At 46.8% G+C, this 57671-nt stretch carries 50 protein-coding genes and 1 pseudogene (1 of these 51 only partly in view); 32 read left to right on the plus strand and 19 right to left on the minus strand.

Annotated features, from left to right (window positions below):
- The first annotated feature begins 638 nt into the window (after window positions 1-638).
- From KO512_RS01220 to KO512_RS01280, 13 genes are all read left to right on the plus strand, one after another.
- Window positions 639-1841 (plus strand): 3-oxoadipyl-CoA thiolase, encoded by a 1203-nt coding sequence (locus tag KO512_RS01220; RefSeq protein ID WP_215950511.1) that lies wholly within the window; start codon window positions 639-641, stop codon window positions 1839-1841.
- A gap of 27 nt (window positions 1842-1868) precedes the next feature.
- Entirely contained in the window at window positions 1869-3971 is a 2103-nt protein-coding gene (locus KO512_RS01225; protein ID WP_215950512.1) for a 3-hydroxyacyl-CoA dehydrogenase NAD-binding domain-containing protein, read from the plus strand.
- A 93-nt stretch (window positions 3972-4064) separates the two neighbouring features.
- Complete coding sequence (locus KO512_RS01230) at window positions 4065-5060, plus strand: NAD(P)H-dependent flavin oxidoreductase (protein WP_215950513.1); 996 nt, start codon at window positions 4065-4067, stop codon at window positions 5058-5060.
- Window positions 5061-5111: 51 nt separating this feature from the next.
- Window positions 5112-5867 carry an enoyl-CoA hydratase-related protein gene (locus KO512_RS01235; RefSeq protein WP_215950514.1) on the plus strand — a complete coding sequence of 252 codons (756 nt, stop codon included), beginning with the start codon at window positions 5112-5114 and terminating at the stop codon, window positions 5865-5867.
- Between the two features lie 506 nt (window positions 5868-6373).
- Complete coding sequence (locus KO512_RS01240) at window positions 6374-7570, plus strand: acyl-CoA dehydrogenase family protein (RefSeq protein WP_215950515.1); 1197 nt, start codon at window positions 6374-6376, stop codon at window positions 7568-7570.
- A 10-nt stretch (window positions 7571-7580) separates the two neighbouring features.
- Entirely contained in the window at window positions 7581-8720 is a 1140-nt protein-coding gene (locus tag KO512_RS01245) for an acyl-CoA dehydrogenase family protein (RefSeq protein ID WP_215950516.1), read from the plus strand.
- A 30-nt stretch (window positions 8721-8750) separates the two neighbouring features.
- Window positions 8751-9500, plus strand: a complete 750-nt coding sequence (locus tag KO512_RS01250; RefSeq protein ID WP_215950517.1) for an electron transfer flavoprotein subunit beta/FixA family protein — start codon at window positions 8751-8753, stop codon at window positions 9498-9500.
- 1 nt (window position 9501) lies between these two features.
- Window positions 9502-10428, plus strand: a complete 927-nt coding sequence (locus KO512_RS01255; protein ID WP_215950518.1) for an electron transfer flavoprotein subunit alpha/FixB family protein — start codon at window positions 9502-9504, stop codon at window positions 10426-10428.
- Window positions 10429-10641: 213 nt separating this feature from the next.
- Window positions 10642-12279, plus strand: a complete 1638-nt coding sequence (locus KO512_RS01260) for an electron transfer flavoprotein-ubiquinone oxidoreductase (protein ID WP_252734735.1) — start codon at window positions 10642-10644, stop codon at window positions 12277-12279.
- Window positions 12280-12425: 146 nt separating this feature from the next.
- Entirely contained in the window at window positions 12426-14231 is a 1806-nt protein-coding gene (locus KO512_RS01265) for an acyl-CoA synthetase (RefSeq protein ID WP_436792254.1), read from the plus strand.
- 481 nt (window positions 14232-14712) lie between these two features.
- Window positions 14713-15765 (plus strand): C4-dicarboxylate TRAP transporter substrate-binding protein, encoded by a 1053-nt coding sequence (locus KO512_RS01270; RefSeq protein ID WP_215950521.1) that lies wholly within the window; start codon window positions 14713-14715, stop codon window positions 15763-15765.
- Window positions 15766-15890: 125 nt separating this feature from the next.
- The gene (locus KO512_RS01275) at window positions 15891-16421 is read left to right on the plus strand and encodes a TRAP transporter small permease (RefSeq protein WP_215950522.1); all 531 of its coding nucleotides are present in this window, start codon (window positions 15891-15893) and stop codon (window positions 16419-16421) included.
- Between the two features lie 3 nt (window positions 16422-16424).
- On the plus strand, window positions 16425-17765 hold the full coding sequence (locus tag KO512_RS01280) for a TRAP transporter large permease (RefSeq protein ID WP_215950523.1): 1341 nt from the start codon (window positions 16425-16427) through the stop codon (window positions 17763-17765).
- Between the two features lie 361 nt (window positions 17766-18126).
- Here KO512_RS01280 and KO512_RS01285 read toward each other — a convergent pair whose 3' ends face one another.
- From KO512_RS01285 to yegD, 4 genes are all read right to left on the minus strand, one after another.
- Window positions 18127-18396 (minus strand): Txe/YoeB family addiction module toxin, encoded by a 270-nt coding sequence (locus KO512_RS01285; protein WP_215950524.1) that lies wholly within the window; start codon window positions 18394-18396, stop codon window positions 18127-18129.
- Window positions 18377-18649 (minus strand): type II toxin-antitoxin system Phd/YefM family antitoxin, encoded by a 273-nt coding sequence (locus tag KO512_RS01290; RefSeq protein ID WP_215950525.1) that lies wholly within the window; start codon window positions 18647-18649, stop codon window positions 18377-18379. Before KO512_RS01290 ends, KO512_RS01285 begins: the two co-directional genes overlap by 20 nt.
- A gap of 498 nt (window positions 18650-19147) precedes the next feature.
- Entirely contained in the window at window positions 19148-20242 is a 1095-nt protein-coding gene (locus KO512_RS01295) for a DcaP family trimeric outer membrane transporter (RefSeq protein WP_215950526.1), read from the minus strand.
- A gap of 1170 nt (window positions 20243-21412) precedes the next feature.
- The gene (gene yegD, locus KO512_RS01300; protein WP_215950527.1) at window positions 21413-22765 is read right to left on the minus strand and encodes a molecular chaperone; all 1353 of its coding nucleotides are present in this window, start codon (window positions 22763-22765) and stop codon (window positions 21413-21415) included.
- Between the two features lie 414 nt (window positions 22766-23179).
- On the opposite strand from yegD, the gene KO512_RS01305 reads away from it, so the two are divergent.
- The gene (locus KO512_RS01305) at window positions 23180-23530 is read left to right on the plus strand and encodes a hypothetical protein (RefSeq protein WP_436792255.1); all 351 of its coding nucleotides are present in this window, start codon (window positions 23180-23182) and stop codon (window positions 23528-23530) included.
- A 107-nt stretch (window positions 23531-23637) separates the two neighbouring features.
- Here the strand turns inward: KO512_RS01305 and KO512_RS01310 are convergent, their stop codons facing one another.
- The 4 genes from KO512_RS01310 to KO512_RS01325 form a co-directional block, all read right to left on the minus strand.
- Window positions 23638-24954: a type II toxin-antitoxin system HipA family toxin gene (locus KO512_RS01310; protein WP_215950528.1), complete on the minus strand. Its 1317-nt coding sequence runs from the start codon at window positions 24952-24954 to the stop codon at window positions 23638-23640.
- On the minus strand, window positions 24948-25271 hold the full coding sequence (locus tag KO512_RS01315) for a helix-turn-helix transcriptional regulator (RefSeq protein WP_303492742.1): 324 nt from the start codon (window positions 25269-25271) through the stop codon (window positions 24948-24950). Before KO512_RS01315 ends, KO512_RS01310 begins: the two co-directional genes overlap by 7 nt.
- A 391-nt stretch (window positions 25272-25662) precedes the next feature.
- The gene (locus KO512_RS20575; RefSeq protein ID WP_436792256.1) at window positions 25663-25824 is read right to left on the minus strand and encodes a hypothetical protein; all 162 of its coding nucleotides are present in this window, start codon (window positions 25822-25824) and stop codon (window positions 25663-25665) included.
- A gap of 195 nt (window positions 25825-26019) precedes the next feature.
- On the minus strand, window positions 26020-26655 hold the full coding sequence (locus KO512_RS01325; RefSeq protein ID WP_215950529.1) for a response regulator transcription factor: 636 nt from the start codon (window positions 26653-26655) through the stop codon (window positions 26020-26022).
- A gap of 276 nt (window positions 26656-26931) precedes the next feature.
- Here KO512_RS01325 and KO512_RS01330 point away from each other — a divergent pair, with 276 nt between their 5' ends.
- The 8 genes from KO512_RS01330 (at window position 26932) to KO512_RS01365 (ending at window position 35627) form a co-directional block, all read left to right on the plus strand.
- Window positions 26932-28095, plus strand: a complete 1164-nt coding sequence (locus KO512_RS01330; RefSeq protein WP_215950530.1) for an ABC transporter ATP-binding protein — start codon at window positions 26932-26934, stop codon at window positions 28093-28095.
- A complete protein-coding gene (locus KO512_RS01335; protein WP_215950531.1) occupies window positions 28076-29023 on the plus strand; it encodes a carbohydrate ABC transporter permease in 948 nt (315 codons plus the stop codon). Before KO512_RS01330 ends, KO512_RS01335 begins: the two co-directional genes overlap by 20 nt.
- Window positions 29020-29853, plus strand: coding sequence for a carbohydrate ABC transporter permease (locus KO512_RS01340; RefSeq protein WP_252734724.1), 834 nt, complete (start codon window positions 29020-29022; stop codon window positions 29851-29853). The genes KO512_RS01335 and KO512_RS01340 overlap by 4 nt, the downstream gene beginning before the upstream one ends.
- A gap of 58 nt (window positions 29854-29911) precedes the next feature.
- Complete coding sequence (locus KO512_RS01345; protein WP_215950532.1) at window positions 29912-31174, plus strand: ABC transporter substrate-binding protein; 1263 nt, start codon at window positions 29912-29914, stop codon at window positions 31172-31174.
- A gap of 91 nt (window positions 31175-31265) precedes the next feature.
- Window positions 31266-32075: a phosphodiesterase gene (locus tag KO512_RS01350; protein WP_215950533.1), complete on the plus strand. Its 810-nt coding sequence runs from the start codon at window positions 31266-31268 to the stop codon at window positions 32073-32075.
- On the plus strand, window positions 32072-33220 hold the full coding sequence (locus KO512_RS01355) for a phosphonoacetaldehyde reductase (RefSeq protein ID WP_215950534.1): 1149 nt from the start codon (window positions 32072-32074) through the stop codon (window positions 33218-33220). The genes KO512_RS01350 and KO512_RS01355 overlap by 4 nt, the downstream gene beginning before the upstream one ends.
- On the plus strand, window positions 33217-33975 hold the full coding sequence (locus KO512_RS01360) for an HAD-IIA family hydrolase (RefSeq protein ID WP_215950535.1): 759 nt from the start codon (window positions 33217-33219) through the stop codon (window positions 33973-33975). The genes KO512_RS01355 and KO512_RS01360 overlap by 4 nt, the downstream gene beginning before the upstream one ends.
- 71 nt (window positions 33976-34046) lie before the next feature.
- On the plus strand, window positions 34047-35627 hold the full coding sequence (locus KO512_RS01365) for a hybrid sensor histidine kinase/response regulator (RefSeq protein ID WP_215950536.1): 1581 nt from the start codon (window positions 34047-34049) through the stop codon (window positions 35625-35627).
- Between the two features lie 134 nt (window positions 35628-35761).
- Here KO512_RS01365 and KO512_RS01370 read toward each other — a convergent pair whose 3' ends face one another.
- Window positions 35762-36700, minus strand: a complete 939-nt coding sequence (locus KO512_RS01370; protein WP_215950537.1) for a LysR substrate-binding domain-containing protein — start codon at window positions 36698-36700, stop codon at window positions 35762-35764.
- Between the two features lie 105 nt (window positions 36701-36805).
- Here KO512_RS01370 and KO512_RS01375 point away from each other — a divergent pair, with 105 nt between their 5' ends.
- Window positions 36806-37501 (plus strand): DMT family transporter, encoded by a 696-nt coding sequence (locus tag KO512_RS01375; protein WP_215950538.1) that lies wholly within the window; start codon window positions 36806-36808, stop codon window positions 37499-37501.
- Between the two features lie 284 nt (window positions 37502-37785).
- Here KO512_RS01375 and KO512_RS20085 read toward each other — a convergent pair.
- A pseudogene (locus tag KO512_RS20085) lies at window positions 37786-37932 on the minus strand (IS3 family transposase); the annotation flags it as partial.
- 39 nt (window positions 37933-37971) lie between these two features.
- On the minus strand, window positions 37972-38499 hold the full coding sequence (locus tag KO512_RS01380) for a hypothetical protein (protein WP_215950539.1): 528 nt from the start codon (window positions 38497-38499) through the stop codon (window positions 37972-37974).
- 657 nt (window positions 38500-39156) lie between these two features.
- Here KO512_RS01380 and KO512_RS01385 point away from each other — a divergent pair.
- Window positions 39157-39990 (plus strand): hypothetical protein, encoded by an 834-nt coding sequence (locus tag KO512_RS01385; RefSeq protein WP_215950540.1) that lies wholly within the window; start codon window positions 39157-39159, stop codon window positions 39988-39990.
- 508 nt (window positions 39991-40498) lie between these two features.
- Here the strand turns inward: KO512_RS01385 and KO512_RS01390 are convergent.
- A complete protein-coding gene (locus KO512_RS01390; protein WP_215950541.1) occupies window positions 40499-41182 on the minus strand; it encodes a GntR family transcriptional regulator in 684 nt (227 codons plus the stop codon).
- Window positions 41183-41532: 350 nt separating this feature from the next.
- Between KO512_RS01390 and KO512_RS01395 the strand changes: the two genes are divergently transcribed.
- The 7 genes from KO512_RS01395 (at window position 41533) to KO512_RS01425 (ending at window position 48961) form a co-directional block, all read left to right on the plus strand.
- Entirely contained in the window at window positions 41533-42531 is a 999-nt protein-coding gene (locus KO512_RS01395; RefSeq protein WP_215950542.1) for a TRAP transporter substrate-binding protein, read from the plus strand.
- 205 nt (window positions 42532-42736) lie between these two features.
- Entirely contained in the window at window positions 42737-43093 is a 357-nt protein-coding gene (locus KO512_RS20580; protein WP_436792257.1) for a TRAP transporter small permease, read from the plus strand.
- On the plus strand, window positions 43090-44370 hold the full coding sequence (locus KO512_RS01405; protein WP_215950544.1) for a TRAP transporter large permease: 1281 nt from the start codon (window positions 43090-43092) through the stop codon (window positions 44368-44370). Before KO512_RS20580 ends, KO512_RS01405 begins: the two co-directional genes overlap by 4 nt.
- Window positions 44371-44380: 10 nt before the next feature.
- Complete coding sequence (locus KO512_RS01410) at window positions 44381-45745, plus strand: amidohydrolase family protein (RefSeq protein ID WP_215950545.1); 1365 nt, start codon at window positions 44381-44383, stop codon at window positions 45743-45745.
- An 11-nt stretch (window positions 45746-45756) separates the two neighbouring features.
- Entirely contained in the window at window positions 45757-46512 is a 756-nt protein-coding gene (locus KO512_RS01415) for an aspartate/glutamate racemase family protein (protein ID WP_215950546.1), read from the plus strand.
- A 230-nt stretch (window positions 46513-46742) separates the two neighbouring features.
- On the plus strand, window positions 46743-48191 hold the full coding sequence (gene hydA, locus KO512_RS01420) for a dihydropyrimidinase (RefSeq protein WP_215950547.1): 1449 nt from the start codon (window positions 46743-46745) through the stop codon (window positions 48189-48191).
- On the plus strand, window positions 48179-48961 hold the full coding sequence (locus KO512_RS01425) for a hypothetical protein (protein ID WP_215950548.1): 783 nt from the start codon (window positions 48179-48181) through the stop codon (window positions 48959-48961). The genes hydA and KO512_RS01425 overlap by 13 nt, the downstream gene beginning before the upstream one ends.
- A 312-nt stretch (window positions 48962-49273) precedes the next feature.
- Here KO512_RS01425 and KO512_RS01430 read toward each other — a convergent pair whose 3' ends face one another.
- Both KO512_RS01430 and KO512_RS01435 read right to left on the minus strand, forming a co-directional pair.
- Complete coding sequence (locus tag KO512_RS01430; RefSeq protein ID WP_215950549.1) at window positions 49274-50059, minus strand: SDR family oxidoreductase; 786 nt, start codon at window positions 50057-50059, stop codon at window positions 49274-49276.
- A gap of 3 nt (window positions 50060-50062) precedes the next feature.
- A complete protein-coding gene (locus KO512_RS01435; protein ID WP_215950550.1) occupies window positions 50063-50971 on the minus strand; it encodes an EamA family transporter in 909 nt (302 codons plus the stop codon).
- Between the two features lie 297 nt (window positions 50972-51268).
- Here KO512_RS01435 and KO512_RS01440 point away from each other — a divergent pair, with 297 nt between their 5' ends.
- Complete coding sequence (locus tag KO512_RS01440; protein ID WP_215950551.1) at window positions 51269-51988, plus strand: UTRA domain-containing protein; 720 nt, start codon at window positions 51269-51271, stop codon at window positions 51986-51988.
- Between the two features lie 263 nt (window positions 51989-52251).
- Here the strand turns inward: KO512_RS01440 and pbfA are convergent, their stop codons facing one another.
- From pbfA to KO512_RS01465, 5 genes are all read right to left on the minus strand, one after another.
- Window positions 52252-53634 (minus strand): (R)-1-hydroxy-2-aminoethylphosphonate ammonia-lyase, encoded by a 1383-nt coding sequence (gene pbfA, locus KO512_RS01445; RefSeq protein ID WP_215950552.1) that lies wholly within the window; start codon window positions 53632-53634, stop codon window positions 52252-52254.
- 42 nt (window positions 53635-53676) lie between these two features.
- On the minus strand, window positions 53677-54447 hold the full coding sequence (gene hisN, locus KO512_RS01450) for a histidinol-phosphatase (RefSeq protein ID WP_215950553.1): 771 nt from the start codon (window positions 54445-54447) through the stop codon (window positions 53677-53679).
- A gap of 76 nt (window positions 54448-54523) precedes the next feature.
- Complete coding sequence (locus KO512_RS01455; RefSeq protein WP_215950554.1) at window positions 54524-55744, minus strand: NAD(P)/FAD-dependent oxidoreductase; 1221 nt, start codon at window positions 55742-55744, stop codon at window positions 54524-54526.
- 86 nt (window positions 55745-55830) lie between these two features.
- A complete protein-coding gene (locus tag KO512_RS01460; RefSeq protein ID WP_215950555.1) occupies window positions 55831-57540 on the minus strand; it encodes a putative 2-aminoethylphosphonate ABC transporter permease subunit in 1710 nt (569 codons plus the stop codon).
- A 9-nt stretch (window positions 57541-57549) separates the two neighbouring features.
- A protein-coding gene (locus KO512_RS01465) for a putative 2-aminoethylphosphonate ABC transporter ATP-binding protein (protein WP_354667724.1) crosses the window boundary here: on the minus strand, window positions 57550-57671 show its 3' portion. The gene runs 1048 nt beyond the window's last position; the window shows 122 of its 1170 coding nt (coding positions 1049-1170); the start codon falls outside the window, past its right edge — the gene reads right to left on this strand; the stop codon is at window positions 57550-57552.

Raw genomic sequence — 57671 nt, forward strand, 5'->3', positions numbered from 1 at the left:
CTTTGTTAAGGATGATATCTTAAAGGCTATCTTTTTGATATTTGAGGTTTTTTTGTTTAATAGTAAACGTCTTTATTTCTATCTGTCGATTTTCAAATCTAAGGTTTTGTTTTTTTCTCTATCGTTGTTCTTATAGGCGTGCTCTTTCACTGGCTCATTGCATAATGGTTGTTCCCTTTGGTGCGTATTGTCGCTAGATGGAGTTGTAGTGCTCTTTTCTCCCTATGAAGGTTGCCTAATGACACCCGCTTCGCGGATTAATCCGTGGTCGTGGTTAACTTTAGATAGCCTCACAACATTTTTTTCAGGGCGTTATTTCTGATCCTAGCATCTAGAACTAGACCTCTTTGAGGTTTGTAGGGCCTCGTCTTTCATAAGAGCTCTTTGCCTGTTTGTTGCTGGAGAGGCAACGGCTTGTATCGTTAATGAATCACTTTTCTGTTTTTGGCTGTCACTGTTTTCGCTGATTTCACGGGCAATTCTAGCTACCTTTTTTTTCATAATCTTCTTACCAGCTCCTTCACGTTTAAAGTCACGCAATCATAAATTTAAAACTCGGGTTGCAAGTGATATTAAAAAATATTAAAGTGAAAGCATATTTCGCAGAGTAAAACTTAAAGTTATTTTTGGAGTTTAATATGTCTGGTGCTTTTATTTATGATGGTGGTCGTAGCGCATTTGGTCGTTATGGTGGTGTACTTTCACCTTTGCGTCCGGATGATTTGCTGGCTCAGGTGATTAAGACGTTGGTTGATCGCAACGATTTCGATTTTGGTCTTTATGAAGATGTGATCGCAGGTAGCACCAATCAAGCGGGTGAAGATAGCCGTAATATTGCACGTTTTGCTGGTTTGTTGGCTGGCTTGCCGATTGAAACCGGCGGTTTAACGGTCAACCGTTTATGCGGTTCGAGTCTGGCTGCAACCTTAGACGCTGCCCGTGGGGTACGTTGTGGCGAAGGTGAGTTGTTTGTCGCCTGTGGTGTTGAGTCGATGAGTCGTGCGCCATTGGTGTTAGCTAAGTCCACGAGTGCCTTTGATCGTGGCCAAGTATTGGCTGACACCACGATGGGGGCTCGCTTTACGAACCCTCGTATTATCAGTCAGTTTGGTGGCCACTCAATGCCTGAGACTGCAGATAACATTGCTGCCGATTTAGGTATCTCTCGTGAAGAGAGCGATCAGTTTGCGGCTGTTTCACAGGTCAAGTATGAAGCTGCTCGCACAGCTGGGTATTTCACCGATGAGATTATTCCTGTTGATGTTCCCCAAGGCCGTAAAAAGCCAGTGTTAGTGGTTGATGCAGATGAGCATCCTCGCCCGAGCACTGATATGGATGTACTGCAAAAACTACGCCCACTGTTTGACGGTGGTGTGGTGACGGCTGGTAATGCCTCGGGCATCAATGATGGTGCTTCAGCGCTGATTATTGGTAATGAAAGCGTTGGCGAAAAGGCGGGTATTAAGCCCCGTGGCCGTATTTTAGCCGGTGCCATCGCTGGTGTTGACCCTCGCGTTATGGGACTGGGTCCTGTCCCTGCTTCACAAAAAGCACTAGCTCGAGCAGGTTTGACGTTGGCGGATATGGATGTTTTGGAATTTAATGAGGCATTTGCTACTCAAGCGCTGGGTTGCATGAAATTACTCGATGTAGATGTCAACGATTCTCGTGTTAACCAAAATGGTGGCGCTATCGCCATCGGTCATCCATTGGGTGCTAGTGGGGCGCGAATTGTCTTAACAGCTTTACGTCAACTTGAACGTACCGGTGGCCGTTACGCCCTTGCGACTATGTGTATAGGCATTGGTCAGGGTATTGCTGTCGTTATTGAGCGTGTTTAATTCGAGTCACGAGTGAGGATTATTTGTATGTCAGTTGTTGAATATGAACTTCATGGTGATATCGGTGTTATCACCATCAATTACCCACCGGTTAATGCCCTGTCGCAGCCGATGCGCGAAGGGGTTAAAGGGGCTGTTGAAGCCGCACAGAATGATGCGTCTAAAGCATTGGTAATTATTTGCGCGGGTCGCACCTTTATTGCTGGGGCGGATATTACCGAGTTTGGTAAGCCCCCAGTCGCGCCGTCGCTGCCTGAATTATTGAGCACCATTGAGAACTCGACAAAACTGATCATCGCGGCTATTCATGGAACGGCACTCGGTGGTGGTTTTGAAACAGCCCTAACCTGTCACTATCGTTGTGCGTTGTCCTCTGCGAAGGTTGGTTTACCTGAAGTCAAATTAGGGTTGCTGCCGGGGGCGAGTGGTACGCAACGTGTTCCACGCCTAATTGGCCCCGAAGCGGCGCTGGATCTTATGTTGTCTGGAAACCCTATCTCTGCTGCTAAGGCTGAAGGTTTAGGGTTAATTGATAAAGTGCTTGAAGGTGATTTATTAGCTGGCGCACTCGACTATGCGAACAGGCTACTAGCCGATAATGCTGAATTAAAACGTGTACGTGACATCGTTATTGATCCGTCTACAGTCAGTGAAGGGTTTTTTGATCAATACCGTGCGAATTTAGCTAAGCGTGCCCGTGGCCAAATGGCGCCTCAGCATATCGTTTCCTGCGTTGAGGCGGCGGTGAGTCTGTCCTTTGATGATGGTCTCAAGCGTGAAAGAGAGTTGTTTCTTGAACTAAGAGATTCTTCACAGTCGGCCTCTATGCGGCACCTATTTTTTGCTGAGAGACAGTCCGCTAAAGTGAAAGGCTTGGCTAAAGATATGCCAATTCGAGAGATTAAATCGGTTGGTATTATTGGTGGTGGCACAATGGGTGGCGGGATCGCCATGAACTTTGTCAATGTTGGCATACCGGTAACCTTGATAGAGATTAATGATGAAGCGCTACAGCGTGGCATGGATATCATTAGCAAGAACTACGCAGCGACCGTTAAGAAAGGTCGGTTGTCTGAAGCCGAGTCTACTAAACGACAGAGTTTGGTGACCGGTTCCACCTCCTATGATGATTTAACCGATGTGGACATGGTTATTGAAGCTGTGTTCGAAAACATTGAAATCAAGAAAGAGGTTTTCGCTAAGCTTGATTCGGTCTGTAAGCCTGGGGCTATTTTAGCGTCCAATACGTCTTACCAGAACGTGGATGAAATCGCCGCAGCAACTTCGCGCCCCGAAGATGTTATTGGTTTGCACTTCTTTAGTCCTGCGAACGTGATGAAGCTGCTGGAGATTGTGCGAGGTGAGAAAACCAATGATGATGTCCTAGCGACATCGATGGCTGTAGCCCAAAAAATCAAAAAAGTACCGGTGTTATCCCGTGTTTGTTATGGCTTTATCGGCAACCGAATGTATCGCCAGTATTTGCGTGAAGCGCAGCTGTGTCTGATTGAAGGTTCGACACCTGAAAAAATAGACCAGGTGATGACGAATTGGGGCATGGCGATGGGGCCTTTGTCAGTCGGCGATTTGGCCGGTATCGATATCGGTTATAAGGCGCGTCAGGCGTTAACCGATGAAGAGAAGGGCGATCCTAAGAGTTACTGTATTGCCGATAGGCTGGCTGAGATGGGACGTGTCGGCCAGAAAGTTGGGGCGGGCTACTATCTGTATGACTCAGTGACCCGTGCGCGCAGTTCGGACCCTGAAGTTTTACAAGTGATTGAGGAGGAGGCGCAAAAGCAAGGCATCACTCGTCGCGATGTAACTGATGAGGAAGTCGTTAACCGCTTAATCTTCGCCATGATCAATGAAGGGTTCAAGATCCTAGAGGAAGGCGTCGCGCAGCGGCCTAGCGATATTGATGTTGTGTTTGCCTTTGGCTATGGCTTCCCCGTGTATCGTGGTGGGCCTATGTTCTTTGCCGACACGGTTGGCTTAGAGACTGTTTATAAAACTCTTTGCGAATATCGTGAGTTGCACGGTGAGCAGAACTGGGCTCCCTCAGCATTGCTTGAGACGTTGGTGAAAGAGGGTAAAACACTCTCGCAGTGGGCTTCAGAACAACATTGATAACACCAAAATAATAATTGTTTGTATCAGCAGGGTCTGTCTCGGCTTAGCGGCCGGACAGCTTAAACCCTGCTTTTGAATGGGAGAAAGATAATGTCTAGTGTTGAATCCGGCCGAGATTTTAAAGCACTTTTTGGCACTCGGCTGCCGATTGTTGCTGGTGGCTTAATGTGGCTGGCCAATGCAGAGTATGTTGCGGCGGCGGCTAACGCAGGAATACTTGGATTTATCGTGGCGGCCATGTTTCCTGAAGAAGATGACCTGCGTGCTGAGATTAGAAAGTGTCGTGAACTGTGTGGTGATGCCCCCTTTGGTGTCAACGTTTCGATGCTGCCTAAGCTGGTGCCGGGTGAAAAAACCGTAGAGGTTTTTCAAATCATCATTGATGAAGGCATTAAAGTTGTAGAGACATCGGGACGCAATCCTGAAGCTTATCTGCCGATGCTAAAAGCGGCAGGGGTTAAGGTGCTGCATAAAGTGCCGGCGGTTAAGTATGCGCTCAAAGCGCAGGCTATCGGTGTCGATGCCGTTTCGATCGTTGGTGCTGAGTGTGGTGGGCATCCTGGGATGGAAATGATAGGTAGTTTCGTTAATTCGGCGATGGCGTTAGAGAAGCTGGAGATTCCCTACCTGATTGGCGGCGGCGTCGGTCATGGCTCGCAAATCGCAGCGGCGATGATGATGGGGGCTTCAGGGGTTGTGATGGGCACGAAGCTGCTGGTTGCCGAGGAAATCTGGGCACATGATGACTTTAAGCGTCATTTGATCAACGCATCGGAGTCAGATACGACCCTGATTATGTCGAGTATTCGTAACACGGTTCGCGCGCTTAAGAATGATACAACTGCGCTAGTGCAAGCAAAAGAAGCTGAATTAGAGCACGTCACTATTCAGGACTTACTGCCGCTTATTTCTGGAAAAATAGGCCGCGAAGCTTATGTGACCGGAGACTGCAGCCGAGGTGTGTTGTCTGCTGGGCATGCGCTTGCGTTTGTAAAACAGATTGAGCCGATGGCCGATATTATTGCTACTCTCGAGAGCCAAGCTAACGAAGCATTACAGCGAATGAGTTCTGTAACTAAGTTGTAAGTGAGAGGTGGGTGAGAGCCTGCCTAAGCTTTTTCAGTTGAGTGAAAAATAATGTCTAATTCAGAATTTATTGATGTTACATGTGATCAGGGTGTCATGAAGATCGGTATTAACCGCCCGGACAAGAAAAATGCACTTAATCGTGCGATGTATGATGCGATTCGTTCGGCATTTTTAATAGCCGATCAGGATCCGCAAATTAAGTCCGTTTTATTGTACGGTACGGCGGATGCCTTCACGGCGGGTAACGATCTCGCTGATTTTAATGATAGAGATCCAAGTAAACCCTCTCCGGCAGCGGTCATGTTAGAAGTCATACATGATTTCAGCAAGCCGGTTGTGGCCGCTGTTGCAGGTTTGGCAGTGGGTATTGGCGCTACTATTTTACTTCATTGTGATTTGGTTTATGCCGCACCTGAGACGCGCTTTCGCTTACCGTTTGTTGCGCTGGGCGTCTGTCCTGAAGCCGGCTCCAGTTTAATGGTCCCCGCATTGGCAGGGCATCGTTTGGCATCAGAGTTATTGATGTTGGGTGACTTTTTCACGTCTCAAACGGCACTTGATGCCGGCTTCGTGACACGCATTGTGGCGGATCAAGATATCAAAGCATTCGGCTTTGAGAAGGCTGTGCAATTGGCGCAGCAGCCTGTTGAGGCGCTATCGATTACCAAGCGGTTACTTAAGCAGGGTCAGCATCAGGTGCTGAAAGAGCGAATGACAGAAGAGTTTATGTTGTTTAATCAGATGCTGCAGTCCGATGAATCTATCGCCGTGCGTCAAAAGCTGAGTGCTAAACTGAAGAAATGATCGGTTGTGACATCCTTGGTCTAGGCCGTTGAGTGTTAACACGAAGCGGCAGGCCAAGCATGATTCTATGGCTGCTGAGCCTCGCTGCTGATTGTCTGTTTTATGGTTGTTGGTTCGATCTTCAAGGTAGCGGGCCGGATTGCTCGTGTTGAGCATATGGAGGGCGAGATCGATTAGCCCTCACTCGTCATCTTCGAACGCTGTATGTTACATATTCGTTACTGCCTGCTTTACCTCTCTCTATTGTCTATATCACTGCCGTTCTATCCGTCAGTGTATTCATAGCTTGTCTCTCCTGTGCTGCTTACCTCCCCATTATTGACCTGATTGGGCCATTTTTACGGTTGTTTTCATGACCATCTGGGCTGTTTAAGAGATTAAAGGTCCTTATTTACAGCGAACTATAGTTTCGCTAGGCGAAAATAAAAGTCATAATTCGTTGTCTGTTATGATTTATATTGGTACTATATTTTGCAATGAAGCTATTTCTAGGCTGGAGTGAAGAGATGAATGTAGATTTTACAAACGAAGAACTCGCCTTTCGTGAAGAGGTGCGGGAATTTTTTAAACATAAGTTTCCTGCTGCGGTAAAGGATAAGCAGGAAAAGGGTACCTACCTCACCAAAAACGATCATATCGTGTGGCAGAAAGCTTTATATGATCAAGGCTGGGCGGGTATCAACTGGCCAGTAGAGCACGGTGGTACGGGTTGGTCTGCGACGCAGAAATATATTTTTGCAACAGAAGCTGCCGAAGCAAAATCACCTCGCATTATTCCCTTTGGTTTGGCGATGGTGGCACCGGTTATCTACACCTATGGTTCTGAAGAGCAAAAGGCGCGATTTTTACCCGATATTCTGGCGACCAATGTTTGGTGGTGTCAGGGGTATTCCGAACCGAATGCTGGCTCCGACCTAGCCTCAGTGAAGACTAAAGCCGTTCGTGATGGTGATAGCTACGTTGTTAGTGGCACTAAAACATGGACAACATTAGGTCAGCACGCGGACTGGATCTTCTGCTTGGTTCGTACCGACGATAGTGGCCGCAAGCAACAGGGTATTAGTTTTCTTTTGATCGATATGAAAACGCCAGGTGTGAGTGTGACGCCGATCATCACTATCGATGGCACCCATGAAGTCAATGAAGTGCATTTTGATGATGTACGTGTGCCTGCCAATAACTTAATTGGTGAAGAAGGTAAGGGTTGGACCTATGCCAAGGTTCTGCTGACCCATGAGCGAACAGGTATTGCCCGTGTTGCCGAGTCTAAGGCACGACTTAATTCGATAAAGAAAATGATTGATGAAGCAGCGGCAAGAGGTGAAGTCCTCAAATCTAATGCTGTCTTTATGGCGCGGTTACTTGAGATCGAAGTTGAGCTTAAGGCGCTAGAGTATACCGAGTTGCGGGTATTATCGTCTGTTTCAACGGGTAAAGCACCGGGGCCTGAGTCGTCAATTTTGAAGATCAAAGGCTCAGAAATGATCCAGATGTTGGATGAGCTGGTACTTGAAATCGCCGGTATTTACGCCTTGCCATTTGTCCCTGAGCAGTACACCGAAGGCTTCGATGGCGAGTCAATCGGACCACTGTTTGCCGCTAAAGCCGCACCGACTTATTACAACGATCGTAAAGTCAGTATCTACGGCGGAACTAATGAAATTCAGAAGAACATCATCGCCAAGCAAGTGCTAGGGCTATAGGAGAATAGTGATGGATTTTTCACTGAACGATATTCAGCAAATGATGCAGGATAGCGCAGCAAAATTTATTCAAAATGACTATGACTTTGAAACCCGTCGGGGGTTATCTAACAGTCCAGCGGGATACAGTGAGGATAACTGGAAGTTATTTGCTGAACTCGGATGGTTAGCGCTACCAATCAAAGAAGCCTATGGCGGTTTGGATGGTGACTTGGTCGACACGATGGTGTTACAGCAAGAATTTGGTAAGGGCCTATTGGTCGAGCCTTATTACGCGACCGTTTTGCTAGGCGCGAACCTGATTCAGAAGCAAGCGAGCGATGCTCAGAAACTGGAACTGCTTGAGCCGGTTGTTGCCGGCGAACTGAAACTGGCCTTGGCCCATAGTGAGGCACAAGCCTCCTTTGATGTGTCTCAAACGAAAACTCGTGCTGAGAAGCAGGGTGATCAGTATGTACTGAATGGCCATAAAGCGGTGGTCCTCGGTGCTGAATCTGCAGATTACTTATTAGTGCCAGCCCGCACCTCGGGTGTCGTGGGTGATGCTGAAGGTATCTCTCTATTTTTGATCGACCCTAAGTCAGCCGGCGTGCAGTTGCGTGGATATGCCACGAATGATGGGCTTCGTGCCGCTGACATTGGTCTGACTGAAGTAACCGTGCCCGCGTCATCTATTCTGGGTCAGGCCGATTCGGCTGCGCCAGCCATTGAGTTGGTACTGAACGAGGCGATTGTCGCGTTAGGCGCTGAAGCGGTCGGGATCATGGAGAAACTGCTAGCTGCGACGTCCGAATATATCAAGACTCGGCAGCAGTTCGACCAGCCGATCAGTCGTTTTCAGGTATTGCAGCACCGTTTAGCCGATATGTTTATGGAAACCGAGCAAGCTAAGTCGATGGTGTATTTTGCTGCGATGGAAGTGGCTAAAGGTGGTTCAGAAGCAAGTCGTGTGGCGTCGATGTTGAAAGTTAAGATTGGCAGTGCCGGACGTTTAGTTGGCCAGCAAGCGGTGCAGCTACACGGTGGTATGGGCATTACTGATGAGCTAGATGTAGGGCACTTTTTCAAGCGTCTAACCTGTATTAATAATCAGTTGGGTACGCGTGATTACCATTTGCAATCATTAATTAATAAAGCCGCTGCCGGCTGAGTTGCCAACCGATAATAGTAAGGTAGAGCTATGAAAGTATTAGTGGCCGTTAAGCGAGTGATTGATTACAACATCAAGGTCCGCGTTAAAAGTGATCAATCTGGTGTTGATCTTGCCAATGTAAAAATGGCGATGAACCCCTTCTGTGAAATAGCAGTAGAGGAAGCCGTTCGCCTGAAAGAGAAGGGGGTTGCTGATGAGGTAATCGTCGTTTCTATTGGGCCGAAGGTGGCTCAGGAGCAAATTCGCACGGCGATGGCTTTAGGGGCTGATCGCGGTATTTTAGTGGAAACCGATGAGCCGTTAGAGTCCCTAGCCATTGCTAAGTTGTTAACCAAGGTGGTCGAGGTTGAGCAGCCAGGTTTGGTGATTTTAGGCAAGCAGTCGATCGATGCCGATAATAACCAGACGGGGCAAATGCTCGGAGCGCTGGCGGGGATGTCTCAGGGAACCTTTGCCTCAGAGATCAATGTGAGTGAAAACTCCGTTGAAGTGACGCGCGAAATCGATGGTGGTCTACAAACACTGTCGCTGAATTTGCCCGCGATTATCACCACGGATCTGCGGTTAAATGAACCTCGTTATGCGTCTTTGCCCAATATCATGAAAGCTAAGCGCAAGCCTCTGGATGTTAAAACGCCAGCTGACTTCGGCGTTAATGTCATATCGGGACTTAAAACCTTACTCGTTGAATCCCCACAAGAGCGAAGTGCCGGCGTGCTCGTCGGTAGTGTGAGTGAGTTGGTTGAAAAGCTAAAAAATGAAGCAAAGGTTATCTGATATGAGCATTCTGGTTATTGCTGAACACGATAATGGGTCCTTAAAGGATGAAACCCTTAACACGGTGACCGCCGCTGTCCAGATTGGTGGCAACGTTGATTTATTAATTGCGGGTGAGAACTGCAACGCAGTTGCAGAACAAGCCGCCAAGATTAGCGGTGTGAACCGCGTACTGGTGGCAGATCATGCAGTCTACGCTCATCAGTTAGCGGAAAATATCAGTCTGTTAGTGTCTGAGTTGGCGGTAGATTACAGTCATGTGCTGGCACCAGCGACCACCAATGGTAAGAACTTTATGCCTAGGGTTGCAGCGACCTTAGATGTATCGCAGATCTCTGAGATTACAGCGGTTGTCAGTGCCGATACGTTTAAGCGGCCTATCTATGCGGGTAATGCTATCGCGACCGTGCAATCTACGGATAAAGTTAAGGTGATTACGGTGCGGGCAACGGGGTTTGATGCTGCTGTGTGTGATGGTAGTGCAACGATTGAATCGCTGGATAAGGCTACGGATGCAGGCTTGTCTTCTTTTGTTAAAGAGGAACTGGCGCAATCGGATCGACCTGGACTGACCAGTGCCAAGGTCATTATTTCGGGTGGTCGAGGCATGGGTAATAGTAGCAACTTCAGCCTATTAGAGCAGGTCGCGGATAAGCTGGGTGCTGCGGTAGGCGCCTCTCGTGCCGCAGTGGATGCCGGTTATGCGCCCAACGATATGCAAGTAGGGCAGACGGGTAAAATTGTTGCCCCGGATCTTTATATTGCTGTCGGTATTTCAGGTGCGATCCAGCATTTAGCGGGTATGAAAGACTCTAAAGTCATTGTTGCTATTAATAAAGATGAAGAAGCGCCTATCTTTCAAGTGGCCGACTTTGGCTTGGTCGATGACCTGTTTGATGCAGTACCTGAGTTAGCGAACAGCCTCTGAGTTATATCATCTCATAGTGTTTTCCCTGGTAGACCAGCACCTTTTCAACGGTGCTGGCTTCGCCTTAAGTTTTACTTAGGGCCTTTTTATAAAAGACGTTGAGTCATGAATGGTGTGTTGCCCTTATAGCGTGAGGGTAGCGATGTCATTGCACGCTTTAACGGCAGTAACGATCTAAATAATTATTTGGAGGCTATCGTGCAACGCGAAGCGATGGAATTTGATGTTGTCATTGTTGGAGCAGGCCCCGCCGGGCTCTCTGCTGCTTGTCGATTGATGCAGCAGGCTCAAGTCAATGATCAGGAATTAATGGTCTGTGTCGTAGAGAAAGGTTCAGAGGTTGGCGCGCATATATTATCGGGTGCGGTGTTTGAGCCTCGTGCACTTAACGAACTCTTTCCTGATTGGGAAGAGCAGGGGCTGGCATTAGGCGAGAAAGTGAGTGCCGATGAAATTTACCTGTTTAAAGATGAGCAGAAAGCCACCAAGATACCTAATTGCATGGTGCCAAGCACGATGCACAATGAAGGTAACTACGTTATTAGTTTGGGCAATCTGACGCGTTGGCTGGCCGAAAAAGCCGAATCATTAGGGGTTGAGATTTTCCCCGGTTTCGCCGCCGCTGAAATTCTTTATCGTGAAGATGGCGCAGTTAAAGGGATTGCTACCGGTGATATGGGGGTCGATGAAAATGGACAACCAAAAGATAGCTATATGCCAGGTATGGAACTACATGCCAAATACACTCTGTTTGCTGAAGGTTGCCGTGGTCATTTAGGCAAAGAGTTAATCAGCCGATTTAATCTTGATAGTGATAGCGACCCTCAGCACTATGGCCTAGGTATTAAGGAACTGTGGGATATTGACCCGGCAAAACATAAGCCCGGTCTGGTTATTCATGGGGCCGGTTGGCCTTTAGGTAAAAATGCGGCGGGTGGATCATTCTTATACCACGCCGAGAATAATCAAGTCGTGCTGGGGTTAATTACTGACCTTAGTTATGAAAACCCCTATCTGAGTCCGTTCGATGAAATGCAGCGGATGAAGCACCAGTCGGTATTCAAGCAATATTTAGACGGTGGAAAGCGGGTGTCCTATGGCGCCCGTGCCATTGCTAAGGGGGGCTTTAATTCTTTACCGAAAATGAGCTTCGCTGGTGGCCTGCTAATTGGCTGCGATGCGGGCACGTTGAATTTTGCCAAAATTAAAGGCAGCCATACAGCCATGAAGAGCGGTATGATCGCTGCTGATACATTGATAGGTGTCCTTGCGAGTGGCGATGCCGGCGGCCAGGATTTGACCCAATTTGCTGAAGACTTTAAGTGTAGCTGGCTAAATGAAGAGCTACAGTGCTCACGTAATTTTGGCCCTGCGATGCATAAGTTTGGTATGGTCTTTGGTGGTGTGTTTAACTATTTGGATCAGAACTGTTTCAAAGGTAAGTTACCCTTTACCTTGCATGACCTTAAACCTGATTTTGCGCAACTGAAGCCAGCGTCAGAATGCCACAAAATCGTCTATCCCAAGCCTGATGGTGTGTTTAGCTTCGACAAATTGTCTTCTGTCTTTTTGTCGAATACTCATCATGCAGAAGATCAACCCTGCCATCTCAAACTTCAGGATGCCACGATCCCGTTGGCACATAACCTCGTGTTATTTGATGAGCCTGCACAGCGTTTCTGTCCGGCAGGTGTGTATGAAATAGTCGAGGACGAGCAGCACAACAAAGCGTTTCAGATAAACTCGCAAAACTGTGTTCATTGTAAGACCTGTGATATCAAAGACCCATCTCAGAATATTACCTGGGTGACACCCGAAGGCGCCGGCGGCCCAAATTATCCCAACATGTAGGCACCTTTTAATTGTACCTACTGGAGAGAAGTAAAATGCAGAAACAGACTACAACAATAAACGAACCTTTTACCCCTTCGTTTCCGATCAAATGTTTGGCCGATATTGAGCAACTGGAACAGACTCCGCTGGAGCAGGCGTTGCCCGTGCGCAGCACCTATGAAATTATGCGAAATTCGGCGCACGCGTTTGGAGAGCGAAATGCACTCACTTTCCTGCGCACCACCAACCTATCTGAGGAACCTATTCGTTGGACATACAACGAATTATTAGCGGGTATTAACCAGACGGCCAACCTTCTGCATGAGCTTGGGGTAAAACCTGACGATGCGGTAGCTGTGATGTTACCGGGCTGTTTAGAGTATCACTTAGCATTGTGGGGCGGTGAAGCGGCTGGGATTGTGCAGCCTTTGAATCCGCTGTTGAACGATGAAAAGTTGATCTCGCTGATGAATGCGGGGCGTGCCAAGGTGTTGATTGCCTATGGTAATGATGACGATAGTGGGATTTGGTCGAAAGCGATGCGTATATGCAACCAAGTGCCCACATTGACTCATGTGCTACGTGTTGCCCCGCATGATGAAGCCGCGTTGCCGTCTGATCTACCCAACAATGTGATTGATTTTAGCACCGCCCGGGCTGGACAGCCCACGGATCATCTTGTCAGCGGGCGACTTATCGAAGCGGATGATATTGCCGCGTATTTTCATACCGGTGGTACAACTGGCGCGCCTAAGCTTGCACGCCATTCACATGGCGCGCAGGTTTTTACCGCTTGGGCCAGTGTTAAATTTCAGGGTAGTACATCGCAAGATATCGTTATCAATGGTTTTCCATTGTTTCATGTGGCAGGTGTCTTACCTGGAGCGCTAACGGCGCTTGCATGTGGCATGGAGACAATTATTCCGACCACGGCACTGTATCGTAATCGAGATGTGATCACTGATTTTTGGCGCTTAGTGGAAGCCCATCGGGTTACGGTTTTATCTGCCGTACCAACGGTGCTAGCGGCACTAGCCAATGTGCCACTCGATGGGGCTGACATCTCATCACTTAAATACTGTCGTACCGGTGCGGCACCACTTTCTCCTGAGTTAACTGAACGCTTCGAGCGGTTATTTGGTTTGCATGCCCACGAGAGCTTGGGGATGACGGAGATGGCAGGTATTTCAGCGATTACTCCTCCCGGCGTTGTGGCGCCGACCGGTTGCGTTGGATTTAGACTACCCTATGCTCAGTTACGTATTGTGGCTCTGGATAGCGAAGGCGGTGCAAGTGACAACGATATGCCGTTGGGTGAGCAAGGTATGGTGTTGTTTAAATCACCTAATCTATTCTCAGGTTTTCTTGATACACAGTCGACGAGTCACGCGTTTACCGATGATGGTTGGTTGGCGACCGGAGATCTGGGCTGGCTCGATGATCAAGGCCGACTACATCTGAGTGGCCGTTCTAAGGATTTAATTATTCGCAGTGGTCATAACATTGATCCTAAAGAGATTGAAGATGCGGTTTCTGCTCATCCTGCCGTGCAGTTTGCTGCTGCTGTCGGTGCGCCGGATGCCTATGCGGGTGAACTGCCGGTGGTTTTCGTAACGCTGATTGATGGTGCCAGTGCGACTGAAGAAGAATTGCTGGCGTTCACCGCGGCTGGGGTTGATGAGCCGCCGGCGAGACCGAAAAAACTACTAGTGATCGATGCAATGCCGATGACCAATGTCGGCAAAATTTACAAACCTCGTTTACGCGCGCTAGCGGCGGAAGCGGTGGTTCGTGACATGGTTGAGGTGATGTGTTTAGAGCATGGGCTGACGATGAGACCGAAGATTGAAATCGAGCAGGATCAGCGAGTGCTGGTGTTGCTGCATCATGTAGATCTTGAAGGGATACGGCAGCGGCTGCAAGAGGTACTGGCACCGCTACCCTTTATCACGCAATTAGTCAGTCACTGAGGCTAGGTCAACGCTATAACCAGCAGGGTGCTTATGATAAGTATCCTGCTGTGCTGACTGAGACATACGCTCGCATATGGCGGACGTGACGGCAGAATAAGTACGCCGTTAGATCGATACTGAATTGATGGCTAGGTTGGCATAATATTAAAACTTAATTCCGCCAAGCAGAACCATGTACTTTTGTGATTTTCTCTTAATACGTACTCTATCTGTGCCTATAAAGGGAGAGATGATTATGAGCGCGGCGGAAACGAAAGTGGTTATTACCCCTGTTTATGCTGTAATTACCGCTATTATCACGATTTTAACCCAAAAATAACATTGTGTAGACGTTAGGTGTAAAGCAAATAAAAGCGATTGTATAAATGAATACGATGGTCTTGATTTTTGCTTTTAATAGTGTAAATTGGTACTACGTTTCGCACAGCGAAAATAATCAAAATAAGCAAAGCTTAGACCGAACCGTAAGGAATTGAGAATGAATCTAATAAAAAAGATGGCACTTGTCAGCACTATAACGGCAGTGAGTTTAACTGCTGTGCCAGTATTCGCCTCCACAGTACTCACCTTTGGCGAACCAGGTCCAAACCGTGGCCAGCGGGCGGTGGATACCCAGTGGTTTGCAGACCAAGTTGAGTTACGCTCGGGTGGTGATTTAAAGATCAATATTCAATGGGGTGGGGCACTTTTCAAGACGAAAGCCGCGCGTCAGTCAATCGCGACCGGTGTCGCCGATATGGGCACGATTATTCAGGGTTATTTTCCTCGTGAGTTAGTATCTTACACCATTGGTGATATGCCCTTTGTCAATCAGGACGCTTGGGTCGGAACTCGGGCACTGAGTGAGCATATGAGTGATCCTGCTATCAAGGCTCAGTTAGCCGATCAGAACCTTACTTTCGTGGCACCGCACAGCGCCGGTAAGGTTGTCGTTGTATGTAAAGGCGATCCTATACGCACGCTGGATGATATTAAAGATAAGAACGTTCGTGGTATCTCTGCTTACGGTAAAGGTTTTGGTGATATAGGGGCCAACTTAGTCAACATGAGTATCTATAAAGCTTACCAAGGGCTGGATACGGGATTGATTGATTGTACGCAAAGTTATTTAGCGCCATCGGCTGCACTGAAACATTATGAAGTTAGCGACAACGTGACCAAAGTTAATTGGGGTCTGTTTGCTGGTTTGGGTATGTTTATTAATTCAGACTCCTATGAGCGTTTAAGCACATCTCAGAAAGAGGTGCTGGATGAAGTGGCTGCCGACTATGTTGATCATATTTCTAAAAGCGCTATAGAAGGTGAGATTACCGGTGAAAAAGCATTGAAAGATGCCGGTTTGGAGTTCTATACCCTGTCTGCTGAAGATTCCGAAAAGCTTTCAAAAGTCGGTGAACCTTACATTGTTCAGTGGGCCAAGCGTGCGACTCAAAGCGGTTTAGATGGTGATGCGATGGTAAGCCGTTATCGCGGTTTGCTGGAAAAATATACTCAGGAACTCAATGAAAAGGGCTATCCTTGGGCTCGCTAAGGTATTAATTTCTTGCGTTTTTTTGGAAGAACTAGGGATGGTTCTTGCTTAACCAATGATGGTATTCAGGCTGAATACTGTTGGTCGTCAGGTTCATAGCTATTTGGATAGTAGAGGTAACTGTGATGCTTAAAAAATTAGAACTAGGCGCATTGGCCATTGCTGGGGCGTGTATTGTTGCCCTCGGTTTGTTGATAACCACCACGGTTATCTTGCGGACGTTTTCTGGCGCAGGCGTTTCCGACGATGTGACCATTGTTAGTGAGTTAATGGTAGGCGCTATCTTTTTGCCCCTTGCTTATGTGACCGCTAACTATAGTCACATCACGATTGATTTTCTTTTTAACTGGATGAATGAGCGTGTAAAGCTTTGGACTCTGGCCATTGGTTCTACTCTCAGTCTTGTTATTTTGCTGCCGATGGCGGTAGCTGGGTGGAACGAATTTGCGCATGCCGTAGAGGCGGGCAGTTATTTTTGGGGTGATTTGGATTTACCAAAATGGCCAGGACGCTTTATCTTTTTCCTCGGCGCACTGTTGTTTGTTGTGCGTTTGAGCATCGTGTGTATCGCAGACCTTTTAGCGGCGATCCGAGCCGATGCCGATTATCTAGTGAAACGCACCGGTGCTGTTCACGACACCATTGAAGAGAGCTGATTCATGGATCCATTAACGTTAGGTCTTATCGGATTCGGTTGTGCGCTAGTCATGTTGGCGATTCGGATTCCTATCGCCTTCACACTTGCAGGCGTTTCAACTGCTTTTGTTTTTATTATTTTTGCTACGCGCTCCGGCGGCTTTGATGTCGAACGCGCCATAGCGCCAACCCTATCAATGGTATTTGCTAATACCTTTGATCTGGTGCACTCCTATGATCTAAGTATGATTCCACTGTTTGTCTTATTAGGGCATGTGGCTTATCACACCGGCATGACAACCGACATTTATCATGCGGCCCGTATTTGGCTGATGAAGGTTCCTGGTGGTGTCGCCATGGCGTCGGTATTTGGTTGTGGTGGTTTTTCTGCGATCACCGGTTCGAGTATCGCTTGTGCATCCGCAATGGGTAAAATTTGTTGTCCTGAGATGCTGCGGGCGGGTTACGACCAACGCTTGGCGACCTCGACAGTTGCCGTCGGTGGAACCCTAGGCTCATTGATTCCGCCAAGTGTGCTTTTCATTATTTACGGTATCTTTACCGAAATGTCGATTAACCGTCTCTTCTTGGCCGGTGTTATTCCAGGATTACTTTCTCTGGCTGGCTTTTTGGTGGTTATCTATATTTGGGTTAAACGTAACCCTGAAGCGGCGCCTGTTCCAGATGTGCAACTCGTCAAGGGTGATCGTCGTAAAGCGGCTATAAAATGTTGGCCCGCCCTGACTTTGTTTGGGATTATCATTGGCGGAATCTACGGCGGTATCTTTACCGCAACAGAAGCCGCCGCGATCAGTGCGTTTGTTGCCGTGCTGGTGGGTGTTTTACAAAAGAAACTGAATTGGAAACAGTTCGTTCAATCGGTAAAAGAAACCTGTACCCAGACTACCTCGATCTTTTTTATCGCCGCGGGCGCTAAAATCTTTGTCGGCTTTGTTGCCTTAACTGGCATGGCTCCTGCGCTGGTGGATATTGTCGAGTCTGCGGATGTGTCACTGTGGTTGTTGCTAGTCATGATCGCCGGTGTCTATCTGCTGTTAGGTATGTTCCTCGATCCACTGGGTATTTTAGTACTGACGCTACCGTTCCTAATCCCAATGGTAGAAGGTTATGGACTGGATCTCGTTTGGTTTGGTGTTGTCGTGATTAAACTGCTCGAAATCAGTTTAATAACACCGCCTGTGGGGCTTAACGTGTTTGTGATCGCCAGTGTCACCACCCCAGCAGTGAAGGTGTATGACATCTTTATGGGCGTATTGCGCTTCTTGGTCATGGATATCATGGTTCTTATTGCGCTGATTGCGTTCCCTATATTGTCCCTGCTGCTGCCCACCACGATGTTTTAGCACGTCGGTTTTGTCATCTCCGCCCGTCTTTTGACATTGGGCATTCAGCGTCTCTTAATATGATTAAGAGGCGCTTTTTTTTGGGAGCCTGGCAGTGATAAAACCACGCTTCCCTGTAGCGAGCAGCGCCCCATTGTGATTAACCTTGGTTAGGATAACCAACCTATTTCGGCGTGAGGGCACGCCTCCTACAACAAACATCACTTTCGTGGAAAGATATAACACTGTAGTGGCATAGTGAATTTGGCCACCTAATTAGAGATGCTACTACAGGTAGAGCTAACAAGTACTGCAGTCGGCTAAATTACTTACTGCACTCCTAATTTAGCAGTGAGCGTGGCGTTAAATTGCTCAAGCGAATTCAGAGGTCTTCGTAGTGGCCTCCGATGGCAAAAATATATATTGAATGATCGTCAAATTTATAAATTAATCTATCTTTTTGCGACATTCTCTTCGACCAAAATCCTGTTAAATTATGCCGTAACTGTTCAGGTTTACCTATTCCTTGGTTTGGGTCCCCTCGGAGCATTTCTTTTAGTAATTTGCATAGGGTTTTGTGTAGCTTCTTATCTTTTTCTCTAAGCGCTTCGTAGGTTTCCCACGTATTCCCTTCAAATACCAGTGATCTCATTTAATTCCTCACCGGTTGGTGTGTAGCCGTTGCCCTTTTCGTGTGTTGCCACACCTTGGGCGATCTGCTTCATTAGGCTGTTATTTTGTAGTACGTAGAGGGTTTCCTGTTCTCTTTCCCAGTCTTCGGCGCTCATGACGACAAATGCCTCCCCGGCTCTACGTGTAACCTTTATAGGGGCGTGATCATTAACTACCTGTTCTACATAGGTTTTTAATTTATCTCTAAACTGGTTTACGCTTACTGTATCCATAATGTTCACCAAGTGTACGGTAGTTCGGTACAAGTCTAGTCAATAAGCCTTAGCAAAGCAATTTACCGCATCTACACGGCGTTGTTTGTTTTATGCTATTGAGCTACGCTGGCAAAAATAATGCTACGGCGGTAATAGTATTATATGGAGTAAGCATGACCGAAGCCGTCTTTAGAGAGTTACTTCAGGCAGCATAGTTATGTCGCACTTCGGAGTTGGATTCGCGGATGAGTTTGATAAGTGCAGGTGAAGCAGAGAATAACGCTACAAATACTAGGATTACAACCAGACTATTATGCTTAGCCTTGGTAATAAGGTAGAGAAGGGTATTGAGTTAGTGCTTTAGTGAATCGGAGTCATGCAGCCTCTCTAACGAAAGAAAGAGCCACTATCCGGAAGGGGGCGGATAATGGCTCTATCTACTAAGTCCTTAGCAGCCGTTAATCAATAGCGGCATGGTGTCTGATATGGACTCGTTATTCAGACGCCATCGGGGGCTTAGAACAGGTAACGGGCAGAGAATTGAATACGATTCAAACCGTTATCGGAAGAACCATCCGCATATTCCAGATTGGTACGCTGTACTTCAGCGCCAAAACGTACTCGCTTATTAAGATCCCAAAGTACATTGGCATGCAGAGATTGAGTGCCGTCTAAGGTCGTTGCAGTGATAATATTAGCGTCCGCTTGAGTGGCAGAATACATCAACGTCGAACGTACATCTTTGTTCCAAAGGTGGCGGTAAGCTAGCGAAGCGCCAAAGGAATTAACGGTGTCAAAAGTACTGCCTGAACCTTCTGTTGCTGGGTGTATAAGGCCCATATAGCGACCCAAAGCACCCCCATTTAACTGCATCCGAATATCATCGGTTTTACCAATCTTAACTTTACTGGTTAAGCTGACAGCTGCTGCTGTTTCGGTGTCTCCAGTTGAACTTTTTAACTGACGAAGCATCATCGCCGCAGAGCCATGAAAGCCTTTGCTGTTATAGTCATATCGTGCGATAAGGTCAGGCATAGAGCCCGTGTCGGTGGTGCCTGTTTGTGGGTTTTCTGCCGCCAGCATTACTTTGCTGTTACCGAATGGCATCGTATAACGTACTTGAGCTTGTCGAACAAAAATGGTGCTTTTATGTTGGCCAAAGTCGATAATCTCACCTAAGTGAGCTAGATCCATGAACGTTGTCCAAGTTTGGCCCATGAGAAGACCATCCATTTCACCATAGGCATGACGCAGACGCAGGCCGTGTGAGTTAGAAACGATTTCATTACCCCCACTACCGTAAAAGTCCCCTTCAATATGTGTTTTTAGCGTTGAGCCATTGATCAATGTAGATGTTTTCAACCAGAAACGCGACTCACGTGCACTCATATCTAGGTTGTCATCATCATCACTATTGCCGTTTCTTAGATCAGATATCTTAACGATAGTACCGTTACCGGTATATTCAAAGTTATTGTAACTCGCGTCAAATTTGACATACCCACCAATGTTGAAATCGGTATCACCTGCTTTGAATTCAGCAGCATAGAGTGACGAAGTAAGCGACGCAGCACTCATAGCTACAACTAGTAGGGATTTTCTTATTTTCATACATATTCCTATCATCGATTAGAAAACCGATTTCAATTTGTTTTATTTTTAGAATATAGTTTCGCTAGGCGAACTAGAGTGTATTTATACAGAAACTAGGTATCGCATGCAATGCTATTGTTTTCATTTTTTGATGATTTTTGAGATATTGATTGATTATTGGCGGGTAAAGACTCTCGATAATTGGTTGCAATCGTGACGGGCACGGTGCTGTTCTTCGATGACGTAACGTCGGTCAGTCTAGAAGTCATAGCTCCGTTTTCGTTGAGTACCTTCGGCGATGAGTATGGAGCTATTTAAGGTGCACATAGGGAGGGCATATGCTGCAGGAGTGATTCTGGTACTGATAAGTTAACGCGCAATGGGTAACAACTCTCTTATGAATTAACTTGCTAGTACAAACGCCACCGATTCCCAGCTGAAATCATCTAATGCGCGGTATGGTTGTACTACCGGTTCAACCTTAGTCATCGAGACATTGAAGATTTTCTTGCCGAGCGTGATCTTGATGTCAGCTATGAGTCCATTCGTTTATGGTGCATTATATTCGGCCCCATATACTTCAGGCGATTGAAACGTAAGTACCTAATACATTCTACATTGACGAAGTTTTCGTGAAGATGGGTGGAAAACAGCACTGTCTGCGGCGAACAGGAAGTTAGGGTGATTGAAGAGGTGGCGTATTCTTACAGGGCCGTCAGCACGGTAAGGCGGCTAAGCGGTTCTTTAGACGACTACTGTAGAGCCACGCTGGTGAGCCGAGGACAATAGTAACGGATAAGTTGCGAAGTTATAGTGTTGCTCATCGAGAATTGATACTTGAGACGATTCACTACAGTTTTAGCTTACCAACAACAAAGCAGAGATCTCATATCAGTGACTCGGATGAGCGAGTAGGCAATGCGGCGGTTCAAGTCACGCTGGCAGGCTCAGTATTTTGTCAGTGTCCACACTGCTGTTCACAACTTGTTCAATCTCGGGCGGCATCTTGTTGCGGTTAAGCACTTCCGAAACCTCGGGAGAAGTGCGTTTGTATGTAGAAAGGATGCAGTGGCCTAACAGCAGAGCAGGGAGCTTGGCTTTCGTTGAGACGTTAATTTGTCAGTACTAGGGTTGGGGGCGTCAATCCCATCTCCCTAGTTAAAACACAATTAAATTTGAAAATAGCGTTCATTTGAAACATAAATCTGCCCATCGAGCCAACCCTTCAGTAACAGAGCTTAGATAGTTTCCACTCGCAATAGGTGTATTGGGAAGCACCGATTTAACAGTCTCTCGCACAATAGGAGAGCGAGACGAACCGCCTGTTATATACACCACATCCGGAGTGACTTCTCCTTGCAGCAATATCTCTTTAATTAAACTTTTAATCTGACGCATTGGTTCAGCAATTGATTTTTCCATCTGCTCAGAGAATATTGGGATATCAACCTTCTCAGAGAGTAAATCGATGCTTGCTAGATATTCAGATTGGTCTGAAAGTGCAATTTTTGCCTTTTCAGCCTCCCCGACAACCATGTGACCTAATGTTTTTTGATGCAACTGAATAAGCCTTTGTATCTTTTCTGGATACATAGCTTCTGCACGGAGCCTCTTCAATATTTCTAAATTCTCATACGAATAAAATTTGCGTTGTGCGTTGACATCATTCGTTGCAACAGCCTCCCAAAAAAATATCGTAGGCATTGCTTTACCTGACTTATAATTTGTTTCCTTACCAAACTCAGGCATGAATCGCTGAAACGCTATAGACATATCTAAATTGTTACCACCCACCGATTTTCCTGCATGTGCTAAAAGCGTCTCGGGACGGTCTTTTTTTGTTAGCCACTTCGGCCCCATACGTATCATGGAACAGTCAGAGGTACCCCCGCCAATATCAACAACGAGTACATTCTTCTCTGACGTTAGGGTTGACTCAAAATCCAAACCTGCTGCAACAGGTTCAAATTGAAACTCAATATGCTTAAATCCAGCCCTAGAAGCAGCGCTATACAATATTCCTTCTGCCTGAATATTAGATTTTTCGCCACCTAGCGTATTAAAAACCACAGGTCGACCTATGACCGTTTCGGTGATTTCTCGACCTAAATACGCTTCTGCTCTGCTTTTGATGTTAGCCATCATGGCACAAACGATATCTTCAAATAATGCTAGTTGGGGTTCTCGTAATTGTAGCGTGCCTAAAAAGGACTTCGGTGACTTTACGTAGTAGACGTAATCCGGGTCTTCTAGGTATAGATTTAAAGCCTGTTTGCCAAACAGTACATCATCTAATCTAACGTCCAAACCTTCGGCACGGTTGTCTGACATTGCACGGCTGAGAACGGCTTCACCGGCACTACTCGACGGTGCAATATTTAAGCAACGAAAAAGATACTCAGATACCGTTGCACGCGTTGGAGCGCACAATGCCGATAAAATAAACGTTTCGTTCTCTGATAGAGGAATCGTTTGAACATGACCATTCACAACATGCGCAACTGAACAATTAGATGTTCCAAAATCAAAGCCAATAGCCATTATTCACTCTCAATACTGTATCTTTATTCACAGATTCATTTTAATTTATTTGTGTACGTTCATTCACTCATACAACCGCTGTGAATGAGATAGTTTAAAAATCTATACTTTTCTTATCATTTCATATGCTTAATGTTGAAACAGGATGCACCCGAGGCGATCAGCGGGTAACGATGTACATAGATGATAAAGTCTTTACTAATAGGTGGGTGACATGGTCAGCAGGCTCGAAGATTAAAAATGAATTGTCTTATGGGAAGGGCTTATTAGCATCTTCCTTAGAAACCGTACCTTACTTGGAATTCCGCAATAAGCCAATCTGCTGCGATGTTTTTTAGTTCGTCGCGTTTTGTACCCCTCGATAACCCAGTGAACAAACGCATGGTCGCGATTTCATAAAGTCCACAGATCACTGTGGTCAATGGTGTTTCAGTTTGTGAATCCTACTTTGCCCCAAGCCCAGTGGCTGGTCTTGGCTGGAGCAGTGCGAAGTCTCCAAACGGTGAAGGTTTGACCGCGAGTCAGTTAAACCAGATGGATTGGAGCCAAGTCAATCTGGATAAATGGATAGGTATCTTGTCGATAACAGGCAACCTACCCGGAATACCGTCACTGGATCTGGAAAGACTCACAGGCTCAGGAATTACGCTAACCGTTGATGGAAATCGTCAGAGTGCCGCAGACAGAGCCATTGAACGGCTAAACGTAATGGATGCCCAGGAACTGCGTCAGGATGCGACGGAAGAAATTTCGGGGAATAATTGATTTGATAATTCACCGTATCCGTGTGTGCTAAATTGTTGTTTGGTTCTGGATGGCCTGAAATAAGAGGCCATCCTTTTTGCTCACAGGAATAGTCACTTTACGACTAACTAAATATCGAGCCGCAAGTTTTCTTGTATTTCATCTATCAGTGTTTTTGGTACATCCCGTTCCTCAGCAAGCTGACGCCAAGTTGATACGTGCTCAATCGTTGCATCAATAATATCGTCGATCTTTTTCTTGTTAAAAACAGGGCTAAGTTTCTCTAAACTATAGAAATCACTTCGTGTAAAGTTATCTCTTTTACCATTCAAGCTCATCCAATGGCTGTTCACCCATTTGCTGCCTGGTTTATAGCTATAAGCTAAATCATAAGCTGGTGCGAGAGACCATTTGTCTTTTTTCAGAATAAAGGCAAAGTTCTTTGAGTGGTCGTCATGATTTCGAGCAATGATATTGAACGTCATGCGCTTGAATAGCTGCTCAGCTTCAACAGCAGAAAGCTTCAACTGTCTGGCAATGCCAAATAACTCTGCGTAAGAAAATGACCCCGGCTTTTTATAATCAACGTGGGCAAGCCCGTTTAGCGTTTGTACGTGTACCTTGCTGTTTTTAATTCGATCAAACCGTTGTGTAATAAAGTGGCGTCGATTGCCTTCATGGAGTAAGCGGCATGGCATCATATCGACACCGCATTTGTTAGCCATTAAATGATAAACAAACTCCATTGCTCCATAGCCTAATGGGTCACCGAAGGTTTCCTGATTTTTGTTATGTTCACTAACGCCGTCAAATTTCATCAAATAATGAGTAAAACCACTTGGCGCTTTAGCTTGGCCGGAGCGAACTTGAGTAAAATCTTCATTAAATGCTAATACGGCTTTCGGTCGTGCTCCTCCCGCACTCATGCCAACAGATAATAAAGACATCATTGCCTCTCTATCGTCTTGGTCATTTTGTTTGAGTTCTACTTCAAAATTACCTCGTGAATCTAAGATTTCTTGTGCAATTGAAACGAGCGACTGGATTTCTACTTGTTGTGAAGCATTTAAACTTCGTAACTTTGTAGCTGGCGCATACTCAAGAGCTCCCATGCCTCGCTTTCCCGTATATTGGAGGCGTTGCAGTGGTGTAATGTCACTCGGTGAACGACCTTGACCTGCAACCCATGCGTTGAGAACTGCGTTACCAAAATCATCAGGTAAGGAGTCAGCTATTAAACCTGGTAGTCCTTTAAAGGTATTGAAATCCAGTTCGGGAAAGCTATAAATGCGATTCGATAATGGCATTTTGATCGGGGATAGCTCGACACCTTTTTTTATGAAGCCTGGATCATATTCAAATGCCCCAAGTCCCTTTTCAGTGTCAAAACTCACTGCGCCAACAACATCGTCTTGGTATGTTATTGTAAGGACTTCCATTACCATTCTGGTGTTTCCTCATCTTTGTTACTGCGCTGGCCTGAGGCTCTCTGCCTTTTCTTTCCTTGCAGTTTGGCCAGCTGTAAGGGCGAAATTTCTTGTTTAGGGAGAAATAGATCAATCTGCTGCGTGAGGTCTAATGCCATTAATATAGCAATCATGATCTCGAGCTGAACTTTTCCCTTTTCTGCATTCAAAACCGTTTTGCGGGCAATGCCAGCAAGCTCGGCAACTTCAGATTGTGTTAGGTCTCGATTTAGTCGAGCTTGCTTCAATCTGTCGCCGATCTCTTCTGCTAATGCTGTAGCTGTCACACCTTTCACTATAAAGTCCTATTTTGGTTACGCTATGCGAATTATTGTTACTTAATGTCCTTAATTTAGGACTTTAATGTAACATTGTCAAACAGTCTCTTCAGTGTCCTTTATTGGTTACATTAAGTCGTATTTAAACTGTTAGTGTAACCATTTAGGGACTTTATTGGGTTTGTAGCAAGCCCCTTCGAGAGGGGCTGGTTGAGGGGAGACTAGCTGCCTAGTTGGAGGGACTATCTGTTTCTTCTTCAGTTATATCGTCATCGGTTGAAGGCACCGCTTGTTCAACTTCTGCTTCTTTACCCTTAGCTTGAGCAGATTTTCGTGCTCGAATTTCGATATCAATAATGCGTCGAGCAAGTTTGATAATGCGCTGTTGCCATCTACACGTTGTTTGTTGCTAAGCACGCTGGATAACACAGAGTGTGTCCATTGAGATCATCAACGCATCTAGTTTGCGAACTAAGCCGACAAACTGGCTAACCTGAGGCGAGCTGATTCTGGCATTGAAGGTAATCGGGTCGGTGCAGTCAGGTATTTCATCGATGCCATTGGACTCCATCAGTTTGTCCAAACGAGTTTGTTCGCTGTCTACCGCCTTAGACGTCGGGACGGCAAGACGGCTAAGCGGTTCTTTAGACGGTTACTGCAAAGCCGGGGATTCATATAATAAGTGCGACATGCTTTGCTAAAGGTTGTGGCTTGATACTCTTCAGAAGGCCTTCCTGTCGGGTGTTATTTAATCGTAGTCGCGCTGTCATTGAATTTGCATAAGCGCTAGCTTAGCCGCTAATGCTGCTCGATTTTCTAATTGAGTTGTTCGCAAAATACTACTTACTTGATTCTTAATGGTTTGTAGAGCAAAGCCAGTTTCATTGGCAATCTCTTGATTGCTCAGGCCTGCACTCAAGAGCGCAGCGATACGTTGTTGGGTGTGATTGAGTTTGTCGAACAATGGAAAAGCCTCGGCGCTGGCAGCGGCCACAGGTGCGACACTGCCTAATAATAACTGCGGTGGAATATACACTCCGCCAGAGATCACCAGATCAAGCGCTTTAGCCATCACCTCATTGCCGGTCGATTTAGGAATATAGCCAGAGGCGCCGTTTTGCATCGCGGCGGCGACAATCTCAGGGGTTTCTGCCGATGAGATAATCACCACGGCGGTGCCGGGAAACTGCTGTTTGAGTTGTATTAATCCCTCCACGCCAGCGGCACCGGGCAGGTAGAGATCTAATAACACCAGTTCTATCTCATGATCACTAGCCAGCGCGGTCATAGCTGCGGGTAAAGAGGCCACTTCAGTGATCTGCCAAGTGGCATTGAGTGCCGAAATAATCTCTTTTAGCCCCTTTCGAATCAGTTCGTGATCATCTGCCAGAAGAATTTTCATAAATAGGTTGCTCAGTTAAATTTAAATCTAGGTACACCGCCAAAGTATTAAAGTACCTCGCTGCTGTGACAGTGATGTTGCAATAAGCCTTTTAAGTCATATACCTGCAATCAAACTGTTATTTAGTCAGTACTCAAAGCTTCGGTTACTCGGTACTCGAGTACTTGTTTTTCGTGTAGGTACTTGAAAAATAATGATTTTATTATAACAAAACAGTCACAATTGCCTTCTATTATCCTCAGCCATTAAGCAACATTTGAAAGCGAGGCACAGGTTTTGGCTGAAATTGCGATACGCAAACTGAACAAGTCGTTCGGTGAAACACAGATTCTGGATCAGATTGATCTAACGGTCAGGGACGGTGAGTTTATGACCCTAGTTGGCCCATCGGGGTGTGGCAAATCGACACTGCTGCGCATTATTGCCGGTTTAGAATCCCAGACGAATGGCCAGATCAATATCAGCGGACAGCCGGTGGATCAGCTGCGCCCGAAAGATCGTAACTTGTCGATGGTGTTTCAGTCCTATGCGTTATACCCACATCTTACGGTTAAAGAGAACATTGCCACTCCTATTCGTATGCGCAGCTATCGCTGGTATCAACGTCTGCCGTTATTAGCGCAGCTGTTACCCGGTGCGGCTGAACGGCAAGCCGGTATTGATAGCAAGGTGGCGGCGGTGGCTGAGCTATTACAGATAGAACACTTATTAGATCGCCGTCCGGGTGAGCTTTCCGGTGGCCAACGGCAGCGTGTGGCATTGGGTCGTGCAATGGTAAGAGACCCCGCGGCCTTTCTGATGGACGAACCACTCTCCAATCTGGACGCCAAGTTACGTGTACATATGCGCACCGAGATCGCTCAGCTACATAAGCAGCTCGGTACGACATTTATCTATGTCACCCATGATCAGGCCGAAGCGATGACGATGTCGGATCGAATCGCCTTGATGATGGATGGCAAGTTGTTACAGGTGGCGACCCCTGAAGAGATCTATCGCAATCCGGTGGATGTACGGGTGGCGGAATTTATTGGCAGCCCCAAAATCAATCTGCTGCCAGGGGAGGTTAACCATGCGGGTCGTGTGGTGGTTTGTGGATGTCCTCTACGTGTTGCTACTCAGCCGGGACAGACACACATCAGGGTAGGGGTGCGCCCCGAGAACGCCACGGTTTGTCGCGTTGAGCAGGGTGATATTCAGGGACAGCTGATCTATTTAGAGAACATGGGCGCTGAGTTTTTTGCCCATATCACCATCGATACCCTCGCCGAGCCGATGTTAGTGCGTTGCGATGTTGAACAGGGGCAACAGTTAGTCTTGGGAGCCACGGTGGGCATCCGTATAAAACCTAAGCACACCCTAGTGTTTGATCAACAGGGCCGTCGGGTTGCCTCAGAAAAAGTCGCTGCGGAGGTGCATCATGAATCTGCCACTGCCTGAAACATCGCCGAGTTTACCTCGTCGTACGAGCCGCTGGCGCCTCTATCGAGGTGCCGAACAATATGAACGCTTACTGGGTTGGTTTCTCTCGCTGCCCGCTGCGGGGCTTATGTTGTTGTTTCTGATCGGCCCGATTGTCGCCGTATTGCTGCTCTCCTTTACGGATTGGCAACTGGGTATGAGTGCTTTTGAATGGATTGGTTTAGATAACTATGCCGAGCTGTTTGGCGATCACACTTTCTGGCAATCACTAAAAAATACCATGATCTATGTTGCCATTGTGGTGCCCGGTTCTGTTTTGCTCGGGTTGGGTGCCGCCATGCTGATCGAAGCGGGTAAGCAGGGTAAATCGTTCTATCGGGCGGTCTATTTTTTACCGGTCATGGCCACATTGATCGCTATGTCGATTGTCTGGCAGGTGATCCTTCATCCTGATTTTGGGTTATTGAACCTGATACTAAAAGAGCTTGGCATCACAGGCCCCAACTGGCTACAGGATGGCGACCTCGTGTTGTATGTGCTCTGTGGCATTGGTATTTGGCAGCAAGTAGGGTTCAATTTAGTGCTGTTCCTCTCCGGTTTAATGACGATCCCATCACACCTTTATGAGGCTGCTGAGATGGATGGGGCAAGCTCAGCTTGGGATCGTTTCCGGTTGGTGACCTGGCCACTGCTTGGCCCGATCACACTGTTTGTGCTGGTGATCACCTCTAGCAAGGCATTTCAGGTGTTTGACACGGTGCAGGTATTAACCAAAGGGGGGCCAAATAAAGCCTCCGAAGTGTTGCTATACACCATGTATACGGAAGCCTTTGAGTATTTCCGCACCAGTTATGCCGCCGCCATTACCGTTGTTTTTCTATTTTTTGTGCTGCTGCTCACCCTGATCAAAACCCGTTTTGTTGAACGTAAGGTGCACTACTCATGAACCGTCGACCTTCCTTACTCTTTCGTTTGTTTCGGCACCTTGTGCTCATGAGCGGGGCAATGATCATGTTGATGCCATTTATCTGGATGTTGCTGACCTCGCTTAAGCCACCTGATGAGATCTTTACGTCAGAGCTGACACTGTGGCCACAGCATTGGTATTTCGTTGAAAACTATACAGAAGCGCTAACACGCATCCCGTTAATGAAGTTTCTGCTTAACGGTATTGTGGTCACCGTGACGATCTTTTTGTGCCAAGTCAGTATTGCTGTGCCCGTCGCGTATGCCTTAGCCAAGCTGCGTTTTAAAGGAAAGAAAACCCTGTTTGCGGCGGTGCTGTTCTGTTTGCTGATTCCACCTCAGGCGGTTTCGATCCCTTGGTACCTGCTGATGTATCAGTTTGGTTGGCTGGATAGTTATATGGCGTTAATCGCGCCGTTTAGTATCTCGGTATTCGGTATCTTCTTGATGCGACAGTTTTTCATGACCGTTCCCAATGATCTGATCTATGCCGCCCGTATCGACGGTTTTAGTGAACTAGCGATTGTTTGGAAGGTGATGCTGCCCACCGCGATGCCGGCGTTGGTGTCATTTGGCATCTTCTCGATCGTAGCCCACTGGAACGATTATTTCTGGCCACTCATTGTGCTGAACTCACCGGATTATTACACCCCACCGCTTGGTTTAGTGAATTTTAGGAATGACGACACCGGCAACGATTATGGCCCATTGATGGCTGCGGCCACCATCGTCATTACCCCGCTGGTCGGCGCATTTTTATTGGCTCAAAAACGTTTTATCGAAGGGATCACGTTCTCGGGCATGAAATAAATATCGACTAAAACACATCCATTAAACAACCTCTTTTTATCTATTTAGGAATGTAACAATGACACGTAAATCTCTTCAACGCTTAATCGCGGCTTGTACGCTAACCCTTACCGGCAGCGCTTTTGCGGCCACAGAACTGGTGGTGCAATATCCCTATGGCGGTACCTTTAAAGAAACCTTTGCCGAGATAAAAACCGGATTTGAAGCCCAATATCCCGATATTAAGCTGAATTTTCGGGCTCCTTATGAAAACTACGAAGACGCCACCCAAAAGATAATGCGTGAGGCGATTACCAAGCGTTTGCCCGATATCTCATTTCAGGGCCTCAACCGTATCAGGCCTCTCGTCGATCGTGATATTGCGGTTTCATTAGAGCCTTTTATCGCCAAAGAACAAGGCTTTGATAAAGAGGGCTACCACAAGGCGATGCTGGATATCGGCACTCACAATAATGAAGTCTATGGCCTGCCATTTGCCGTGTCTCTGCCGATCGCTTATTACAATATGGATCTAGTACGGCAAGCGGGCTGGGATGAGCATAACCTACCAAAAACCTGGGATGAGGTGATTCAGTTAGCACAGAAAATCGATGCGCTCGGTGATGATGTCACGGGGTTGGTTTATGGCTGGCAGATCACCGGCAACTGGTTATGGCAAGCACCGGTATTCTCACAAGGCGGCTCGATGCTGAGCGCCGATGAAAAAACCGTGAGCTTCGGTGGAGGAGAGGGGCAGTGGGCATTAGAGACCTTCGCCCGCTTCTTTAAAGAGGGTGGCATGAAGAATTATTCCAGCGCCGATGGCCAGCAGTCTTTTTATTCGGGCAAAGCGGGCATCTGGTTCTGGTCAACCTCGAACGTGACTAAAGCCGAACAGCAGATTGGCGACAAGTTTGAGATGAAAACAAACTTCTTTCCCAGCGTGAAAGCAGGGGGCACTCTGCCAGCTGGTGGCAACGCTATCGTCATGTTAACCAAAGATGCTGACAAGCAGGATGCTGCCTGGAAATTTATCAAGTTTTCGACATCGGGTAAGGGCGCAGCCATTGTGGCGCAAACCACGGGTTATATGCCGCCTAACAAAAAAGCCAATGAGGAATACCTAACTGACTTTTACCGTACCCATCCCAACCATTACACCGCAGTGAAACAACTGCCATTGATGACAGATTGGTATGCGTTTCCCGGCAAAAACGGTCTGAAGATTACCCAGATTATTCACGATCATATGCAATCGATCGCCAGCGGCGACCGGATGAATGAGTCTGGTGCGGTGCTTAACGATATGGTCTCCGACGTGCAAAAATATTTGCCGCGCTAATAACTCTATTATCGAGCCACCATCACTTAGGGATGGGCGGCTTCGCTTCACCGAGCCTCGAGCGCCGGTATACAGATAACAAGGTAATACCATGAAATTGATCCACCTAACCGATACTCATTTAACCCAGCCTGGGCAACCGCTGTATGGTAGCTTTCCTGCTGAACGGCTGCGTGACTGTGTCGCCTCCATTAATGCTGACCATGCCGATGCTGATCTCTGTGTGATTACCGGTGATTTAGCCCACGCCGGTGAGCCAGCGGCTTATGCTGAGTTCGCAGAGATTATTGCCGAGCTGAAAGTGCCTGTGCAATTAGTGGTGGGTAATCACGATCATCGTGGCCGTCTCGCGGCGCAATTCCCAACACTGCAACATGATGAACATGGGTTTGTGCAATCGGTTATCCATAACAGTAGCGGCAGTTTTATCTTTATGGATTCGGTTAAAGAGGGCACCCATGCCGGTGCTTATTGCGAAAAACGGCAGCATTGGCTGGCGCAGCAATTGGCACAAGCAAGCGGCGATGTTTATCTATTTATGCACCATGCCCCCTTTAAAACAGGCATTAAACCGATGGATAAAATCGGTCTCGATCGGCAAGATGCTGTCAACTTGCAAAGCCTGTTACATAACCATGGCCGGGTAAAGCATCTCTTCTTTGGCCATTACCATCGGCCTATGCATGGCTCATGGGCGGGTATCGGTTTTTCGACACTGAGAGGCTTAAACCATCAAGTGGTATTGGATTTTCAGGAGGAAGATCAATATCTGTTTAACCATGAACCGCCGGCCTATGCGATCGTCTTTATCGATGACGACAATGTGGTTGTTCATAATCATGATTTTCTCGATCCATCAACACCGTTTAATGCCTTAACCGAGCCGGAGTGGAATGCATGAAAACAGTGGCATCACAGCCTTGGCAGTTTGCTAACCCGGTGCGTATTCAGTGCGCTAATGGCGCTATCGATCAACTATCCAGCCTCATTAATGGGCGGCCCTATATTCTGGTCACCTATGCTGAGCCGGTGTTTCAGCAGTGGGCCGAGCGTATTGCGCGGCAGGTGCAGCCGTTAATGGTGATCGATTCGATCCGTGCTAACCCCGACTTAGATGATATTAAGTTGCAGTGCGAGGCGCTTACGAGCTTAACTCAAGTACCGCAACTGGTTATCGCTTTAGGCGGTGGCTCAGTGCTGGATACTGCGAAGGCCTTAGCCGCTTCGCGAGGAGACTTCGCCCATTTTCATCAAGGCCTGCTCGCAGCGGAGGAGGTTACCGCAAGCTGGCCAATTATTGCGCTCCCCACCACGGCGGGTACCGGCTCTGAAGTTACCTGCTGGGGAACAATTTGGCATAGACATAGCGGTAAAAAATATTCGGTAAAAGGGCCGTCACTCTATCCTGAATGGGCGGTGATCGACCCCGAGCTTAGCTTAAATCTACCTTTTGAACTGACTCGGCAAACCGGTTTGGATGCCCTCAGTCATGCATTAGAGAGTATCTGGAATGTTAACCGAAATCCGGTTAGCAATACTTTTGCCATTAAAGCCGCTAATACGATTCTTAATGTATTACCGAAACTATTAGATGATCTGACTAACCGTGACTTACGGCGTCAGATGGCCGAAGCAGCACTCTTGGCGGGGTTAGCGTTTTCAAATACTCAAACAGCGATTGCTCATGCGTTATCCTATCCGTTGACATTGAAATATGATGTGCCTCACGGGATTGCATGTTCGTTTACTCTGCCGCAGATCTTAACTGCCTCTAGCGGTATTCATCCTGATATCGATCAGGCGCTAATGACTATTTTTGGCAATCTCAATACCGCCGAAGCGACCTTAAGTGCATGGTTGAAACGCTTAGGTGTCGCTACTGATCCAGAGCACTATGGTGTTGATCCTGTACGCTGGCCTGGTTTGGTGAATGAGGCGTGTTATAACCCTCGGGGGCAAAACTGGAGCGGTGATGCCAGCGCTTTAGAGCTGTTATTAATTCGCCATGCGCAACAAAAAGATCAACCACAAGGGTTCTCTAGATGAAGCCATTTCGTACGTTAATCGCCGAATCTGATGCGGTATTGGTTGATATGGATGGTTGCCTGATTGCCGGTCAGCAGGTGTTGCCCGGCGCAGCCGCTTTGATTGAACAGGCGGCGGATAAGTTCTGGTTAGTGTCGAATAATTCCAGCCATAGTGCTGTTGAACTCAGTCGCCGCTTAGCCGAGCTAGGGTTGCCTATTGCACCGCAGCAGATGTTATTAGCCGGAGAGGCGGTACTAGCCGAGGCTTCTCAGTGCTATCCGGCGCAAGGGGCGATGTTGCTCGCCCGCCAAGCATTGCGAACCTATGCTGCTAGTTTAGGCATTATTGAAGATGATGAGCAGCCAGCGGTGATTGTATTAACCCGTGATACCGATCTTTGTTATCAGCGTTTAAGCTTGGCCATTAAGCACCTCAGCCGAGGAGTGCCCTTATTAGTGGCCAACCCGGATTTTTCACACCCTGACCCCGACGGTGATCCAGTACCTGAAACCGGTAGCTTACTGGCCTTATTAATCAGCATTATTCCGCAACTAAAATATCGGGTGATGGGCAAACCCGAAGCGGGGCTGTTTCAGATGGCGCTGGCTAAAGCCAACGCCGATCCGCATAACTGCGTTATGATCGGCGATAACCCCCGCACCGATCGTGATGGAGCCGAAGCGCTGGGTATTCGGGCGTTTTTGGTGGGGCAACACCCCGAAGCAGATGCCATCAATCTGAACGCCTTGCTCGACAAAGCCCTGAGCCATTAGCGGGCAGGGTGTTTAGCCTATTTGTCACAAGAGTGACATATCATAGTGAAAAAACATGATGGAACTCTACGATGCATACCAGCCCGCTTAGCCCGGCCATTAAAACCGCTCATCCTGATTTAGCCGACCCCGATGTTTGGGCGCTGCTAAGCAGCGAGGCTAGCTGGTTGTTGGATGCCATTGAGAATATTGCCGAAGCCTTTGTTTATTGGGGACCGGATGATCGACTGGTGATGTGTAACAGCCAATATCCCTCACAATTTATGGAGCCGGATAAAGTCAGGCCTGGTGTGCATTTTTCTGAGCTGGTAGAACAGAATATTCGAACCGGTCGAGTGGTGCGCTTTAATGATATTGATGATGTGCCAGCATCCCCCGAGGCTTATCGTGAAAAACGGATGGCGATGCACCACAGTGGCTATGGCACCTTCGAAGTCGAGAACTACTCCGGAAAATGGCTGCAAGCTAGAGAGCGTAAAACGCGGGATGGCGGCACGGTTGGCATCTATACCGATATCACTGGGATTAAACAGGCAGAACAACGAGAACATCAGGCGGCCATCGCTGAAGCCCAAGCTAATCAGGGAAAATCACGCTTTCTCGCCGCAGCCAGCCATGATCTACGCCAGCCGTTGCATGCGATGGGGATACTTGTCAGCGCGCTGTCTGGGCGATTAAAGGCTCCGGAAGAGCGTGATCTGCTCGCCGGCATTGATACTTGCCTCAATACTATGCAAAGCCTGTTTGATTCATTATTAGATATCTCTCGGCTGGATGCCGGTGTTATCGAGCCAGAACAGCAGCCCCTTGATCTAAGCCAATTGTTAAAACATGTCGAACAGGAATTTTCACCGCAAGCGCAGAGCAAAGGGTTAACCTTAACCGTACGTGGCACCGCGCACCATAGTTTCAGTGATAGCTCGATGCTAGGGCGCATATTACGCAACTTAATCGCCAATGCGATTAAATATACCGATGCCGGACGGGTGCTGGTTGCCGTTAGACCTCGTGCAGGCGCATTAGCGCTGGAGGTGTGGGATACCGGCATCGGTTTTCCAACAGCCCAGATCGATACCATGTTAGGCGAGTTTAAACAGCTTGAGGTGGGCAAAGTCAGAAGGCAGGGGTTAGGATTAGGCTTATCGATCGCTAGTCGGCTCTGTAATATGTTGCAGCACCCGCTAGAGATTCGCTCGATAGAGGGGCGTGGCTCGATGTTTAGGGTCGTTATCCCACTACATCAACCTAGCCAAACGGTCGAAGCCACTGCCCAGCCTAGGCAGTACGCTGATATGAGCCAGCGCTATATCGTTGTATTAGATGATGATCAGGATAACCTTAAAGCAACCGCACTGTTATTGCGCGACTGGGGTTGCCGGGTTGAGACGGCAGCGAACCTCACCGAGATTGAACAGATCAAACACTGCCCAGATCTTATGTTAGTCGATCACCACCTAAGTGATAATGAAAAGGGTACCGACGCCATTGATCGATTAAGCGCCAAATTCGGTAAAAAAATAGCGGGCTTAGTGATCACCGGCGATACCGAGCCAGAGCAATTGCAACAAATCAAAGCTCAAGGCTATCCGGTGGTGCATAAACCACTTAAGCCGATGAAACTAAGAGCGTTATTGCAGCAGCGGTTTTCTTAGTCGCTCGGGGCATACAATAAGTGTGACACTAACAACATTTAATCTTTGACTCGTTGTTGGTCACTTCCGGTGCCGAGCGGGAAGCAAATTAACTGGCATCATCAAAAACAAGCTATTCATGATAAGGGGCTTCTTCAACCTGAAGAAGACTCTGGCAAGAAAAAACCGGCAAGCTCTGTTAGATATTGTTCGATAAATTCGGTAAATATCAGGCTGCGGAGGGTCTGGCGATCCTTCTTAGGCAGTACTAGGTAGGTATCAATACCCAACTCAATTCCTTTGCTATTCAAGAGAACTAACTGTCCAGACGTAAGGTCGGCAGCGACTTCATAATATTCCGCTAAAGCTACCCCCTGTCTCAATCTCGCTGCCATCAGCGCTTGGTAATTGTCGCTGTAAAAAATATTGCTTTCATGGCCTTTGGTCTGTCCATTAGCAAATTGATTGAACCAGTTCAGCCAACCTCGGGATCGGTCATGTAATAGCGGAAAATTCAAAAGCTCAGCTTCATTTTCAATCTGAGCTCGGTTGAGCATCAGCGTTGGTGAGACAATCGGATAGAATCGGGTGGTTATCAGTTTCCGAGTTTCCATATTAGTTGTATCGTCTGGTAAACCAAAACAGACGCAAATATCATACTCATCGGGCAGCACTGGGGTATTGGGCGGTATCTGAAGCAGCTTCAGCGTCACCTCCGGATAGATGCGGTTAAAACGGCCCATTACAGTGATTAGCATGTTGTTGGTGATAGAGGGGGTTGAGCACAGGATCAGCTCTCCAGCCATACTCTGGCTGTCACTGTCCAGCTGAACAATTCCCTTAGTGATGGTATCTAGACCTTCCGTTACAGCATTTAATAATTGCTTACCTACCGAATTGAGGTATAGGCGTTTATGTTTGCGTTCAAACAGCTGTTGTCCCAGTAATGCCTCTAAACTGCGAACCTGCTGACTGACAGCTCCCTGGGTTACTCCCAGTTGTTCTGACGCTTTACCAAGGTGGCAATGATGGGCGGCTGCTTCAAAAGCTCGCAGAGCATTAAGGGGTAACTGGCGACGACCGATCTTAATCATTTAGAAAATCTATATAAAAAGCGGAGTATTAATGACTTTGTAGCAGAAAAATTACTTGTTAGCGTCTTCTACCTGATGTTTTATTATCTGAGGTAAATTGAGAATATGATGCAACTTGGCTTGGTTCGTAGTGAAAGCACACGTAAAGGCGTTGTGTTGTGTCTGTTATCAATGATGGTGCTAGCTGCTCAGGATGCCATCACTAAGGTGTTGGTACAGGATATGGCCGTTGCACAATTTGTTATGGTCCGTTATTGGGTCTTTGCTGCTTTCGCTATTCTTTACGTTCATTTTAATGGCGGCATTATCTCTGCCTTGCGCACCCAGCATGGCTGGTTGCAGCCATTACGTTCAATTATGGCGGTGGCGGAAATTGCTATTTTTACACTGGCGTTACGTTATTTGGGACTAGCTGAGGCTCACTCACTATTCGCTGCATTTCCTCTTATTGCCATTGCGCTTGCAGGCCCTTTACTTGGAGAACATGTGGGGTTACGTCGTGGTTTGGCTGTATTAGCCGGTTTTATCGGAACGCTGATTATCCTTCGGCCAGGAATGGGGGTCTTTAAACCTGAGGCATTGATGGTCTTGACTGCTGCGCTGACCTTCGCGTTGTATAACATTGTGACTCGTTTTGTAAGTCATCAGGATGGTTTCAATACTAATATGGTGTATCTGGCGGTTATTGGTTGTATAGCTGCAACCCTATTTGGTATTCCAGCATGGCGGGAACCAACAATGGATGAATGGGTGTTAATGGGGGTGTTATCTGTCACTGGTATCGCAGGTCACGTACTGTGAATCAAAGCGTTGCACTACGTCCCTGCGTCAGTGCTGCAACCGTTCAATTATAGCTTGCTGGTATTTGCAACGATCGTTGGTATTGTGATTTTTGAAGAATTTCCTGATTTTTGGACCATAGCTGGTGCTTCTCTGGTCGTCGCCAGCGGTTTGTATGCAATTGCGATTGACAGACTGCGGCGGAAAAGGTGAGTTGAGGTATCAGCTATTCTGATTGATACTGTTGAAAGTGGCGCGCGCCTGACGGGGTAATCCCCCTTTTTAGTAGGTGCTCAAAATAGAAGTTAAGCGACCATCAACGGTGGTTTACCACCGTTGGTTTTATATGGTCGTTCATGCTTGTAAAACTATAACTAGCTTGTTGAATCCAGTGTTTCGAAGAGGTGTTTGCTCACCCTGCTGTCGCTGATCGTGCGATTGTGGCGCTCAATCTAGAAGCTATTATTGACTCCTGATCTTACAGCAGTAAATTATTTTTTATGTTTTGGCACGTCCGTAAATTCACCTTCTAAATTCAAAGGTTTATTTGAAGAATCCCCTTCAAAATAAACGGTTATCTTATATTTACCCGATATTAAATTATTGTCGTCCTTTGTAATCTCAACATAAGATCCATTAGGGCTTTGAGTGCTCACCCAATATGGAGCGTTAGCGAGATCTTCGGAAAAAACTGCATTGGTATTTTTTGACCATACAGTATTTTCTGTACCGGCAAGCTTATACTTACCAGTGCTGGTATAGCCTTTTAGATAAATAGTAAGGTTACTGAACGCGCCATCACTCTCAATGGCAATTCCATCATAAGGAGTGAATATCACTGATTCAGTCGAATAGTCAATTTTAGACAGGGCATCATGCCATTCAGCTGTTGAGTCGTGAGTACATTTTGTCATTCCCCAACCACAAATTGAAAAATTTGAATCTGCTATGGCATTTGCACTTATGAAAAAACAAGAAAAAATCAGCGCCAGAAGTTTTGGATACTTGGAAATTTTCATCAGCATTTCTCTTCTATAAATTGTTTAAAAATTTGGGATTTTCTTATAGTCCCCACCCTATATGAATTCTACTGTCGATAAATTAACTGTCAATATCAGTCCAATTGATAGGTTTGGCCATTGCTGAAGCGCAAGTAATCTCGACCTCACCGGTGGACGCTTTTATCTTGATAATCGACAGTTTTTGACTGATTCGGTGGCGGGGTATATTCCAGTTGCGGTGTGATACTAATGTGTGCAACTATATGAACCATGGTTAAGGTAACCTATTGAATTTTAACTTGGTTTACAAAATGGGGGAGCCCCCGCTAGGCTCCACCAATTCCAACGTAGATCCGTTATACGTAAAATGAAGTGGGGAAATGTCCGCTAGTATTGATGCGAAACTCGATAAAATAATTAGGTATGCTACCTCCTTTAGGCTTGTCGTATAAACCTCTCCTCTTGAGGCAATCTTGACCTGTAATATTTTCAACAGCAAGCCAGAGAACATCGACTCAATTTCGCCGACAGTCTTATTTGAAGCCCTAAATCTCGGTATACTTTCGGGTAGATATATATAGAAAATCGCCACAGTGCTCGTTTATTGCGAGCAGAAGAACAGAAGCAATATAACGCACCATAAAAAGGTCTTCACTGCATTTCAAGGATTCATATATGTTTAAACTGGTAAATTCAACATCAGAAGGGGCCGTTCTTAGAATTGTCTGTTTTTCTTCCGAGTTTAAAACTCTACCTTTGATCGTAGGATGTCATTATCTCGTCATTGATGAAGTGACAGAGAGAATGGTTGATTGGCATTGGGTTGACGCTGCCAACGATGATGAAAGCGGTACGTATAAAGCATCTGATAGTGTTGCGGTTACAGGTGATGCACTTTATAGCCTGTTGGAAAATACGGATCTAACTGTCTTTTTATGTAGTGATACTCATTTGTGGCGTAAGAAGGTGATTGAGCAATTAGGCCGCCATGATGCGGATATTTTATTGATAGCCGTTCATTGGTCTGCAGATCAAATTGATGATGTTCGAAGAGTCATAACGTCTGAGTATAAGACCTTTTTTTATGATGGAAACCTTATCTGTGGGTCTCTTGAAGATGCGGTTAGCGCCGTGCGTGGCATCATTGAGTTGATCATGGATTCCAGTTTGATTGCTATTGATTTTGCTGATGTTCGTTCTGTCTTAAAGAGCAATGATGCATTGCAATTACATGTGGCTTTTGGTCATTCAACAGGCAAAGGCGCACCCTTAGATGCTATAACTAGCGCGTTAAGTCAGGTTTCATTGCCGCCGCTAGAGGCCGTATTGGTTACTATTTATGGAGGGCCTGATATAAATCTACAGGAGTTTTCAATTGTTACCGAGGCCGTTGAAAATTTTGTCGTGCCCGAAGGGAGGGTTGTTGTTGGTATGGTTCGCCGCCAGGAATTTGAAGATAACGGTGGTATAGACGTTAGTCTCGTTGCTGGGGTTACCGGGATACAGTGATGAATCTTAGATTGTAAATAGTGGCAATGGATGTTGATGCTTTAAGCTTAATAGTTAGTTTTATGCCGCGTAAACTATAAATAAACAGGGACTAAATTCGCTATTCTTGATTGGGTGCATAGGTGACGGTTTTATCCCCATTTGTCGGAACCTAGCGAACTCGCGAATAAGTATCTAGGTGTTGCTTAATTCACAGATTTCAGCCGAAAGGATCAGCGTTCAGACACACTCAATCCAAATAATCCGGCATTTAAACCTGCACAAAAAATCGTACAGATCAGTTGTCGCAGCAAAACAATAAAGGCGTCAGAGGTGTAGCAACGCCTCCTATTTGCATTGAATAAGATATTATCCTCGATTGTGAGTTCTATAGCGGTATGTTTGATAACGGTTAGTTTTCTCATCCGACCATCATTTTATGATGGTCGGGTTTTTTCTCTTTAGTGTATTTGATGCCAGAACACCGATTCTCTGTTGTGTTCGGGCCACATCGATCTAAGGCAAAGTATTAGCTGTAAATCGATTCCCAGTGAATATCTCTCTCTTCATAGGCATCAATGTTGAGCTCGTTTTCTATGTGGGATAAGTGGCGCTTCATCAGCTTGATTGCTGTCGCTGAATCATTGGCTTCAATCGCATCGATAATTTGTGTGTGTTCATCTTCAGGACAGGCGGGTATTTTGGGGCCGTCATAAAGAGCAATGATTAAGCAGGTTAGTGGGCATAGCTCGGTCATTAGCTTATTGATGACTTGGTTGCCAGCGAGTTCCGCAAGTAATAAATGAAATTCGCCCGATAGCCGGATCACACGTCGTCGATCGTCAGTGCGTCTTGCTTTAGCCTCTTCTTCTAAATGTTTACGTAGGCGTGCAATATCTTGTGAAGATGCTCTGGCAATCACATCTCTAATGATTTCAGGTTCGATTAGGCGCCGAGTTTTGAATATGTCCCTCGTTTGCTCTGTCGTTGGGCTAGTGACAAAAGCGCCGCGATTGGGGTGAAGCGTTACTAGGCCTTCGTTGGCGAGCAGAATAAACGCTTGGCGAATTTTGGTTCGACTAACATTAAATGCACCGGCAAGTTTATCTTCGGCAAGTTTACTACCGGGTGGTAGTCTGTGCTCCATGATTGCATCGGTAATGCGATCCGCAATCTGCTCAATGCTGGGTTTTACCATTGACGAATTATCCACTCCAAGCCTTCCCTTGTTTCTCCAGCGTTTAATTATGTCACAAGATCAGAGTCATCAGCTACTGGTTGATGCCAGTTTTAGTTAGATAAAACACGCACTAATGCAATGCATAAAGTATTATGGTGCACTAATTTTGCGCGCTAAATGTGTTTCTTTTATTGTGTTTAAGATTGCGAACAATTTATACAACAATATTTAAAACTATATATTGCTATTTATTTCAATGGGTTAATTTTTAATATGGCTTGTTCTAATAAGGTTGGCATACAGCTTGCTGTTATGAGATAGCGGATATCTGAAGCGTTTTTCAGTTTTATTCATTACCTAAGACAACTAGGAGATTTTCTTCGATGACTAAAATTAGCACCCTTAAGGCTGTAGCAGTGCTAGTGGGAGGCGTTCTTTTCTCCTCTTATGCTAGTAGTACAGAGCGACTACGTGTGGCAGGTAATTTTCCTGCCGATCATTCTGTTTCGCGGGCAATGGAGGTATTTAAAACAGAAGTGGAAAGTGCTTCTGGTGGCGAGATTCAAGTCGACCTGTTTCCAGCCATGCAGCTCGGTGGCGCGACGGAGAACGTAGATCAGGTTCGTTCGGGCAGTATTTTTGCTGTGTTTACTTCGATTGCTTACTTCTCGCGTTCTGTGCCTGAGTACGAAGCCGTCAGTTTGCCATTCTTGTTTAATAATCGTGATCAAGCATTTCAGGTGATGGACGGTCCTTTAGGTCAGCAACTCGATAGCAAGATGGCCTCCCAGGGATATAAAAACCTAGGTTATGGTGAGCTTGGTTTCCGTCATGTTACGAATAGCCTTCGGCCTCTTAAATCCGTAGAAGACTTTAAGGGTCTGCGTATTCGTTTGCAGCCTAATGAAGTTCATCTGCAAACATTCAGAGCGCTAGGTGCGAATCCGGTTTCGATGGATGTATCAGAGCTTTACTCTGCTTTACAGCAAGGGGTAATGGATGCTCAAGAAAACCCATATAACATTATTTCGAGCCGTCGCTTTAATGAAGTACAGAAGTATCTCTCTAACACCGGCCATTTTTATGACTTCATCAATGTCGCAGCAAATAAGCGTAAGTTTGAAAAGCTCAGCGATGAGAATCAAGCCATCGTGGCTGAAGCGACCAAAAAAGCATTGATGTGGCAGCGTAAAATCGCCGCGGAAGAAGAAGAGAGCTGGCGTCAACGTTTAGTTGATGATGGCATGATTTACACTCCCATCAGTAATGAATTAAGAGCCGAGCTACGTCAAGCGACTCTCTCTGTCAGCGATACCATTAAACAACGAGTGAATCCTGAATTTGTTGATGCGGTATTAAAAGCAGTTAGTGAGACTGAGTAATTATATGAGCCCTCAAACTAATCACCGTACTGATGGTCCTGAAAACGAGGTGCCATTCACTCTGTCTCAGGTATGTCTTGCTAAGGTTATCCATCTTTTACGGTGGTTGGATATAGGTAGCTATTGGGGAATAACGTTAGTGATGGGGATGATGGTTATCATCGTTTCTGTCCAAGTTGTTCTGCGTTACCTGTTCGGGGCATCGATTGATTCTGCCGATGAGCTGGCGAGATTGTGCTTCGTATGGACAATCTTTCTAGCCATTCCCCATGGGATTCGACATGGGGCGCATGTAGGCATCGATTTACTTGTTCACAAGCTGCCCGCAGGCATTGAAGAGACGTTACTTAGAGTGATGGCGTTAGTGTCTATGTTCTTGATGGTTATGATCATGATGGGGTCTTGGCAGGCCACTATCGATCGTTGGCCGGAGCTGATGCCCACCTTGCCTATAACTTCAGCCGTTTATTACATAGCGCTGCTTGTTTGTGCTGTCCATTCTATTCTACACCTCGCTGTTTTAGCGTGGGGTGGTTCTAAAATTTGGGAGAAGCAATCATGACTTGGATTGCTATTGGACTCTTTCTCGGTCTGGCCTTATTGGGTATGCCGTTAGCTTTTTCGATCGGTGTGGGTGCGCTAGCAGGAATTTGGTTACTCGACTTTGATTGGGTGGTTTTACCGCAACGAATGATGCATGCGGTTAATAGTTTTCCGTTAATGGCAATACCTTTATTTATGCTGGCAGGGGAGTTGATGGTCCGTGCCGGTATCATGGATCGATTGATCTCTTTTGCTAACAGTATGGTAGGTCGAGTTCATGGAGGCTTGGCGCATGTCACTATTACGTCAGGTACTATTTTTGCCTCAGTCAGTGGCGCTGCTGTCGCCAGCGCTAGCGCGATGGGGAGTACGCTGGTGCCATCGATGCGTAAATATTATCCAGATGCCTATTCTAGTGCCGTGATTACAGCTGCAGCAAATCTAGGGCCGGTGATTCCTCCGAGTAATGCCATGATTGTTTATGCCTTGATGGCAGGGTCTTCGGTATCCGTTGGAGGCTTGTTCCTGTCTGGTATTGTACCCGGTATTTTGCTGGCGATTAGTTTTATGGGGATCGCCAGTTGGATCTCTTGGCGGCGTGGTTACCCACTGACTGGCAAGAAGTTTAATCTTCGCAATGTTTTGCAGCAGGCACGTCAAGCTATTGTCATTATCTTAATGCCCGTGATCGTTGTTGGCGGCATTGTGGGTGGTGTTTTCACCGCAACAGAAGGGGCCGCCATTGCGGTTGTGTATTCTGCTTTTATTGGTTTTTTTGTGACTCGGCAGCTAAAAATAGCCGATCTACCCGCCTGTTTCTTTAAGGCCGCAGTGACCTCTTCTATGGTCGGAGCGTTAATCGCTTTTGCCTCGGTTATGACATTTATTTTCACCATTGAGATGGTGCCAGTGATGTTGTCGCAGTTCATTCAATCACTCACCGCGGACCCAATGACCTTTATTCTGCTGACGATGGCCTTGTTGATTGTCGTGGGTATGCTGATTGAATCTAATGCTGCTTATATCATGCTGGTGCCTTTGTTTGCGCCTGTGGCGCTGACGTATGGGATCGACCCTCTCTACTTTGGTTTTCTGTTTATGTACAACTTGGTTGTCGGCATGATGACGCCCCCCGTTGGTGTGCTGTATTTCGTCATGTGCGGTATTACTAAAGTACCGATGGCGCAGTTAGTTAAAGAGTCTCTGCCGTTTGTCGCCTGCCAATTTTTGTTGTTGGCGTTGTGTATCGTATTCCCGTCGATCGTCACTGGGTTACCGCGTTTGATGGGATATTGAGTCTAAATTTATGAATACTACCAATACAGATGCGTCGTTTGATTTAGTCATTTATGGTGCTCGAGTACTCACGGTTGATCCGTTACTCGGGGAAATTCCTAATGCGCTGTTGATTATCGATAAGGGCCGCATTCTGAACGTCAGCCATTATGATTCGCAGATACCGCTTCCGAAGGCTAAGCAGACCTTGGATCTATCTGGCCGGGTGATCACACCGGGTTTTATTAATGTTCATACTCATACCATTTTGACGATGGTACGTGGCGTCGCAGAAGATATGGGGTTTGCGCCGGCTTATACGCCTGGAGTCCCTCATGGGCATGATGTCTCAGAAGAGGAGGCGGTTGCATTAGCGCGGTTAGGTGCAGCCGAAGCCTTGTTATTTGGCTCAACACTGATCAACGATAGCTTTGTACATGCCGATCTTACTTTGCCTGCGATGGGTGAGTTAGGCATGCGCGTCATCACCTGTGGGCGAATACACGATGTTGATTTTACCCGAGTGCATCAGGGCATTTGGCAGCATGACATTGCTATTGGTGAGCGCCGGCTTGAAGAGGCACTTGCGCTGCATGACCGATGGCACGGGAAAATGGATGGCCGACTCGGCACCGAACTCGCGGCGCATGCACCAGACACCTGTTCACGCGCCTTGCTTGAGCAAGTTGTCAATGTGCGTGATCGTCACGGTATTCGTGTTAATGGGCACCTTTCTCAAAGCGTGAAAGAAAACCAGCGTATTGCTGAGCGTGAGGGGATGACGCCGACAGAGCTACTTGATGATGTTGGCTTGCTGGGTTCTCAGTTTACGGCGGCTCACTGTATGTATGTTACTGACAGTGATATCGAGAAAATAGGCCGTAGTCGAACCAGTGTTGCCCATGTGCCACGGGGCAATGCGACAGGGGGGCGAATAGCACCCACCACTCAGTTAAGGGCGGCAGGGGCTAACCTCGCATTGGCGACAGACAATATGCATGGCGATATGGTTGAAGTGATGCGCTGGGCATTAATCATGGGACGAGTGCAAGAAAGTGCGATCACTGATAACTGGCAGCCTCACCATGTGCTGGAAATGGCAACGATGGGTGGTGCGCGGGCCCTCGGTTTAGAGGATACGCTGGGGTCTATCAGTGAAGGTAAACTAGCTGATTTAGTGGTGTTTAATTTCCAACGACCTCACTTGGTGCCTCTGATCGATGCCTTAGGTAACTTGGTACATACCGCTCAGGGTAGAGATGTCGACATGGTGATCTGCCAAGGCGAGATAGTGGTGAAGAATGGTGAGCTTTGTTTGGCTGACCAAGACGACCTGCTTGATCAAGCGCAGCGAGCGGCTGAGAACCTATGGGCAAGAGCGAAGGCTCAAATTTAAAGGATAGAAGCATGCGTATTTTAATTGTTAACCCGAACATCTCCATCAGTGTGACCGAATTGATCGAGGCTGAAGCACGTCGAGCGGCGCTTGCCACCACTGAGTTGACCGTCAAAACCGCAGAGTTAGGTGTGGCTTATATCGAAACTCGAGCTGAAGCAGCCGTTGGTGCTTATGCCACGTTGAATCAATTAGCTGAGCATTATGAAGGTCATGATGCTGCGATTGTTGCCGCTTTTGGTGATCCAGGATTAGCGGCTGCACGAGAGATGTTACCGATTCCCGTGGTTGGTCTCACTGAAAGCTCTTTGATGAGTGCCGCCCAATTGGGTGGACGTATTGGCATTATCGCCATTTCGCAGCGTATTAAGGCTTGGTATGAAGAAACCGTTGTTCAGTACGGTATGGGCAGTCGTCTATGTACCATTCGTTGTTTAGATGAGTCTCTATCAGATATCGCCACGGTGCAGCAAGATCAAGAAGAGCGTTTAATTCAACTGTGCCATCAGGCTGTTAAAGAAGATCGTGCCGATGTTCTTATTATTGCTGGCGCACCTTTAGCCGGTTTAGCGCGCAATGTTGTTGATCAAATCAGCGTACCGATTGTCGATGGGGTGAGTTGCGCCGTTAAACAGGCGGAGCTATTGGCGATGTTGGCAGCACGTAAAGCGAGCAGCGGTAGTTATGCTCAGCCGCCGAGTAAGCTTTGCCAAGGGTTATCACCTGCACTGTCTGCATTAATCGGACGCGAACTAACGTCCGAATAGCCTATCAGGCCCAACTTCACATAAAGACATTCGTATGCCGAAAAGCATTTAAGCATGATGGTTATCAGCCATCGCTTTGGCGTGTTCTTGCCGCCTGTACGGTGCTGTTCTCTATTTATGTCGCTGAGCTTGTTAGTACTAAACACATAAGTTGTGTGTCATATAAAAACCGTTGAGATGTAAGGCCCTTGTTGTGGCTCGATGTTGCTTAATGGTAGGAGTTGTAATCTATGTCTGAGTTTGATCTCGTTATTCGCAACGCTCGTTGTGCAACTGCCGCAGATACTTTCTGCGCCGATATTGCGATTCGTGATGGGCGTATTGTTTCTCTAGGCGAAGCGCTCGGTAAGGGTAAGGAAGAGATTGATGCTGCGGGTCGCTGGGTGTTGCCGGGTGGAATTGATGGGCATTGTCATCTGGATCAACCCACGAGCGATGATTCACGAATGGCGGATGACTTTGTTAGTGGCACTCGCTCTGCTGCTTGCGGCGGAACCACCACGATTATTCCCTTTGCGTGCCAAATAAAAGGCCAAAGTTTACGCGCTGCGGTTGATGATTATCATCAGCGTGCGGGTAATAAAGCCTGTATCGATTATGCTTTTCATTTGATCGTGACGGATGCCACGGAAGATGTGCTGAAGCGAGAACTCCCCGAGTTGATTAGTGAGGGTTACACATCCTTTAAAATCTATATGACCTATGATGATCTTAAATTGGCAGATCGCGAAGTGATTGATGTCTTAGCGGTTGCTCGCGCTCATGGCGCGATGGTGATGGTGCATGCGGAAAATGCCGATTGTATCGCTTGGTTGACTGAACGCTTGCTAGCGAATGGCCACAGTGGGCCTAAGTATCATGCTGATGCTCATCCCATGTTGGCAGAACGAGAAGCGACCCATCGTGCCATCGCCTATGCCGAGCTGGTGGACGTACCCATTTTAATTGTGCATGTGTCAGCTCGAGAAGCAGTGGAACAATTACGTTGGGCTCACTCTCATGGCTTACGTGTATATGCAGAAACCTGTCCGCAATATCTGTTTTTGACCGCTGACGACTTGGCCCACGAGGACGAGCAAGAAGGGGCTAAATGTATTTGTAGTCCTCCGCCTCGTGATAAGGCTAATCAAGAAGTTATTTGGAGCGGACTTGAAAATGGAGTATTTCAAGTGTTTTCCTCTGATCATGCGCCGTTTAAGTTTGCGGGGCCCGATGGTAAGTTCTCGGCGGGTGAGGATGCGAGTTTCGATAAAATCCCGAATGGTATTCCAGGGCTTGAAACACGCCTTGCACTATTGTTTAGTCACGGCGTAGAAACAGGTCGCTTGAGCATCGAACAGTTTGTTGCGTTAACGGCGACTAACGTGGCGAAGATGTATGGGCTCTATCCTCGTAAGGGCTCTATCGCCATAGGATCGGATGCTGATCTGGTGATTTGGGATACGGGTATACAACGGAAAATTCGTAACGCAGCACTTCACCATGAGGTGGATTACACGCCCTATGAAGGTATCCCGGTTAATGCTTGGCCCGCTATCACGCTGTGTCGTGGCCAAAGGGTTTGGCAAGATGGCCAGTATTTGGGTAAAGAGGGGATGGGAGAGTTTTTGCCTTGTCAGTTGCCGACACCGGCGAGACCTAAGCCTAGACCTGAAGGTGGTGTCTCATGGATCGGATAAGTTTCCCTTTAGAGTCTCAACTGCTTGATCGTTTGGCGGATGCTTGGCAAACAGGTCGACCGATTCCATACAAAGAGGCTTGTCTGTTGTCTCCTCTAACCGATGAGCAGGCTTATGATATGCAGCGTAAACTGGGTAATCGATTAGGGTGGTGGCCCAATGGTCGACCAACGGCTTGGAAGCTGGCGACCGGATCGCCGCCGAAAGTTGCGCCTGTGCCGGATGCTCGATTATTCACACAGGATGTTTCTGCGGTTGATGATTACCGTCCCGCCACCTTATGTGGCATTGAAGTGGAACTTGTGTGTGAGTTAAAACAACCGATTACGGCGAATATGTCTTGTGATGAGTTGGCCGGTGCCATCGCGGCAACCTATGCTGCGATTGAGATCTTTGATGTACGTGGTGTAGATTGGCAGTACCTTCCAGAGCGCTTTTTATTGGCCGATCTACAGATGCATGGTGCGTTAATTCTTGGCGAAAGCGTGTCCGGTTGGCAACCCGATAATCGGCTGGTGATTAGTGCCGGTGATGTCGATCTTAGCCAGCGTCAATTCGTACCACAAATTCCCGATTTATTGGCATCCCTGCCGTGGTTAGCCGAGCATGCTATGCAACAAGGCTGGCCTTTGGCAGCAGGAGACCTGATTGCAACAGGTAGTTGGTGTGGTTTACTTGAGCTGCCTGCGGGTACGCCGGTGAAAGCGAGTTTTACTAACGTCGGCAGTGTTAGCTTTGTGACATCAATGGTCGATAATGAGGTGTGGTAACTGTATTTGCTAGGGAGCTCACCAATAAGTCCGTCTGCATTCAGAGAGGTCATTATGTAGGCAGTGAACCCCGTTGGATTCTTTAACTTTTGGTGCTCAACTATCACTGACTTTTTCAAGCGGTTGAAATCCATCGATCGACAAAGACCAAGTGCTATCGCGGTTTGGGAATATTGAAATCTTTGTGAGTACTAAGGTTGAGGACTCACTCTTAAGCTTTACTGTAAACAGTCATATTGTTTAGACATAGATACCTTTTTGATGATATTTGACCATCCCAAGGGTGTGCGACATTATTAGACCTCTACCATTTCACTTAGCGCTAATGATGTCCTGATTTTCAACAGGAGACTCATATAGGCTACGTTCTTTTAACCAATAATGATGATGTTTAGTATCACGTATGTCCCATTGAGAATCAGAAAACTGTTTAGATGACCTTTCTAAGAGCAGCCAAGCGGAGAACTCCCCGACCGTTTCTGGCGCAATTAGTTGTTCCGTTCGTTGCTGCAGCGCATCGGGGTATATCGCCTGATCAGCCTCGATCCCTTGGTGCATGATTTGGGTATCGACGGGGCCGGGTATTAAACTGCCGACTGAAATGTTTGCCTGAGCGAGTTCTAAATTGAGGCAGTTTTTCAGCATCAAACTGGCCGCTTGGCTAACACAATAAGCGGTTGCCCCTTGCCGTGGGGTGAAGGCCGAACGTGATCCAATGAAAAGTATTCGACCGTTGGTTAAGTTTTCAAGCAGGTTTTGAGTGAGGAAAAGTCTAGCAGAGAGATTTGTTGAGAGGCTTTGTTCCCATAGCGTTGGCGTCAGTTGTGCAAGACTGGCAATTGTAAACACACCTGCTGCATGAATTAAAACGCTAATAGAGCGACCTTTTACTGTATCGACGATAGACTGACGACCCTCTTCGGTACAGATGTCGGCTTGTACGGTGGTAATGTTCTCTGGATAATTTGCGGCTGTGTCTTGCAGTGTTATTAAACGCCGTCCGACGACAATCACATTAAGACCTCTGGCTGCGAGTGAAAGGGCGCAGGCTCTACCAATGCCTGATCCGCCTCCGGTAATGATGGCTACATTATTCATACGTTACCCTATGCTAATAATTATGATGCCTAAAAAAGTGCTTATAGTGCCCACGAATTTTGGGATATTGCCGTTCTCCTTGAGTAAAACTATACCCATAACAACCGCTATAGGAATGCTCAGTTGACGAAATACCACGACGTAACTGACATTCTCAACGTACGCCATACTGATCAATACAATCGCGTAGGTGATTGTCATTGAAAATCCCGTTAAGGCGGCGGTGGATAGATGCTTATGGGTGATTTCTACAAGGTCACTGCGGTTTTTCTGTTGCGGAATAGAGATCAGTGCCAACCATAATGAACAGCTTAAACTCTCTAAAAAAAGATACAGTAGGCTGACCTCAATGACCGTCAATTGCAGTACTTCCATGTTTCTAAGAATGGTTAAGGCTTTATCGTCAACCAGTGTATAACCGACAGTACCGATGGCGCCGATCAGTGCAAAAAGACAGGATAGATTGAGAAACTCAGATAGCCGAATACCTCGCAGAGAAGGCATTGGAATTAACAGACAGCCGATAGATACCAGTACCACGCCGATAATGCCGGGTATTGTCAAAGCGGCCCCTTGACCTAAAAGAGAGGTTAATAGGGCGATAAACAGCACCGGCGAGGCTCTAAGTAATGGATAGGCAACGGAAATTGCGCCATGCTTATAGGCGCCAGCTAAGCCAAACATATATATTGCTTGAAAAAAACCGGTTATGAATACCAGTCCCCAAACGGTATAAGGGATTGATAATAAAGAACTTAAATTGATGAAGACCGCAGGTAAAAGACATAGACAGGCTATGATATTGGCGACTAGGAAAAAGGCTGGAGAGGGGTGGACCTTTTTGCCTAAAAGATTCCAGCTGGCGTGAAAAAGGGCGGAAATTGTCAGCAGAATTGCTGCCAAAATACTCATAATAAACACTCATTAATTAGTGATATTTTTTGCGGAATAGTGATATTAAATACTCCGTTTAAGTATACGTAATGGTTATTTTAATTGCATAAATTATGGTCTATACCAGATTTTAAAGCAAGAGTGTGAATAGGTCTATTATCTATATTTATAGTTTTATAGTTGGTATTAAAAATAATGTAATTTATTGATAATACGAGATTTTATATGAAATACGAATAAGTAGATCATTGATTGTAGGGATATCTTTACGTATAATTTGTGGGAATAAAAACTTGATTATCTGGTATGTACTAAATGAAATACCTGCATATTCCGTACTACCTTCGATTACGTGATAGCCTCGCAAAAAAAATAGAAGATGGATCGCTTCTACCCCATAGTAAACTTCCCTCAGAACGCGATTTGAAGGATGCCTATGATATTAACCGGGTAACGGTACGCCAAGCACTCATGCAGTTGGAGTCTGAAGGGCTTATTTACCGACTCATTCGCCGTGGCTGGTATGTGTCACCCCCGAGGCTTTTTTACGACCCAACCCAAAGCATCAGTTTTATGGATAACGTGCGTGCGCAAGGGCGTGTGCCTGAAACGGTCATCCTGTCGAAAACGGAAATGGCCGCATCAGATTGGGTTAACCGCACCATGGGAATTACGCTGGGTGACCCAGTTTATCTATTGCGTCGTCGCAGGCTGATTGATGGTAGGGCGGTGCTAGTTGAGCATATCAATGTTAACCCTGTACTCTGTCCTGGCCTACTCGATTTGCCACTCGAATGCTCTCTGACGGAAACATTGAAAGAACAGTATGGCATTGAGATTAGCCGTACTGTTATTAATATGTATCCGGCGCCGCTGGATGGCACTCAGGCTGAAGAGTTACAAGTTGTGGCCGGTGCTCCCTGTTTATATCTAACCCGTGCCAGCTATGACCAGCATGACAATATCGTCGAGTTCGATCAGGAGTTTTGGCGGCATGATGTGTTGGAGATCTCAATGGAAGTTAAAAACACTTAGGCTTTTTTACGCTTGGATAGCATATTTAGGATAAGCGGTGCTGCACTCAGTATATTGAGTATGATGCGATGATGGTAAAAAACAGCTGAACTTGTTGGGCACTTGCGTTAGTTCGAGCATGTGCTCCTGCGTCATATTCAATTAAGAAAAAGTTATTGGGTGGCCTCAATAACGGCATCGAATGATTGGGATAAAGCGGCTTATTAAAAGCTAACAGCCGCCTTTCCCAGTCACGCATAATGACCTTATGCTACTTTCCATTATCAGAATGATAATCCCAGTTCTTTTTCGACCTCGCTAAGGCATTCGTCAATGATAGCTAGGGCGCGTTGCATATCCGTTTCGGTGGTGATCAACGGGGGCGTAAATGTCAGCACATTCCCCATGGTGGTTTTAAAACTTAAACCACGACTGAGTGCCTTATAGAGCACGCGATCAGCCGCATCATTGGCAGGTTCTCGTGTGTCGCGATCTAACACCAGTTCCGCGCCGAATAATAAGCCTCGACCACGGACATCACCAATCAATGGATGGGTGGCTTGTAACACTTGTAATCCACGCATGGCTTGTTGGCCAATACGGTCAGCATTATCGACTAAGCCTTCCTGTTCGATGATCTCGATGGTGGTCAGCGCAGCACGGGCGGTGACCGGGTTTTTTTCGTGGGTGTAATGACCAATGGCGAAGTGCCCAGTCACATCAAGCTCCGGCTGACAAACAACCGCTGAAATGGGGAGCATGCCGCCGCCAAGTGCTTTACCTAAAACCAGAATATCAGGCACCACGTTGTCATGTTCACAGGAAAACATTTTACCTGTTTTTCCAAGGCCCGTTGGAATCTCATCGAATATAAGCAGGGCGCCGAACTCATGACAGGCGGCCTTTACTTGCTGCCAAAAACCGGGGCTGGGTACATAAGGAACTGCGCGCGTTGGTTCAGCAATGACGGCGCCAATATCCCCCTCTTTCTGCAAAACATAACGTATTTGATTAAGGCAAAGCTGCGAACTTCCCTCGCGAACTCCCCAAGCATTGCGGTAATCACCAAAGGGGGGCACATGCAATGCGCCGGACAGGGGAGGCCCGATCGGCGCTCTAAACATCTGTTCACCGCCGATACTGCTGGCTCCGAAACCGGCACCATGAAACGAATCCCAAAAAGACAGTGTTTTGAATCGGCCGGTGGCGATACGGGCAATTTTCATAGCGATTTCAATCGCATCGGAACCGCCGGTTGCAAATAGTACCTTTGCTAAGTTACCCGGTGTGATGCTGGCCAGTTTTTCGGCGAGTTCCACCGCAACATCACAGGTGTAGCGCCGAGGTGCAAAGGGTAATTGATGCATTTGGCGGGTTACCGCTTCAATTAGACGGGGATGGCCATGGCCAATATGGTGAACATTGTTACCATGAAAATCCATGTAACGATTACCGGCAACATCTTCGATCCAGAGACCTTCGACTTTACGCACCGCGGCTAGGCATGGCGTTGAGACAGATTGATGCAGAAATGAATCTGAATCTCGTTGTAAGAGTTGCTGAGATGCGCCGTCTAAATGCTGGTTTTGCCAGTCCTGTCGGTTATCGGAGGTATTGACGTCTCCTTCGCCTCCTGCCGGCTGATTAAGATAAGAACTCGACGACATGTTACTCTCCTTAAATGGTCAAACTATGTTCTATATAGGGTTTTATGAATGCTTGAAGACTGACAGCGCTTGCGCATGTAATTCCCGCGTAGCCGCAGCAATAACGGTACCATCGCTGTTATTGTTTAACGGGTTGCCATTCCAGTCGGTGATGATGCCGCCGGCACCTTCGATTACCGGAATCAATGCCATCCAGTCATAGGGGTGAAGACTGGCCTCGACGACAAGATCTATATGGCCAGAGGCGAGTAGTCCATAGCTATAACAGTCACCCCCAAAGCGTCGCAAACGCACATGTTTTTCTAATGCTTGAAAGCATTCGGCTTGTTGGGGAGTAAACAGGTCGGGTTCGGTGCAGTAGAGTTGTGCTTCACTGAGTTGAGTCTTATTTGAGACATGACAGGTATGGCCATTATAGGTGGCTCCTTCATGTCGCATACCCACCCAGCGTTCTTTACTGATGGGGATATCGATGATGCCTATCATCGGGGTATTTTCTTCCGATAGACAAAGCAAGGTACCGAATAGAGGGTTGCCTGTGATGAAGCTTTTAGTGCCATCGATAGGGTCCATTGTCCAGGTATAGGGCTGCGAACCGATAGTGTCCTCACCCTCTTCGCCAATAATACTGTGGTGTGGAAAGTGCTGATTGATGACGGCTCGCATGGCCGCTTCAGTCTCTCTGTCGGCGATGGTTACCGGACTCATATCGCCTTTATGGATAATATCCAGAGGTTTGCGGAAATAGTGACGAATAATCGCTCCCGAGCATTCGACTACCTCGTTAGCTACGCGAATTAAAGATGCTTGCATCGATCAATCTCCGTTCTATCAACAATAAAGGGGCCGATATAAATTCGCCGTTTAGCGGTTTGTTCATCATGACGGGTTATTTTTTTCGACTTCGAGCATTGGCGCATTGCTCTCTGAAGATCGGGTTAAATGGGTCGGCTTCGGGAAAGCGGGCTGGGTTAAATGTATCAATGCGGGTGAATGTCGGTTTTTCGTTCACTAACTCCGCAACCAACCGACCAAAACCCGATGACATCGCTATGCCAGCGCCACAGCAACCGGTAGCAACAAATACGCCTTTAACTGAAGGTAATTCACCAATGATGTAGCGGCCGTCCGGCGTATAGCTGGAAACACCGCCAATGTAATGATCGATAGAGAGGTCATTCAATTTCGGAATAAACTTCGCTAATGGCTCAAATCCCGCCATCAAGGATTCCCAGCCATTATCAGAACCAAAGCTAAAACCATGGATATCGTTGGGTAGGTCGGCAGGGCTCGCATGTACGCCCTGTTCATCTCGAAGGCCAAATAACAACCCGCCCACCTCAGGTCGAGTATAGGCTTTAGCATCGGGTAATAGGGTCAGCGGAGATAAAGGCGAAAAATCAGGGTGGGGTTGAGTGATCCAATACTGGCTTCTGACTGGCGCGACAGGCAGATTGCTGCCGAGTTTTGCGGCTAATAAACTGCACCATGGGCCGCCGGCTAAGACAACTTTGTCAGCATAAATAGTCTGTTCGTTGTCGCACTGAACACCGGTGGCTTGGCCCTGTCCGTCGGTGAGAATTTCATTAACGGTGACTCCCTGCTGAATGATTAAGCCCTGTATTCTGGCTTGTCTGACATAGGCAGAAGCCAGTAGATAGGAGTCAATATAACCGTCTTCTGGAATAAAACTGATGGCGGCATCGGCGGGTAGTTGAAGCCAAGGGGATTTGTTGAGTGCTGCTTTTCGATCGAGGTGTTCTACTTCGACACCAAAGTTCTCTGCGACATCGGCGGCTTGTTTGACATCGGCTTTCGCTTGTTCTGACACGCCTATGTGTAAACAGCCCACAGGGTTATAACCTAGCGTATCATCTAGGTCATGTTGTAGTTTTGTAATTGACGTGAATGTTTCTTGCACCATATCTGCTAAAACTTGATTCGGTCTTGAATGAATCAGAAGTGAAGCCGCTTGGCTGGTGGTGCCTGAATTCAATGTATTGCGCTCTAGTAGCAGCACTTTTTTATGTTTTGTTTGTGTTAAGTAGTAAGCGGCGGCACTGCCAATAATGCCACCGCCGACAATAATCACGTCATAGTGCGTTTTCATACCGTACCTAGATTATCTGTGTGTAATAAAAAGTAGGGCCGGTTAGTCATCCAGTCTGATGAACTTCCAGCCATTATTTGTTGTATCTATTTTGTCCGCCAGAGGAGATGTTTTCGCCGTAATCCTCGTGTTAAAAAGTAGTGTAATAAGCGGACGCAAGCGGACGTCAAAACGATCATCATGGCCATGGCAGCGGCGGGTGCAATGTCACCGGCCCCTTCCATATTCAGTACAGCAACCGATGCCAGTTGGGTGTCTGGGGAGTAAAGGAAGATCACCGCTGATACCGTCGTCATTGCTGTTGTAAATAGATAGGTTGAAATATCCAACACAGCCGGTAAGCACATCGGCAACGTCACACGGAAAAAGGTTTTATAAAGTGGAACCTTAAGGGATGCACCGACCGATTCAAATTCTGGGTCCATCTGTTTTAAAGCGGTGACCGCCGTAATATGACTCACCGTATAAAAGTGGACCACACAAGAGATCACCATGATAGCCATGCTGCCATAGAGAAAATTAAGCGGGTTGTTCGGCGCATTGAAGAAGAATATGTAAGATAGGCCCAGCACCATGCCGGGCACTGCCATTGGGAGTAAGGTGAACATTTGAATAATTGTTCTGGCGCCTTTGAAACCGCGACACTTTTCAACCAGATAAGCCGTACCAAAAATAAACAATGTACCAAAAACGGCGGTATATAAAGCCATGCGTAGTGAGTTAGTGAATGCTCCCCAGCCACCTCCATCCATGAGATCAAATTGATAATTAGTCAGTGATAAACTTTGATCATAAGGCCAGAATGTTACAAATGAAGCATAAGCCGCCATCGCTAACATACCGATTAATACGGCGGATACTAAGGTGCAATAGATGAAAAAGAGGTTGTCTTTGATCGTAGAGGGTTTCGGGGTATAGGGAACGGAACGAGCAGAAAGCAGAGAGACCTGTTTACGTTGAACATAGCGATCAGCAATGAATGCCAGCACGGCGGGGAAGAGTAGCACAATACCCACCACGGCCCCCATCTGAAAGTTTTGTTGGCCAATGACCTGTTTAAAGAGATCTGTTGCCAGTACGTTGTATTGCCCACCTATGACTTTGGCAACGCCAAAATCAGTAACAGTGAGTGTAAATACGATAAAGAGGGCGCTGATTAAACCGTATTTTACCCCAGGTAAGGTGACGACTAAGAAGGTGCGTAAGGGGGTTGAACGCATAGCCGTGGCCGCTTCATAAAGGCGTCCATCGGTTGTTTGCAGAGAGGTTTTGATAATCATCAGAGCCGAAGGAAATACCCAAATAACCAGACCGATAATAATGCCGATAGGGCCATAAATACTTTCACCGAAAAGCCATGACTTTGCGATACCCTGATTACCAAACACATAAACGAGGCTGATCGCAGAGAGTAGCGATGGCGCCAAGAGTGGGATTAATGCCACGATATTAAAGAATGCTTTGCAGCGCATGCAGGTACGTGTCAGAGCATAGGCATACAAAAATGCCAGAAAAAGTACGGTAATCGATGAGGTGCCTGACACGAATAATGAGTTTGTAATCGACTTAAATAATGCCGGGCTATTGAAATAAGTAATAAAGTTTGCCAGCCCAATAAACTCTCCCGCTGAGTTTTCGGCGCTTTTGGCAAGCATGCTATAAAGTGGCAGCACAATGACGGTAAATAGAGCGATTATTGCGACAATAATCAGCGTTCTCATTACCCAATCATCAGGGCTGAGTTTGGGTTTGGTTAAAACAGGGGGAACCTGTGTACTCTGAGCGATCGAGGACATGAAAAACTCCTATCGAGGTGATGATGGTTCTTCCGGAAATAACCGGATATGTTTGATAGGTAGCGTTACCTTCATGGACTTACCTGACGTGATATCCAAGTCACGCATTGAATTCATGGAGAATTCGGCGG

This window comes from Amphritea atlantica, assembly GCF_018860855.1.
Taxonomy (GTDB): domain Bacteria; phylum Pseudomonadota; class Gammaproteobacteria; order Pseudomonadales; family Balneatricaceae; genus Amphritea; species Amphritea atlantica_A.

Coding starts and splice junctions, on each gene's coding strand:
- KO512_RS01220 (WP_215950511.1), top strand. CDS start 639: ATGTCTGGTGCTTTTATTTATGATGGTGGTCGTAGCGCATTTGGTCGT.
- KO512_RS01225 (WP_215950512.1), top strand. CDS start 1,869: ATGTCAGTTGTTGAATATGAACTTCATGGTGATATCGGTGTTATCACC.
- KO512_RS01230 (WP_215950513.1), top strand. CDS start 4,065: ATGTCTAGTGTTGAATCCGGCCGAGATTTTAAAGCACTTTTTGGCACT.
- KO512_RS01235 (WP_215950514.1), top strand. CDS start 5,112: ATGTCTAATTCAGAATTTATTGATGTTACATGTGATCAGGGTGTCATG.
- KO512_RS01240 (WP_215950515.1), top strand. CDS start 6,374: ATGAATGTAGATTTTACAAACGAAGAACTCGCCTTTCGTGAAGAGGTG.
- KO512_RS01245 (WP_215950516.1), top strand. CDS start 7,581: ATGGATTTTTCACTGAACGATATTCAGCAAATGATGCAGGATAGCGCA.
- KO512_RS01250 (WP_215950517.1), top strand. CDS start 8,751: ATGAAAGTATTAGTGGCCGTTAAGCGAGTGATTGATTACAACATCAAG.
- KO512_RS01255 (WP_215950518.1), top strand. CDS start 9,502: ATGAGCATTCTGGTTATTGCTGAACACGATAATGGGTCCTTAAAGGAT.
- KO512_RS01260 (WP_252734735.1), top strand. CDS start 10,642: ATGGAATTTGATGTTGTCATTGTTGGAGCAGGCCCCGCCGGGCTCTCT.
- KO512_RS01270 (WP_215950521.1), top strand. CDS start 14,713: ATGAATCTAATAAAAAAGATGGCACTTGTCAGCACTATAACGGCAGTG.
- KO512_RS01275 (WP_215950522.1), top strand. CDS start 15,891: ATGCTTAAAAAATTAGAACTAGGCGCATTGGCCATTGCTGGGGCGTGT.
- KO512_RS01280 (WP_215950523.1), top strand. CDS start 16,425: ATGGATCCATTAACGTTAGGTCTTATCGGATTCGGTTGTGCGCTAGTC.
- KO512_RS01285 (WP_215950524.1), bottom strand. CDS start 18,396: ATGAGATCACTGGTATTTGAAGGGAATACGTGGGAAACCTACGAAGCG.
- KO512_RS01290 (WP_215950525.1), bottom strand. CDS start 18,649: ATGGATACAGTAAGCGTAAACCAGTTTAGAGATAAATTAAAAACCTAT.
- KO512_RS01295 (WP_215950526.1), bottom strand. CDS start 20,242: ATGAAAATAAGAAAATCCCTACTAGTTGTAGCTATGAGTGCTGCGTCG.
- yegD (WP_215950527.1), bottom strand. CDS start 22,765: ATGGCTATTGGCTTTGATTTTGGAACATCTAATTGTTCAGTTGCGCAT.
- KO512_RS01310 (WP_215950528.1), bottom strand. CDS start 24,954: ATGGTAATGGAAGTCCTTACAATAACATACCAAGACGATGTTGTTGGC.
- KO512_RS20575 (WP_436792256.1), bottom strand. CDS start 25,824: ATGGAGTCCAATGGCATCGATGAAATACCTGACTGCACCGACCCGATT.
- KO512_RS01325 (WP_215950529.1), bottom strand. CDS start 26,655: ATGAAAATTCTTCTGGCAGATGATCACGAACTGATTCGAAAGGGGCTA.
- KO512_RS01335 (WP_215950531.1), top strand. CDS start 28,076: ATGAATCTGCCACTGCCTGAAACATCGCCGAGTTTACCTCGTCGTACG.
- KO512_RS01340 (WP_252734724.1), top strand. CDS start 29,020: ATGAACCGTCGACCTTCCTTACTCTTTCGTTTGTTTCGGCACCTTGTG.
- KO512_RS01345 (WP_215950532.1), top strand. CDS start 29,912: ATGACACGTAAATCTCTTCAACGCTTAATCGCGGCTTGTACGCTAACC.
- KO512_RS01350 (WP_215950533.1), top strand. CDS start 31,266: ATGAAATTGATCCACCTAACCGATACTCATTTAACCCAGCCTGGGCAA.
- KO512_RS01355 (WP_215950534.1), top strand. CDS start 32,072: ATGAAAACAGTGGCATCACAGCCTTGGCAGTTTGCTAACCCGGTGCGT.
- KO512_RS01360 (WP_215950535.1), top strand. CDS start 33,217: ATGAAGCCATTTCGTACGTTAATCGCCGAATCTGATGCGGTATTGGTT.
- KO512_RS01365 (WP_215950536.1), top strand. CDS start 34,047: ATGCATACCAGCCCGCTTAGCCCGGCCATTAAAACCGCTCATCCTGAT.
- KO512_RS01370 (WP_215950537.1), bottom strand. CDS start 36,700: ATGATTAAGATCGGTCGTCGCCAGTTACCCCTTAATGCTCTGCGAGCT.
- KO512_RS01375 (WP_215950538.1), top strand. CDS start 36,806: ATGATGCAACTTGGCTTGGTTCGTAGTGAAAGCACACGTAAAGGCGTT.
- KO512_RS01380 (WP_215950539.1), bottom strand. CDS start 38,499: ATGAAAATTTCCAAGTATCCAAAACTTCTGGCGCTGATTTTTTCTTGT.
- KO512_RS01385 (WP_215950540.1), top strand. CDS start 39,157: ATGTTTAAACTGGTAAATTCAACATCAGAAGGGGCCGTTCTTAGAATT.
- KO512_RS01395 (WP_215950542.1), top strand. CDS start 41,533: ATGACTAAAATTAGCACCCTTAAGGCTGTAGCAGTGCTAGTGGGAGGC.
- KO512_RS01405 (WP_215950544.1), top strand. CDS start 43,090: ATGACTTGGATTGCTATTGGACTCTTTCTCGGTCTGGCCTTATTGGGT.
- KO512_RS01410 (WP_215950545.1), top strand. CDS start 44,381: ATGAATACTACCAATACAGATGCGTCGTTTGATTTAGTCATTTATGGT.
- KO512_RS01415 (WP_215950546.1), top strand. CDS start 45,757: ATGCGTATTTTAATTGTTAACCCGAACATCTCCATCAGTGTGACCGAA.
- hydA (WP_215950547.1), top strand. CDS start 46,743: ATGTCTGAGTTTGATCTCGTTATTCGCAACGCTCGTTGTGCAACTGCC.
- KO512_RS01425 (WP_215950548.1), top strand. CDS start 48,179: ATGGATCGGATAAGTTTCCCTTTAGAGTCTCAACTGCTTGATCGTTTG.
- KO512_RS01430 (WP_215950549.1), bottom strand. CDS start 50,059: ATGAATAATGTAGCCATCATTACCGGAGGCGGATCAGGCATTGGTAGA.
- KO512_RS01435 (WP_215950550.1), bottom strand. CDS start 50,971: ATGAGTATTTTGGCAGCAATTCTGCTGACAATTTCCGCCCTTTTTCAC.
- KO512_RS01440 (WP_215950551.1), top strand. CDS start 51,269: ATGAAATACCTGCATATTCCGTACTACCTTCGATTACGTGATAGCCTC.
- pbfA (WP_215950552.1), bottom strand. CDS start 53,634: ATGTCGTCGAGTTCTTATCTTAATCAGCCGGCAGGAGGCGAAGGAGAC.
- hisN (WP_215950553.1), bottom strand. CDS start 54,447: ATGCAAGCATCTTTAATTCGCGTAGCTAACGAGGTAGTCGAATGCTCG.
- KO512_RS01455 (WP_215950554.1), bottom strand. CDS start 55,744: ATGAAAACGCACTATGACGTGATTATTGTCGGCGGTGGCATTATTGGC.
- KO512_RS01460 (WP_215950555.1), bottom strand. CDS start 57,540: ATGTCCTCGATCGCTCAGAGTACACAGGTTCCCCCTGTTTTAACCAAA.